Genomic DNA, 57,671 nt, shown 5'->3' with positions numbered 1-57,671 from the left:
TGGGCTTAGGAGATGCACCGGTTGGCCTACGATGGACGCACGAGCAATTTCCACTGGAGCGATACCGTAGTGACCAGCTGCTTCGGCCAATACGGGCAGTACGCCAAAGTAGAACGCATCGTTGGAGATGAAAAAGGTAAACGGCATGCTTACCAGCGCAGTGATGACAGCCATATACGGGCCAAGCGCTTCCGGAATAACGGCCAAAAGGCTTTTGGACATAGCGTCCACCATGCCGGTGCCTGACAGGATGCCTGTGAAGATCCCGGCGGCGAAAATCAGTGAAACTACCGCAAGAACATTTTCCGCATGAGCGGCAACACGCTGTTTTTGCAGATCAATATTACGGTAGTTGATAGTCATGGCGATGCCGAAGGCAATCATGAATAGCACTGGCATGGGCAGAATGCCTTTGACCAGCGCTGCCATTAGGGCCAGGGTCAAAAGACCGTTGAACCAGCGCAGATGAGGACGGCGGGCTTCTTCGCACTGAGAAACGGTAACCTTGGCACCTTCGCTTTCATGGATTTCCAGAATGCCCAGGCGCGCCCGTTCACGACGTCCATAGAGATAGGCCAGGACAAACAGCCAGACAATACTAGCCAGCATGGCAGGGATCATCGGGACAAAAACATCTGCCGGGTCTACGTGCAGCGCACTGGCTGCGCGTGCCGTCGGGCCACCCCAAGGCGTAAGGTTCATGACGCCACTGGACAGCAGCATCAGGCACGTCATGATCAGCGGATTCATACCCAGACGCTTGTACAGCGGGAACATGGCTGCCACGCAGATCATGTAAGTCGTCGAACCGTCACCGTCGAGCGATACCACCAGGGTCAGGAAGACCGTACCGATGGCAACCTTGAGCGGGTCGCCTTTCACCAGCTTCAGAATCCAGCGAACTGCCGGATCGAACAGGCCGGTATCGATCATGATGGCGAAGTAGAGGATGGCGAACAGCAGCATCACGCCAGTAGGCGCCAGTGTGCGCAATCCATCCAGCATCATGGGGCCGAGCGAATTGAGCTGGATATGCCCAAGGCTGGCAAAGTGATTACCCAACGCCCATGCCAGTACGGCAAAGAGAATCGGGACCATAGTAAGCGCAATGAGAGGGGTGAGCCGCTTGGTCATGATCAGGAACATGAAGGTCACGACCATGGCGAAGCCAAGGAATGTCAACATGGGAAACTCCAACGGTTACGCGTGAAAGGTGAAGAAACGACCGAAGCGCGATTCAGGGCTCACGAGTAGCGTATGGAGAGGCATGGAGCGGCGGGGGCCGCTGCTGGGGACAAGCGAATCATGGAGTTAATCCTTTGTTTTTGTTAGTACCGCAGGTGCACGTCATGGCATTGCCATAAGTGGGCCATTAACCCTTTGGATAATTGATCCTAACCGGGCAAGCTTTCATGAACCTTGCGGGAGGCTGCCCCCCAGCAGCGAAATCACCAGTGGTAATGTGAACGCAGCCACAAGTGTCTGCAATGTGATCACACCTGCCATGAGCGCGCTGTCCCCACCCAGCTGGCGGGTCAATGCATAAGCGGTCGGTGCGGTAGGCAGCGAGAAAAACAGAACGAGCAGAAGCCTCTCATGAGGTGGCAGGCCTAGAAGGTAAGCGATCAACCCTGCCAGGAGAGGGCATGCCAGCAGGCGGAACAGTGTCATGGTGCCAATGGCTCGCCATTCGCCGGCGATCTGTTGAAGTTTCAGGGCGGCGCCTACGCAGAAAAGTCCTAGAGGCAAGCTGGTTGCTGCCAGAAGCCCCAGTAGCCGATCAGTGCCAAAGGGCAGCCCCCATCCCAGCAGATTCACCAACGCGCCTGCTGCGCAGGCCAGAATAAGGGGATTGCGTAGGACGGGTAATAACAACTCACCCAAGCGAGCGCCGCGCTCGGCTTTCAGTGCCCAAACCGACATGACATTTACGGTAGGCACCATCAGGGCCAGAAGTAACGCAGCCTGCCCCAGGCCCGATTTGCCCAGTAGACTGCCTACGGTTGCTAGCCCCAGGTAGGTATTGAAGCGCAGGGTGCCCTGGGCAATGACGCCGAACCGCTCGGCGGGCCAGTGGTAAAAACGTCTGGCAAGCAATAGGGCAATCCATAAAGCACCCAGCCCCGTCATTGCCGCCAGCGCCAGATGCGCCAGAGCGGGGTCATCAAGTGGTGCTGTAGCGAGATTATTGAACAGAAGCGATGGAAAAAGAATGAAGTAATTGAGTCGGTCCGCTGCGGGCCAGAACGCGTCGCCAGGAAAGCCTTTTTGGCGCATCCAGTACCCCGCCACGATGAGGGCGAACAGCGGCCAGAGAGCGAGAAGGATGGTAGTCACAGAGGGCGCAGCCAGTTGGTTTCTTATCGTTATAGATCAAGGCACGGACAATATTAGCAGTTCCCAGTACTTGTGAATGACGCGAAAAATAGAGAGCTGCCTCATGGCAGCTCCAGTCCTCCCGAAGCCTTGTGCAAGGCTCTCAGGTGATCACCCAACTGCTTGAGGTTGGCTTCGGTGTCATTAAGGCCGTTTTGGAACTTGCTGTCCAGTAGAGAACGCACTTCCGTATTGAGGGTTTCGCGCAGGCTGAGCAGATGCGCTTGGCGACGCTGACTCTCGGCAGTCAGCTTTTCCCACTCGCCCGGCTGAGGAAGGCCGTAGCCGCCTGCTCCCAGCAGCTCTGACGGACGGCTGAGGTAGCCGCTATCGGCCAGCAGTTGCTGCAGCGCATCGCCCGCCTTGCTGAAGCGAGCCTTCTCCTGAACGCCATTTTGGCCTAGGTAGCGATCCTTGAGCTCATTCTGGGCGCGGAGCAGCTCGCGTCTGAGCGCCGCCTGTTCCAATAACAGCAACGCGGCACTGGCACGCAGGTCGGCTCGGTCGAACCATTCGCGGCGCTGCCGTGGCTCCAGCTCAAGCCAGTCTTCGACTTTCTGCTGAGGTAGGTTAAGCCGATCACGAGCAACCTTGAACATGGATTGGAAGCGGTCCCGGAAGGAGTCGAATCGATAACCCAGGCGCAAGGCTTCACGTTGATCGTTCAATACGGAGGTATCGGCAACGCTCTCTATCCGCAGGGCGTCCAGCAGGCCGATTGGCGTAATGCTGTCGAGCGGAGTCTGTTGCAGACGCGGTACGCTGTCATGCAGGAGCTTGAAGGTCTCGACGGCACAGTTATTAGAGACAAAGTAATAATGCCCGTCATAACCCCAGTGGGTTTGAGCGGTCCGCTCCAGGAGATCGGCAATTTCCTGGCGGCTGAGTTTGAGCGGAACGGATTGCAAGCCGCGCAGCTCGATCTTGGTGTATTCCTCGACTACCTGAGCCAGCGGAAGCACAAACAACCGGGAAGGATAGGAACCGGTCAAGCCATCCCAATTGGAGATCTGTACATCGTTGACGAAGGCCCGGAACGACAGCACAAGATGCTCCTGCAAGTCCAGGCGACAGTCGGGGCCACGCGGACGTCCGGGGGCGCACACGACAAGGCGCAGCATGCTGTGTCCCCAGCGGCTCATGACATGCTCGTTACCCTCGGCGAACAGATAGTCCACCTCGTAGACGCGCTCAGGATCAAGCCAGCCTAGCGGGGTCTTGCCAAAGTCACTGCCCGCGTTCAGATAGGGTAGTTTGCTGGAGCAGGTATCGTGAGGGGGAGACCAACCAAAGTGCTCGGTGAAATAGCGCGCCAGGGCCGGGCGACGGCAAGCGTAGCTGGGATCCAGCAGGAAGTACTCCATGTTCACTGCTACGAACTCACGAGGGTTGGTCACCTCGTAGATATCGGGGCTGCGTGCAATGAAATTGTTGCGAGTCTCGCGGGCGCCATGCTTTTTGACCTTGACCTGCCAGCCAGCCAGATCCAGCAGGCGGGGATCATCGGACAAGGTGTAGCGGCGACCGGCCTGACCTTGGCAATGGATAGGCAGGTCAGCGGACTTGGTTGAGGAGGCCAAGGTACTACAGGCGATTATTTCCTTGCGCTCAGCTGGAGTCCAGGCCCGCTCCCGATCATAAAAATGAGTAAGCTCATGCAGAACAGTCGCCAGCATTTCTTCTCGCTGGGTGCCATGGGGGCGACCGGTTTGAATATGAGCATCGCTGCCGTCAGTCAATGCCGGTAGCAGGCGCTCATTGAGCAGCAGGGTACGACGGTCTGCGCGACCGTATGCCTGCGACTCAAGATCCTGGCTCCAACGGACGGAGATATCCTCATCCAATGCTTGCTTGAAGCGGGGAGGCAGCTTGCCTAGTGCCTCGTTGAGTAACTGCTGGGTGGCCTGGGCCTGCTCTGGCGACAATGAGTGGTCGTCCAGATGCAGGCTCAGCGTCGCGTGAGCGTTACCGGCCCCTAGCCAGGCGATAAACGCGGTGCAGAGAAGGCTTGGTCTGGCGAGGCGGCCGAGCTTTCCTAGGAGCGCTCGGCGAAGGGCAGGTTTCACAGTGCAAGGATCGCCTGGGCAAGTTCGGTATCACTGGCCTGGCGTGCTTCCGGCAGACGCTCACGCAGGGTCATGAAGGCCGCTTCCAATTGAGCGCCTCGGATGTCTCCATCGGATGCAACGAAGCTGGCCGCATCGCCACGGGCTTCCTGCACCACTTTCATGTCACGGATGGAGGTCGTGGTATCGGAAGTGAAATCGATACTGCGATCCAGCGCACGCACGATAATGTTGCTGGTCGCCACAACGGTATGAGCGTGCGCGGCGCTGGACGTACCCAGAACTAGCGCGGCTGCAAGAAATAAGGAACGACGCATGGAAAATCTCCTGAACGGAACGGTAAAGCAGCTTATTGAGCGAGGATGGCCTCAGCCAGTTCCTCATCGCTGGCGGTCAGCGTTGGATTATGTGAACGCAGCCAACGTAAGGCGGATTCAAGCTCAACGCTACGCTGAGCCCCGCCGCTGGCAACAAATAATGCCGCATCGTCACGTGCATCACGTACTACTTTGTTATCGAACGGAGCGGACGTCACCTTGCTGGTGACATAGAGGCTGCGAACAATAAATCCTGTAGTGGGATCGAACGCGAAGGCGGGCGTGGTCGTAACGGCAATGCCTAGAGTGAACAGATAACGCAGGCGCATAGGCAGGTAGGGTAACTCTTTCAAGAAAAACTACAGGCCAAGGCTAACGGAACGGCACCGCTGATACCAGCGGTGCCGTTCCGATGGACTTACAGCGTGAGAATGGCCTGGGCCAGCTGAGCGTCGCTTGCCTCGAGCTGCGGTTGCAGGGCACGGATACGATCCAGGGCCGCTTCTAGGCGTACGCCGCGAATGCCGCCTTCGGTAGCCACAAAACTGGCGGCATCGTCACGTGCAGCCAGGACGATCTTGTCGTCACGAATGGAATGGGTGATACCGGATGTGGCGTCGGACGTCGCATCAATGGCGTCGACGATCATGTCGGTGGTCACAAAGAAACTGGATGCTGACGCAGCAGTAGACAGGCTGAGCAGGGCAGCAGCGCCCAGCAGTTGCAAACGGGTCATGAATCTCTCCTGAACAATAAGGCGCGGTATGTACCGTCCTTACAAGACTAGCGCCAGAACGGCTTGTTCAGCTCGCATTGTTGCTCAGTTTTGGTCAGACCGATGTCCGCTAGTTCACGGTCGTTCAAAAAAGCCAGCTGTCTTCGCGTTTTGGCGTTCTGCTGCCATTTCTGCAGCATACAGTAGACGGCGTGTAATACACCCAGGGCACAGCGTGCCAGCCAATGATAACCATGAACAGACAAATGGATTGATCTGAGAGAGGGCAGCGCAGGCAGGTGTCGCATGGCAATATCCAGGTTCAGGACGGCATTTTACTGTGGCTTCAACCACCACTGTTCTCCAGATACAACCCGTTGAAATGAAGAGGGTACAGCCTCGTGGCGCAGCCTGCTGTACCGTTAAAAAACGCACCCAGCAGGGCAATGAAGCATGCTGATCCGATCATCAGACCGATAACTGTTTGGCAATAGGGCTGCGTCAAGCAGTAGGGTCTGGCTACAATGCATGTTCCATTGCGGCTGTTAGGTCCGTTTCATACAACGCCTGGCCGGCGCGTTTTGCATGAGGGCAAGTCATGACGTTCAAAGTATTCGTTGACGGGCAGGAAGGCACCACAGGGTTGCGTCTGCTCGATTATCTGTCCGGCCGCGATGACATCGAGCTGCTACGTATCGCCGATGACAAGCGTAAGGATCCAGCCGAGCGTGCTCGTTTCCTCAACGCAGCGGATGTAGCCTTTCTGTGTCTGCCCGATGCTGCGTCTCGCGAAGCCGTGGCGCTGGTGGATAACCCCAACACCTGCATCATCGATGCAAGCACGGCGTTTCGTACCGACAGCAGCTGGACCTATGGCCTGCCTGAGCTGGCCACTGGGCAGCGTGAAAAAATCCGTACCAGCAAGCGCATTGCCAATCCCGGCTGCCACGCCACGGCATTTATCCTGCTGGTTCGCCCTCTGGTGGAGGCTGGCCTTCTACCGCCTGATTATCCACTGTCGGCTTTTTCCCTCACGGGGTACAGCGGTGGTGGCAAGAAGATGATTGCCGATTACGAGGCTGGGAATGAGCCCAAGCTGGCCAGTCCACGGCCATACGGCATGACCCAGGGGCATAAGCACCTCCCTGAGATGCAGGTGCAGAGTCGTATTGACGAAGCCCCTGTGTTCAGTCCAATTGTGGGCAGTTTCCTGAAGGGGCTTGCCGTGACGATTCCTCTGCATGTCAGGCACCTGGCCCAAGGCGCCAATGCCGAGGCGATCCAGGCGGCATATGCCAGGCATTACGCGGGCGAGCAGTTCATTCGCGTCATGCCGATTGAGGATGCCGGCAATCTTGACGAGGGATTCTTCGATGTACAGGGCTGCAACGATACCAACCGCGCCGACCTGTTCGTGTTCGGGAATGAGGAGCGTCTGACCCTGGTGGCTCGTCTGGATAATCTAGGCAAAGGGGCTGCAGGCGCAGCGGTTCAATGCATGAACATCCACATTGGCGCAGACGAAGCAACCAGCCTGAACACTGGTCTGTAAACGCTTTGTGTTCAAAAAGCCGCGCCGGGTAACTGCCGCGGCTTTTTAGTGGAAGGCATCTTTCAGGCGATACCAGAGCATACCCAAGGCAAGCAGGGGAGAGCGGAAGCGTTGCCCTCCTGGAAACGTGGCGTGAGGAACGCTGTTGAACAGGTCGAACCCTGTCGACTGGGCAGCAATGGCTTCCGCGAGCAAATGGCCTGCCAGGTGCGTGGCGTTCAGCCCATGGCCGGCATAAGCTTGGGCATAAAAAACGTTGGGATGATCCTTGAGACGGCCGATTTGTGGAAGCCGGTTGGCCCCGATTCCAATCATGCCGCCCCACTGAAAATCGATGGTGACCCGATCGAGTTGAGGAAACACCTTCAGCATTTTGGGGCGCATGTAGCCTGCTATGTCCTTCGGGTCACGGCCTGAATAGTGGCAGGCGCCTCCGAACAGCAATCGGCGATCACGTGAGAGTCGAAAATAATCGACAGTAATCTGCTGATCGCACGCGGCTCGATTATGGGGCAGGATTTCTTCGGCCAACGCTTCGGGAAGTGGCTCAGTTGCAATGATGTAGCTGCCTGCCGGAAGCACCTTCCCGGAGAGGGCCGGCTCCAGATCCTTGAGATAGGCGTTGCAACAGAGGACCAGCGTTTCGGCTCGCACCTGACCTCGCGCAGTATGAACGCATACCTCCGACCCATACTCGATGTGAGTGACCGCAGATTGCTCATACAGACGCACCCCCAGTGACTGGGCGGCGGCGGCCTCGCCCAAGGCAAGGTTCAACGGGTGCAGGTGACCGGAGCCGGAGTCTATGAGCGCACCCAGGTAGCGCTCCGAACCCACTACGGAGCGGATTCTGTCGCGTGCAACGAGCTGAACCGCATGGGGATAGCCTAGTTGATGCAACTCCTCCAGTTCGGCCTGGAAATCTTCCAGGTGACGCGGTTTCAGGGCCAGGTCGCAGTAACCCCAGGTAAGGTCGCATTCGATGCCGTAGCGCTCGATACGTTGGCGTACCAGGTTTACCGCTTCAAACCCCATCTGCTTGAATGCCTGTACGCCCTCATCCCCAACGACTGGGCGAAACTGCTCGACATCATGGCCAACGCCTCGGATCAGCTGTCCACCGTTACGCCCGCTAGCACCCCAGCCGATCCGGTGGGCCTCTAGCAGCACAACCGAATACCCACGTTCTGCCAGCTCAATAGCCGTATTGAGCCCGGAGAACCCGCCCCCTACTACGCAGACATCTGCCCGAATCTCACCCTTGAGCGGGGCGAACTGCAGCGCTCGGTTAACCGTTGCCGCGTAGTAAGACGAAGCATGTGCGTGTGGGTCAGTGGATGAATGGGTCGTTGCATCCATGAAAGACAATCCTGGCGAAGCGTTGAGGTCGGACAATAAACGTTTGTAGGCGCCTGCGCCAAGCCAGGGAAGTGCAGACCTGGCTCAGTCCGGTACGGGAAGCGTCAGGGACTCCTTGACCTCTTCCATCACGATATAGCTCTTCGACTCCCGCACATGGGGCAGTTTGAGCAGGATGTCACCCAAAAGCTTACGATAGGACGCCATCTCTGAAATGCGCGCCTTGACCAGATAGTCGAATGCGCCGGAAACCAGATGACACTCCAGAACGTGCGGCAGCTTCAGGACGGAGCGGCGGAACTCCTCAAAGATATCACCCGATTTATAATCTAGACTGATCTCGACGAAGACCAGCAGGCTGGCCTTGAGATGCTGCGGATTCAGGCGCGCCGAGTAGCCCAGTATCACGCCTTCCCGCTCCAGCCGGCGTACCCGCTCCGTGCAGGGTGTCGTGGACAGGCCGACTCGCTCGCCTAGCTCGGTGAACGAGATGCGGCCGTCCTCCTGCAGGATACGCAGGATGTTACGATCGATCTTGTCGAGCTCGCGTCTCGCTTGGTGCTGGGTTCGCATACCTGGGCGTCTCCAAAAATAGTGTCTTAACCGAAGAATTACACCAAATATAGCCTTTCATTCAGTGAATACCACTGCTTAAGGCTTTTTATACTTTTCATATCTGCCTCAGATTTTATGAAACGTAGGCGATTCTTCGCGGCGAGGAGACACAGTTATGCGAGTACTGGTGCTTGGCAGTGGTGTAATCGGTACCGTCAGTGCCTATTACCTGGCGCGGGCCGGTTTTGAAGTGGTGGTGGTGGACCGCCAGGAAGGCCCTGCGCTGGAAACCAGCTTTGCCAACGCAGGTCAGGTATCTCCTGGCTATGCCTCACCGTGGGCGGCTCCTGGCGTGCCCCTCAAGGCCATTAAATGGCTGGTGACTCAGCATGCGCCTCTGGCGATCAGGCCGACCGGCGATATTCATCAGTACCTCTGGATGGCTCAGATGCTGCGCAACTGCACGGCCGAGCGCTATGCGATCAACAAGGAACGCATGGTGCGGTTGTCCGAGTACAGTCGCGACTGTCTGGATGAGCTGCGTGCCGAAACGGGTATTGCCTACGAAGGACGCCAGTTAGGGACGACTCAGGTATTCCGAACGCAGCAGCAGGTCGATGCCGCTGCCAAGGATATCGCTGTGCTGGAACGTTCCGGCGTACCCTATGAGTTGCTGGATCGCGACGGTATCGCCCGCGCCGAGCCTGCGCTCGCCCATGTCAAGGACAAGCTGGCTGGTGCGCTGCGGTTGCCGAATGACCAGACAGGTGACTGCTTCCTCTTTACCAATCGCCTCGCCGAGCTGGCGCGTCAGTTGGGTGTGGAATTCCGCTTTGGTCAGAAGATCGAACGGCTCGAAGCGGTAGGAGATCGTCTCAATGGCGTCTGGATTGATGGTCAGCTTATAACAGCCGATCACTATGTCCTGGCATTGGGTAGCTACTCACCTCAGCTGTTGGCACCCATTGGCATCAAGGCACCGGTATACCCGCTCAAGGGGTATTCGCTTACCGTGCCGATCACCAATGGCGATATGGCCCCTACGTCCACGATTCTTGATGAAACCTACAAAGTGGCGCTGACGCGTTTCGATAACCGTATCCGTGTAGGTGGCATGGCGGAAATATCGGGTTATGACCTTTCGCTTAACCCCCGCCGCCGCGAGACCCTGGAGATGATCGTAAACGACCTGTACCCGCAGGGAGGGGATCTGCAGGCGGCAACTTTCTGGACTGGACTACGGCCCACCACACCGGATGGTACTCCGATCGTAGGCGCTACCCGTTATCGCAACCTGTTTCTGAACACCGGTCACGGTACACTGGGCTGGACCATGGCCTGCGGCTCCGGACGTTTCCTGGCGGATGTCATCGGTAGGAAACGTCCACAGATCAGCGCCGAAGGCCTTGATATTTCTCGCTACAGCGACTCCAAGGAGACCCGTAAGAATGGCCATCCAGCGCCTGCACACTAATCGCCGCATGAGTGAAATCGTTGTTCACAACGGTACTGTTTATCTGGCCGGTCAGGTCGGTGAAGACCTGAACTCCGGTGTGGAACAACAGACTCGTGAGACCTTGGCCAACATCGAGCGTCTACTCAAGGAAGCCGGTACGGACACTCACCATATTCTGTCCGTTACGGTTTATCTGAAAGATATCGACGCCCACTTTGCCGGCATGAACAGTGTCTGGGACGAATGGCTGCCTGAAGGTGTAGCGCCTGCTCGGGCAACTGTGGAAGCCAAGCTCTGTGAACCGGAAATTCTAGTCGAAATGAGTGTGATTGCTGCGCTACCGTAAATAAAGAACCAAAGAGCCCGGCGTCTGCCGGGTTTTTTATACGTCCTGTCTTTTCATTACCCGCCTGTTTTCTGAGAGATAACCATGCGCCCCGCCCGTGCCTTGATCGACCTTAACGCCTTACGCCAGAACTATCGGCTTGCTCGTGAACTCAGTAACGGGGCAAGGGCGCTGGCTGTTGTCAAGGCGGATGCCTACGGACATGGTGCTGTTCGATGTGCGCAGGCACTGATGAATGAGGCGGATGGTTTCGCGGTTGCCTGTATCGAAGAAGCGCTGGAGCTGCGCGAAGCCGGTATCAAGGCACCGATACTTCTGCTGGAAGGATTTTTCGAAGCCAGCGAGCTGGAATTGATCGCTCGCCACAATCTGTGGTGCGTCATCCATTCGCCCTGGCAAATCGAGGCGCTTGAACGTACTGCTCTATCAGGGCTTATCCGTGTCTGGCTGAAGCTGGACTCCGGCATGCACCGGGTAGGGTTCTTTCCTGAGGATTACGCAGCAGCCTATAAGCGGATCAAGGCGACAGGCAAGGTTGACGAGGTTGTGAAAATGACGCACTTCGCCCGTGCCGATGAGCTGGATTGCTCAGCCACCATCGGTCAGCTCAAGACCTTTCAGCGGGCTACGGCCGGCCTGGAAGGCGCAACCAGTCTACGGAACTCGCCTGCTGTGCTCGGCTGGCCGGAAGTGCCCAGTGACTGGGTTCGCCCTGGCATCATGCTGTACGGTGCTACGCCTTTTGAAACCGAACAGCCTGTGGCCGATCAGCTGCAGCCGGTCATGACACTGGAGTCGCGGATCATCAGTGTGCGTAAGCTACCGCCTGGTGAGCCGGTTGGGTATGGCGCACGCTTTGTTACCCGCCAGCCCTCCCGTATTGGTGTAGTCGCCATGGGCTACGCGGATGGTTATCCACGGCACGCGCCTGATGGCGCTCCTGTCATGATTGATGGCCATGCCTCTCGTCTTGTCGGTCGCGTATCGATGGACATGCTGACGGTTGATCTCACGGACCTGCCGCAGGCGGGGGTGGGAAGTCAGGTAGAGCTTTGGGGTAGGCAAGTATCCGCCAGTCAGCTGGCCGGTCTCTGTGGCTCGATCCCCTATCAGCTGTTTTGCAACCTGAAACGGGTTCCACGCCAATACACGGGTGAATAACCGTTAAAACACCGCGCTCGTCGGGTTGCGCAGGATTTTCCATCGTTCTGTTGTAAATACTGAACGCTGTTGCCATGATACGGCGCGCCCGGCGCTCTGCGGCGCCTGCCGTTCACCTCTGCCTGTCTGTCATGAGAAGGAGGACATCACCCTTGGACGTCGGTGCTCGTCTACAAACCATTCGAAAACTCAAAGGTCTCTCACAACGTGAACTCGCCAAGCGGGCCGGTGTGACGAACAGCACCATCTCGATGATCGAGAAGAACAGTGTCAGTCCTTCCATCAGCTCGTTGAAAAAAGTCCTGAGCGGCATTCCCATGTCCCTGGTGGAGTTCTTTTCCATGGATCTGGCGGACGAGTCCGCTACTCAAGTGGTATACAAGGCCAGCGAGCTGATCGACATTTCCAGTGGCGCCAATACCGTCAGTATGCGGTTGATCGGCAAGGCACATCCCAGCCGCGCCATTGCCTTTCTCGACGAGACCTACCCGCCAGGCTCTGACACTGGCATGGATATGCTGGCTCATGAGGGGGAGGAAGCAGGACTGCTGATCGAAGGCCGTCTGGAGCTTACGGTTGGTGGAGAAACCTACCTGCTGGAATCAGGCGATAGTTATTATTTTGAAAGCAGCCGCCCGCATCGCTTCCGTAATCCATTTGATGAGCCGGCGCGTTTGATCAGCGCCACGACTCCGGCCAACTTCTAGCAGTGCTCAAAAAACCTGGTATGAACGCCCGAGGCATCTTGGTATATGCCTTTATGCTGTTGATCTGGACCTTCTCTGCACAGGCCGAACAGGTAGACAGAGACGCCCTGGAGAAGCGGCTGGCGCCGGTGGGCAAGGTTTGTATTCAAGGGCAGGACTGCCTTGCAGAGTCCCGTAAGGTAAGCCGTGAGCAAAAGCCTGCCGGAAAAGATCCCGCTCAGGTCATCGACCGCAGTTGCAGGCGTTGCCACGCCAGCGGGCTCCTGGGAGCGCCCAAAATAGGTGACAAAGCCAGCTGGGAGGTTCTGGCGAGCCAGAAAGGGGGAATGGATGGCCTGCTGCGCAACGCCATCAAAGGTGTAAACGCCATGCCGCCCCAAGGTGCCTGTTCTGACTGTACGGACGATGATCTACGCCGTGCAATCCAGATGATGTCCGGCCTCGAATAGGCACAAGAAAAACCCCGCACCAGGCGGGGTTTTTCTTGTCGGTTGCGGCCTTACAGGCCAGCCGCCGCGCGCAGCGCTTCAGCCTTGTCTGTCTTCTCCCAGGTGAATGCAGTGAACGTATCTTCACCCACAGTCATTTCATAGGGAGTACGGCCGAAGTGGCCGTAAGCCGCTGTAGCACGATACATCGGGTGCAGCAGATCAAGCATTTTGGTGATTGCGTAGGGACGCAGGTCGAAATGCTCGCGAACCAGCTGAATGATCTTCTCGTCGCTCACCTTGCCAGTGCCAAAGGTGTTGATCGAGATGGACGTCGGTTGCGCCACGCCAATGGCGTAGGACACCTGAATCTCGCAGCGGTCAGCCAGGCCGGCGGCTACGATGTTCTTGGCAACATAACGACCCGCGTATGCCGCGGAACGGTCAACCTTGGACGGATCCTTGCCGGAGAACGCGCCGCCGCCATGACGGGCCATGCCGCCGTAGGTGTCCACGATGATCTTGCGGCCGGTCAGGCCACAGTCACCCACTGGGCCGCCAATGATGAACTGGCCAGTCGGGTTGATGTGGAACTTGGTGTCCTTGTGCAGCAGTTCAGCCGGAATGACGTGCTTGATGATCAGCTCCATCACAGCTTCCTGCAGGTCGGTGTGCTTGACCTCGGGGTTGTGCTGGGTAGACAGGACGATTGCGTCGATACCTACAACCTTGTTGCCATCGTAACGGCAGGTCACCTGGGACTTGGCATCCGGACGCAGCCAAGGTAGCAGGCCTGACTTGCGAGCTTCGGCCTGGCGCTCGACCAGTGCGTGGGAGAAGCGGATCGGAGCAGGCATCAGCACGTCAGTTTCGTTACAGGCATAACCGAACATCAGGCCCTGATCACCTGCACCCTGGTCTTCCGGCTTGCTGCGGTCAACGCCTTGGGCGATGTCCACGGACTGCTTGCCGATAATGTTGACGATACCGCAGGTAGCGCCATCAAAACCGACATCGGAGCTGTTGTAACCGATATCGACGATGACATCGCGAACCAGCTGCTCAAGGTCTACCCAGGCGGATGTGGTCACTTCACCGGCAACAATGGCTACGCCGGTCTTGACCAGCGTTTCACAGGCTACACGGGCGTGTTTGTCTTCTGCGATGATGGCGTCGAGCACCGCATCGGAGATCTGGTCGGCGATTTTATCCGGATGTCCTTCAGACACGGACTCGGAGGTAAACAGGGAGTATTCGCTCATCTAACGGTTCCTATATACCGGTGGGTGAGGCGGCCCGAAGGCCATGTCTAAAACAGTCACTCTTGCGGATTGGACAGACAAGCTGCCCACCCTATGCATCGTCTACGAACCAGGACGGGCGAAATGCCTGATCTGGATCTGGAAGCCATTACGTAAACCTATATAGAGGCTTTCGCCTGGCACAAGTCCTGCGGCAACGGCCCAACGGGCCAATTCCTCCTGATCGAACCCGAGCCAGAGATCGCCGCAGGCCGTCCGGGCCCAACTCTGGTCGTGGCTGCACAACTCTGTAATCAATAAACTGCCACCGGGACGGACCCAGTCCGCCAGATATTTCATGGCTTCAGCGGGTGCCGCAAAATGATGCAACACCATGTTCAAGACCACGCAATCGGCGCTCAGTAAGGCATTGTCCAAGGCATCGGCCAATACCAGCGATACATTGTTCAATTGCTCGTGCTCACATCGCTGACACGCCAGCTCCAGCATGGCTGGGCTGTTATCAATCGCCGTGACCGACGTGAAGCGTCTTGCCAGTTCGGGCAGAAACCCTCCATCTCCAGGCCCGATCTCGATCGCTGTTGCCTCTGGCGAAAAAGCCATCGTGTCCAGCAGGGCCAGAAGGCTCTCCTGATACTGAGGCAATCCGGCAATCAAATCCTGCTGCGCCTGAAACTTGTCTGCCATCCTGGCGAAAAAATCCCGGCTGGCCTCGGCCCGCTGAGCATGTACAGCCTCAATACGCGCCTGCGCTTCAGCTGGCAACTGCAACCCGTCCACCTCTGCCAGCAGCGCTGCGTGCAGCGCGCCACCCAGGGTGTCCAGCCGGGGCAGGGCGCGACGGTAAAATATCGCGTTGCCTTCCCGGCGTGTCGCCACTAGTCGCGCCTGTGACAGTACCTTCAGGTGATGGCTCATCCCGGATTGCCCAGTATCGAAGATATGGGCCAGCTCCAGTACACCAAACGAATCGTTTGCCAAGGCACGTAACACATTCAGGCGCAGCGGATCACCGCCCGCCTTGCACAGCGCGGCCAGTTCGTCGCAGTCATCATGGCGAAATGTAGGCACGCGCAAATGGTTCATGGGTGCGCAGTCTAGTGGCCGCCGAGACCAGCTGCAAGAGAAGCATCAAAAAGTTTTGATATTGAAAGAGGCCGGTCATGGTGGCATGACCGGCCTACTGATCAGAAGGGATAGAGACGCGGGGCGTGCTGGATGGTGATCCAGTGGTCAGTCGTGAATTCGTCAATCGCCCAATCGCCATTGAACCGACCAATCCCGGAGTTCTTTTCACCTCCAAAGGGCGCATTGGTCTCATCACTGACGGAGATATCATTTACATGCGTCATGCCAGCCTTGATTTGCCTGGCAAACCGTACAGCTCGATCTGTATTGCCGCTGAAGACGGCGCTGGAAAGGCCGAATTCGCTGTCGTTTGCCAACTCAAGGGCATGGGCTTCGTCTCGGGCACGTAGAAGTCCAACGAGCGGGCCGAAAATTTCATTGCGTGCAATATCCATGTCGCGTGTCACTTCGCCAAACACATAAGGAGACAAAAGCTGTCCATCGACATGGCCCTCAAGCAGCACTTTGGCACCTTCCTGGCGGGCCTGTTTGACTTTCTGTTGAAGCCCTTCCAACTGGCGCTTGTTGATAATCGGACCAATGACCGTTTCTGCATGCGAAGGGTCGCCTACCTTGAGTTGTCTGACGCGCTCTACAAAACGTGCAGCAAAGTCATCATAGACATCTTCCTCAACGATAATGCGGTTGACCGCCATGCAGATCTGACCTTGATGTAAAATTTTACCCATGACTGCTGCATTAACGGCCTGATTCAGGTCTGCGTCTGCCATAACGACGAAGGGGCTGTTCCCGCCCAGTTCTAAGGCAACATGTTTGAGATACTTGCCTCCTCCCGCTAGACGCGCAATGTTCTGGCCAACGGGTGTGGAGCCTGTAAAGGTGATGAGCCCTGGAGTCGGATGTTCAACAAAAGCGTCACCAATCTCACTACCCGCCCCTACAACAACACTGAGAACACCAGAGGGAAGGCCGGCTTCCTCGAAAATACGAGCCAGCAACAGGCCTCCGCAAATCGGCGTATCGCTGGCCGGTTTGATCACCACTGCATTGCCTAGCGCCAATGCAGGTGCCAGGCTGCGTTGAGTCAGATGGAGCGGAAAATTCCATGGGCTTATCACACCGATGACGCCAATAGGCGAGCGATAAACGCGGCTTTCCTTGCCTGGCACGTCAGACTCGACGATACGTCCGTGTACACGTTTGGGGAATGAAGCCGCTTCCAGGGTAATACTGCGTGCTGAGCTCCACTCAATCTGAGCCTTCAAGCGAGTGCTGCCGGATTCCCGAATGATCCAGTCGATAATCTCTTCGCGGCGGCGATCGAAAATCTCGACCACCTTGAGCAGAACGGCTGCGCGTACAGAAGGTCCTTGGGCGGCCCATTCCTGTTGTGCTTGTGCTGCTTTTTGATAGGCCTCGTCAAGATCATCCCGGTTCGCCTGGGGAATGTTGACTAGAGTTTCGCCGTTGAACGGATCACTGACCGTTAGCGTTTTGTCTGCGCGACCCTTGCGCCATTGCCCACCAAGGGGCTGCAGGTGAAAGTCGGTAAAGGCATTCGGTGTAGAATCGGTCATTCCGGTTTCCTTTCGTTCAAACGAGTTTTTTTACGGTAGGGCGAGCCTGCTTGTTTGCAGAGTAAGGGTTGTGGGACTGACCGTGAATGCAGCCAATAGCTATAGCCCCTATTAGTCCTGGCAATGCAAATGCCAGAAAATTCTGCTGGAATGGTAGGTTCAAGGCGAACAGGCTGCCCCCTAACAGCGGGCCGGCAATGGCTCCCAGACGACCAATTCCCGCCGCCCAGCCGACGCCCGTCGAGCGAATATGGGTGGGGTACAGTAAAGCAGCGAAGGCGTGAATGACCGCTAGACCACCAATAGTGGTTGCGCCTGCAACAAGAAGAAGCGCATTGAGTAAGATGGGGCCGGGTTTCAAACCAAGTAAAGCCAAAGAGACCGCAGCCAGGGCAAAAAATAGGCAGAGTGTGCCACGTGCACCCCAACGGTCGGCCAGCCAGCCGCCAAATAGTGCACCAAGCGTGGCCCCTATATTCAGGGTTACCAGAAAAGATAGGCTTGACCCCAGCGGGTACCCTGCAGCCACCATCAGCTTGGGCAGCCAAGTATTAAGTCCATAGCTCATCAGCATGCACATTGCGAAGCCTACCCATAACAGCAGCGTGCATAGCGCCTGACGCCCCTCGAATAATTGCGGTAACCGAGCACGCTGCTGGGCTGCGGTTGGAGTATTCAGATTCAGTGGCATCCCGGGCTGGTAAGTTGGATCGAGTTTTCGCAGTAGCCCGTCCAGTTCATCACGACGATTTTTAAGCGCCAGGAACGCTACGGACTCCGGCAGATAACGCAGCATCAATGGAATGGCCAGAACAGGAAGGACCGCCACGTAAAACACCGATTGCCAGCCCCAGCGGGGAATAAGGACGATAGCAAGCAAGGCTGACAGTACTGCGCCCACGGAATAAAAGCTTGACATGACGGTAACAGCCGTACTGCGCCGTGAGGCAGGCGCAAACTCACTGATCAGGTTGATCGAGCTAGGTACTAGCGCGCCCAAGGCAAGCCCAGTGACAAAACGGCAGGTGCCTAGCATCCACGGTGTCGTGGCATGGCCTGTCGTGAAGGCTGCAGCACTGGCCAACAATGTGCAGGAAATGATCAGCTTTCGCCGACCCAGCCTATCGGCCAGTGGGGCAAGCAGCATTCCACCAAACATCATGCCGAACAGGGCGCAGCTGCCCAGCGTACCGGCTTGTACAGGCGTTAAGGACCACTCCTGCATCAATCGCGGGACTACCGATCCATAAATCACCATGTCATAGCCATCAAACAACATGATGAAACAGCCCCAGCACAAAATCGTAAAGTGTGTGCGGTTCAAGCGTGCTTTACCAATGACTTCGGCAACTGATGTCTGTTGCATATCCACCTCTTTTGTTTTTGTTGTGGGTGTCGCAGCGCAGGGGTATAGGTGTCCGATCGGATAGCTATACCCGCGGTTACGGCTCGATAGTCACGGTAGGTACCTCGATCAGTACAGGTTCGTTGCCAGCCAGTGCTTCCGTTAATGCGCGCCGGAAGGTCTCTCGGTTGTCGGTATGTATGGCTTTCACACCATAGCCCTGAGCAATGGCACAGAAATCAAGGCCGGGCACATCCAGGCCGGGAGCATCGTCAACCTTAAGCACGCCGGCAAACCAGCGAAGCGCTCCATAGGTGCCGTTCTTGAGAATGATGAAAATGACAGGGATGCGATACTGGGCCGCCGTCCACAGCGCGGTAATTCCGTAATTGGCTGAGCCGTCACCTATGATTCCAATAACCCTGCGCTGTGGTTGCGCCAATTGAACGCCCACTGCTGCCGGTAAGCCAAAACCCAACCCTCCGGCTGCGGGGAAAAAGTAGCTTCCAGGCTGTTTCATCTCGATGCGCTGCCAGAAGGCAGATACCGTGGAAGTGGACTCTTTCACGTAAATGGCGTCTTTCGGCGCGCACTCGTTGATCACATCGAAAACGGTTTCCGGGCGGAGCAGGTGAGGCTCATCCGTATAGTGCTCCGGATGCTGCAGTGGCTCGGGCATTGGGCGACTGCTCGGGGAAACCTCATCGGTCAAAGCCTTCAGGGTTAGGGCAATGTCCCCGACCAGTGCATTTCCCATGGGCGCACGGGCGGCTTCTTGTGGATCGCAGGTGATATGAAAAAGCTGCGTGCCGGCAGGAAGGTAATCGCCCGGTGCATACTGATGATAGCGAAACACGGGGGCACCAACGACCAAGATCAGATCATGTGTAGCCAGCAATCGACTGATCTCGGCAATGGCTGCAGGCAATACGCCTCGAAAGCAAGGGTGACGTGTTGGAAAAGGACAGCGCGATGCAGAGGGCGCTATCCAAGTCGTCATGCGTAGCTTTTCAGCGAGGGCAACGGCAGATTCATTGGCCTGATAACCGTCTACATCAGGGCCCAGTACCAATACGGGATTACGCGCAGCGCAAAGGCGTTCGGTCAGCTCGCGCAGTTGAGCAGAAGAGGGGAGACCTGCGTGAGCAACCTCCCGTGCAGTCAAATGTTCTACACCTGGTGGCGCTTCTTTCGCCCAGTCATCGTAAGGAATAGACAGATATACCGGCGCTCTGGGCGGCAAGCTGGCGGTATGAATGGCCTGACTCAGCGCACGAGGTACATCTTCAGCCGTTGCTGGCTCATAGCTCCACTTTACCAAGGGCTTGGGTAGCTGAGGCGCATCAACATTGGCGAGCATTGCTTCAACACCAATCATCGAGCGAACCTGCTGTCCTGCCGTTAAGACAAGTGGACTATGCGAATACCAGGCGTTGGTGAGAGCACCCATGCCATTGCCGGTACCGGCAGCAGCATGCAAATTGACGAACGCTGGCTTACCGCTGGCTAGTGCAAAGCCATCCGCCATACCAACTACCGCTCCCTCATGTAATCCCAGGATGTAGCGAAAGTCTTTGGGAAAATCTTTGAGAAAAGGCAGTTCATTGGAGCCGGGATTGCCAAAAATGGTAGTCAAGCCGTAGCGGCGCAAAATATCGTATGAAGCGGAGTGAACGGTTTTCATCAGCGAGCCTGTTATAGATGTTCTTGTCGCTGGCACTCTGTCGCTTCACAATAAATTGATCAAATCGATAGTTTTTCTTCTAAAAATAAAGCTGGTTTATAAAGATATGGGCCAGATTGATCTTAATCTGATCAGGACGTTTGTAACGCTTTACGATTCCGGCAGTGTAACGGTCGCTGCTGAGCGGCTGTTCGTAACACAGCCCTCTGTCAGTTATGCCCTTGCGCGGCTACGGGAATTGTTTGACGATCCGTTATTTGTTCGTAACCGTGATGGGATGCAGCCAACCTCTGTCGCCCGAACGCTTTATGCCACGTTCAAAGACGCCTTGAGCCGTATCGAGGGAACGGTTGAAGGGATTCGAGAGTTCGATCCGCATAAGACGGCGCGGTGTTTCCGTATCGCGTTATCAGATTTGGGTGAAATGGCCTTGCTGCCTTTGATCCTGCATCGACTCAACAGGCTGGCACCTCAGGCGGAGCTTGAAGTCGTGCCCTTGGAAATTGATCAGGTAAATGAGTGGTTGAGCATAGGCAAGGTTGATGCAGCCATTTGCAGCCGGCCTCTCTCGAGTACAGGTATCGTTCGGCAGGCTCTGATCGATGAGCGTTATGTCTGTTTGCTCAGTCGTAAACACTCACGGATAAAGCGCGAATTGACTCTTGAGCAATTCCAGAGAGAAAGTCATGTGCTGGTAACTCGAGCCTCTGGTCATGGGATGGCAGAGGATGTAATAGAGAGATTGGGTATCTCGCGGCGTATTGCATTGCGCATTCCTCATTTTTCCGTACTTCCAAAAATCATTCCTCAAACGGACCTGCTCGTCATCCTTCCCTCACAGATCGCCACGTTGTTTGCAGCAGAGCACCCGTTGCGCATATGTAACCTGCCTTTCGACGTGCCTAGTTTTAAGGTCACGCTGCACTGGCATGAGCGCAGTGACACCTCTGTTGCATTGCGCTGGTTTCTGGAGCTGGTGGCGGAGGCCATCACGCAATCGAGGCCATGACGAACCATTAACGTGGCTGAAGCCAAGCTGGATATGACCGTTCGGATTGCTCCTGCGTGCCCGGCTAGGCACAATAAAACTTCCTTTAAACGTTTGACCCCCTTTCAGGAGATCAGCGATGCCCAGTCGTCGTGACCGTGCCAACGCCATCCGCGCGCTCAGCATGGATGCCGTACAAAAAGCCAACAGCGGCCACCCTGGCGCCCCTATGGGGATGGCCGATATTGCCGAAGTGCTCTGGCGCGATTACCTCAAGCACAACCCGGTGAACCCAAAGTGGGCCGACCGCGACCGCTTCGTGCTGTCCAATGGTCACGGCTCCATGCTGATCTATTCCCTGCTGCACCTGACCGGTTACGACCTCTCCATCGACGATCTGAAAAACTTCCGTCAGCTTCACAGCCGCACGCCTGGCCATCCCGAGTATGGCTATACCGCCGGTGTCGAGACCACGACCGGCCCGCTGGGGCAGGGCATCGCCAACGCCGTGGGTTTCGCCCTGGCTGAAAAAATCATGGCGGCGCAATTCAACCGCGAAGGCCATAACATTGTTGACCATTACACCTATGTTTTCATGGGTGATGGCTGCATGATGGAAGGCATTTCTCACGAAGTCTGTTCACTGGCTGGCACGCTGCGCCTGTCCAAGCTGATCGCCTTCTATGATGACAACGGCATATCCATTGATGGCGAAGTCCACGGCTGGTTTACCGACGATACGCCCAAGCGCTTCGAAGCCTATGGCTGGCAAGTGATCCGTAACGTCGACGGTCACGACCCGGAAGAAATCAAGACGGCACTGGAGACGGCTCGCAAGAGCGACCAGCCGACCCTGATCTGCTGCAAGACCATCATTGGTTTTGGTTCGCCCAACAAGCAGGGCAAGGAAGAATCCCATGGCGCAGCCTTGGGTGACGCCGAAGTAGCGGCCACCCGTGAAGCGCTGGGCTGGAAACACGCTGCCTTCGAAATCCCGCAGGATATCTACGCCGAATGGGACGCCAAGGACGCAGGCTCTAAAGCGGAAAGCGAGTGGAACAAGCGATTCAACGCTTACGCTGAGGCTTATCCTGAGCTGGCCGCCGAGTTTACCCGCCGTATGGCTGGTGAGCTGCCGGCTGACTTTGATGAAAAGGCGTCGGCGTTTATCCGTGAGGTGGCTGCTAAGGGCGAAACCATCGCCAGCCGCAAAGCCAGCCAGAACTGTCTGCACTTCTTTGGCCCGCTACTGCCTGAGTTGTTGGGCGGCTCGGCCGACCTGGCCGGCTCCAACCTGACGATGTGGAAGGGCTGCAAGCCGGTTGTCGAGGAAGACGCCTCCGGCAACTACATGTATTACGGCGTACGCGAGTTCGGCATGAGCGCCATCATGAACGGCGTGGCCTTGCATGGTGGCCTGATTCCTTACGGCGGCACCTTCCTGATGTTCATGGAATACGCTCGTAATGCCGTGCGTATGTCGGCACTGATGAAGCAGCGCATCATCTATGTCTTCACCCATGACTCCATCGGTCTGGGCGAGGATGGCCCGACGCACCAGCCGGTCGAGCAGATTGCATCTCTGCGTTATACGCCCAACCTGGACACTTGGCGTCCTGCCGATGCGGTCGAGGCTGCGGTATCCTGGAAGACGGCCCTGGAGCGTAAGGATGGCCCGTCAGCGCTGATCTTCTCTCGACAGAATCTGCCTCATCACCTGCGTGACAACGAAACCGAAGCGGCCATTGCCCACGGTGGCTACGTGCTGAAGAGCTGTGAAGGTGAGCCAGAGCTGATCTTTATCGCTACCGGCTCGGAAGTGTCGCTGGCTGTTCAAGCGTACGACAAGCTCACCGCGGAAGGGCGCAAGGTCCGCGTGGTATCCATGCCTTGCACCAGCGCATTCGAGCGTCAGAGCGCCGAGTATCGTCAATCAGTATTGCCGGTTGAGGTCGGTGCCCGTATTGCCATTGAAGCGGGTATTGCGGACTACTGGTACAAGTACGTTGGCCTGGATGGTCGTGTGATCGGCATGACAACGTATGGTGAGTCGGCTCCGGCGCCGGCACTGATGGAGCACTTCGGCTTCACGCTGGATAACGTGCTGGCAGTTGCAAACGAGCTGCTTGAGGACTGATCCTCCAGTGAGGTAATGAAAACGCCACGGTGAGAACCGTGGCGTTTTTTATTATTTGGTGTTTACCAGATAAACGCCGTTATTTTTGTAATACCAGCCCAGTCATCCATTAAGAGCGTTGAGGAAGATTCTTTTGCCATATTTACGATCTCAGAGGTACTTTAGAATCAACGACACCGCGTTGTTCCAGTATTTTGTAGCCAATCCGTCTATCGACTACGAAAAAGCGTGTTTTATTTTGCAAATGAAGCGGCATCTTCAGCAAATTCGCTTCTGGCTACGCTAATCTTTTCTGGATTCGCTCGCCTAGATTGTCTGAAAGCCTACACTTAGGGCTTGTGTAGTGTGTCATTGCTCAGGCTACACTTGTAACATCACTAGCCATTGCTTATTCAATTCCGGACACCGAAACCCACTTTCATGGCTGATTCTCTTTATCGTGTTGCGCTCAATGGCTACGGCCGTGTCGGTCGGTGCCTGGTCCGTGCGCTACATGAGCGCAGCGCCTCGGTTGATTTCGAACTCGTGGCGTTGAACGACTTGGCTGACCTGCCAAGTCTGGAGTACCTGACACGCTTCGACTCGACTCACGGACGCTTTCCCGGCGAAGTTGCCATAGAAGGGGATCGCTTGCGTATCAATGGCTGCAGCATGCATGTGCAGCGCTGCGCCAATCCTGACGACATTGACTGGAGGCGTCTGGGCGTCGATCTGGTTCTCGAATGCTCTGGCGCCTTCAGCACCCGTGCAGACGGTGAGCGTTTTCTTGCAGCCGGTGCGCCCCGCGTCTTGTTTTCCCAGCCGATGGCCAGCGAAAGCGACGTAGACGCCACCATTGTGTATGGCGTCAATCAGGGCAGCTTGCGCGGTACTGAGAGGCTTGTCTCGAATGCCTCCTGCACTACCAATTGCAGCGTGCCGCTGTTGAAACTTTTGAACGAAGTCGTGGGTCTTGAATACGTCTCGATAACCACGATTCATTCAGCCATGAATGACCAACCCGTGATCGACGCCTATCACGCTGATGATCTGCGCCGTACCCGCTCGGCCTTCCAATCGATCATTCCGGTCTCTACAGGGCTGGATCGCGGAATCGAGCGCCTGTTGCCGGAGCTGGCGGGGCGCGTTCAGGCCAAGGCCCTTCGTGTTCCGACCGTAAATGTGTCGGCGCTGGATATCACTTGTCATGTTTCGCGTGATACCACTGTCTCGGAAGTTAATGGTCTGCTCCGCGAGGCTGCGATGGGCGGCCCTTTGCAGCATCTGGTGAACTACACCGAGTTGCCGCACGCTTCCTGCGACTTCAATCATGATCCTCATTCCGCCATCGTTGATGGCAGTCAAACCCGTGTATCGGGGCCAAGGCTCGTCAATCTGCTGGCCTGGTTCGACAATGAATGGGGCTTTGCCAACCGCATGATCGACGTGGCAAGTCATTTCTTGCGCGTCGCCAAGCCGATCTGAACAAGCACAACGAAGGGATTGCATACATGTCCGTGTTGAAAATGAGCGACCTCGATCTGAACGGTAAACGTGTCCTGATTCGCGAGGACCTGAACGTTCCCGTAAAGGATGGACAGATCAAGAGCGATGCTCGTCTGGTCGCCGCGCTTCCGACGCTGAAGCTGGCATTGGAGAAAGGCGCTGCTGTTATTGTCTGCTCGCACCTGGGGCGACCGACCGAAGGTGAGGCGAGCGCCGAGAACAGCTTGAAGCCTGTAGCGGAATACCTGTCCAAGGCTTTGAATCGTGAGGTTCCGCTGGTGACGGATTACCTGGGCGGTGTTGATGTACAGCCGGGTAATATCGTTCTGCTGGAAAATGTGCGCTTCAACAAGGGCGAGAAAAAGAACGCTGATGAGCTGGCTCAGCAGTATGCCGCGCTATGCGATGTGTTCGTCATGGATGCCTTTGGTACCGCTCACCGTGCTGAGGGCTCTACCCACGGTGTCGCCAAGTTTGCGAAAGTGGCCGCAGCTGGTCCGCTGCTGGCTGCCGAACTGGATGCGCTGGGCAAAGCCCTCAAGGCGCCCGCGCGTCCAATGGCTGCCATCGTGGCGGGCTCTAAAGTCTCTACCAAGCTGGACGTTCTGAATTCCTTGTCCAGTGTTTGTGATCAATTGATTGTAGGCGGCGGTATTGCCAATACCTTCCTGGCTGCTGCTGGTCACAAGGTAGGTAAATCTCTGTACGAAGCCGAGCTGGTCGATACGGCCAAGGCCATTGCTGCCAAGGTCAGCGTGCCTCTGCCGGTCGACGTGGTCGTCGCCAAGGAATTTGCTGAGTCTGCCGAAGCAACGGTTAAATCCATCAGCGATGTTGCGGATGACGACATGATTCTGGACATCGGCCCAGAAACGGCCAAGCAATTTGCCCAGCTGCTCACATCGGCCAAGACTATTCTGTGGAATGGCCCGGTCGGCGTTTTTGAGTTCGACCAGTTCGGTAATGGCACCAAAGTGCTGGCTCAAGCCATTGCTGACAGCGAGGCATTTTCGATTGCTGGCGGTGGCGACACCCTGGCGGCTATCGACAAGTACGGTATAGGTGAAAAGATCTCCTATATCTCCACTGGCGGTGGTGCATTCCTTGAGTTCGTGGAAGGAAAGGTTCTTCCGGCGGTCGAAGTCCTGGAACAACGCGCTAAAGGATAACCGCTATGATACGTCTCGCTGCTTTTTTCGTACTTAGTTGCCTCATGCTGGCTGGCTGTGCCGGAGCAACATCCGACAAGGCCTGTCGTGCTTTCTCGCCGCCACCGGTCTCCGTTGCAACACCCACCGGCCAGAATGATGAGCGGGTAGCCACGACAACCGGTGCATCCGATCAGACAACAAGTGCGGATGGTTGCCGTTAAGCGGGACGTAGTCTGCGGACCGAGTGATCACTCGAAATTGACGAGTTAAATGATACAGCAAGAGCAGTGCGCTGCTCTTGCTTGAAAAACAGTCTGCCAGTGGTGCAGGCTGAAAACATAATAGGTCCATACCGGGAGATAGGATCACCATGGCACTCATCAGCATGCGTCAGCTGCTGGACCACGCAGCCGAGTTTGGCTACGGCGTACCAGCTTTCAACGTTAACAACCTCGAGCAGATGCGGGCCATCATGGAAGCAGCCGACAAGACCGATTCTCCGGTCATTGTGCAGGCTTCTGCAGGTGCTCGTAAGTACGCAGGTGCGCCATTTCTGCGTCACCTGATTCTGGCTGCCGTTGAAGAGTTTCCACACATTCCCGTGGTCATGCACCAGGACCACGGCACTAGCCCGGACGTTTGCCAGCGTTCCATTCAGCTGGGTTTCAGCTCGGTCATGATGGACGGCTCTCTAAGAGAAGACGGCAAGACACCTTCTGACTACGAATACAACGTGCGCGTTACTCAGCAGACCGTTGCCTTTGCCCACGCCTGTGGTGTTTCGGTAGAAGGTGAGCTGGGCTGCCTGGGCTCCCTGGAAACCGGCATGGCAGGTGAGGAAGACGGTGTAGGCGCTGAAGGTACACTGGACCACAGCCAGCTTCTGACTGATCCGGAAGAGGCTGCCCAGTTCGTGCAGGCTACCAAGGTTGATGCCCTGGCAATTGCCATCGGTACCAGCCACGGTGCATACAAGTTCACCAAGCCGCCAACTGGGGATACGCTCTCCATCCAGCGTATCAAGGAGATCCATGCACGCATTCCAGATACTCATCTGGTCATGCACGGCTCCAGCTCCGTCCCTCAGGAGTGGTTGGCCATCATCAACGAGTATGGCGGTGACATCAAGGAAACCTACGGTGTACCGGTCGAAGAGATCGTTGAGGGCATCAAGTACGGTGTTCGTAAGGTGAATATCGATACCGACCTGCGTCTGGCCTCTACCGGTGCGATTCGCGAATTCATGGCGAAGAATCGCAGCGAGTTCGATCCACGTAAGTATCTGGCCAAGACGGTATCGGCCATGCGTGATGTTTGTATCGCTCGCTACGAAGCGTTCGGTACTGCAGGCCAGGCCTCCAAGATCAAGCCGATCTCGCTGGACAGAATGTTCGAGCGTTATGCAAAGGGTGAGTTGGACCCCAAGGTCAACTGATCACGCTTTAATAAAAAGCCCGCCTCGATGCGGGCTTTTTATTGGCTGCAATTTAGAGTCCCTTGGCGGCTTCAGCCTCAAGACACCACTTGGCAAGCAGGTTGAAGGTGTATCGATAGCAATAGGTAAACGCTTCAAGCAAGGCATCACTTTTCTGGTAGAAGTCGAGGAGGGGACCTGCTTCGGCTTCAAGGTAGGGATGTTGCTGCTTGAGGTAACCGCCAATACTCTCGCCGGGCAAGATATATTGCTTGATGGCTTCGGCTTGTTTTACCAGGCGTTGTGTCCGGGTCCGGAAGTCCAGAAGCGCATAGTGGCTAAGCTGGTGGGTCTGCATGCTGCCTTGTAGACGATGAAGACTGTTGTATTCCTTGACCAATAACTGTGACTCGCGCAGTCGCTCATAATCGGGATAGAGCTCGGTGAGGGAAAACAGCAACTGGGCCAGGTCGCGGGCTTGTGCATGCCCCGGATGATGGCTTTTGAGCGTCAGGTCGATACGCTGGCGGAGCAGCGCTGCCACGTCACTCATGACGGTACGAGCCGGGCTTTGCCAGGTATCGATATTCCTGTACTCGTTCAGATAGCGCTCTGGATCAAACGTGTTTACGCCATGGATATGGTTTGTGATCTGATGAGCGTTCAGCTCATCACAATAAGCCAACGTAAAGCGCCGCTGCACTTCTTTTTGTGCATGCTGCCAGTTGAGGCCTGTTTCCTCTGTGCGGTTTTTCAAGGCCGAGATGACGGCTGCCCAGTCCATGGTGGCCATTTCTTTACCAGCAGGCGCATGCAGAGGAAGCCAGGGCAGGTCAGCCCATTGACCCAGTGTCCACCTGTTTAGAAAGGCAGTTTCGTTGTTCTGGTCCATATCGAAGGTAGCCGCGTTGGCTTCACGAAACTGAGTCAGGCTCACATCGAGTCCAAGTTTTTGATAGTACGCAGTCGTGACTTGTCGGCAGTACTGAGAGAAGTATTCGAATAGCCCGGTAGCAGGAGACGCATCTGTTATCAGCGCTGTGCTACCCAAGGCTTCTGCTGCCTCGATACGTTCGACATCGGCAGGATGAACACGCCAATAGCGTTGCCTGTCGCGCAGCTTGGCCTCCAGGCGGCGTTGCGTCTCGATATCGAGCCGGGTGGCGCCCAGGGCAGCAGCCTGTGGCATGTCTGCCAGCAGCGCGCCTTCGCTCCAGGTACTCACGTTCTGGCGATCTGCCTGCCTGAATGCCCAGCGCAACGCATGATGATGCAGAGTGGCGGCGCGAAACGTATCGCTGCCTGCAATCTGTGCCGCATAACGGTCTGCCTCTAACTCCAACCGTTTACAGGCAGGCTTGGAGAGGCGGTAACTAAGCAAAAAGCAATAGTGCAGAAGCTGGCGTGGCAGACGCATGCCGATGCGAGCGACCAGAACACCCAGGTTGGTCACTCGCGAGGTCTCAGCTTCGCTAAGGTGCTTGAGGCGCTCACCCAGTGCGTCCTTGAAGTGGGCCCGCTGGTCCAGCCAGGCATTGCAGAAATTGATAAAGTAGTAGCACCGCATATTGAAGCGCCGGGCGCAGTGGCCAAACTCATGCGCCAGGACGCCGGCAAGCTGTTGCCTGGAAAAGCCTGCCGCTAACGGTAGCCCCAGCGTCAAGGTGACATCGCCTTTAATCAGACCTTTCCAGCCGGAAGCCAGGTGGACCTTGGCATCTACTTCATTGCTCAGGTGAATTTCTATGGGGGTACGCACTTGCATGGCTGTGCACAAAGGAACCACGAATTCCCAGAGTGCTGGCTCCTGCCCTGGTGCGAGAATGACGGCTGGCTTCTCGCGACGACGAGCCGTGAATACAGGCTTTGCGGTAAAGAACAGGATGAATCCGCCCAGGCAGGCCAGGAAAGACTTTACTGCGAGAGGCCCCCATTCAGGTAATTCAACTGAGGTCAGGCTTTGTACATCGAGTGCAGGCAGTACTATGAACAGGAGAGCGGCAATAACGGTGACCACCGCCACGTAGAAGAGCACGATCGCTGCACACCCAGTCACAACCAGTACGAGGTGAAGCATGTGCAAAAAGCTGAAGGGTGAGCGCGGTAGCACCTCGGATAATGCAGGCGAGGCAGAACTCGATGCGTGTGTTGCTTCCGCAGAGGAAGAGGAGGCGGGTTCAGCGGGTTGAGCGTCCAGGCCGATCTGCTGCAAGAGATCAGCAGCCAAATCCTTTGGAGCACGCGGGGTCAGCTCTTCTCCGCTTATAGCCAAGTCGGTATGAGACATATGCATTCCATTGCAACGCTGAGGGTATGGTCGATGCTGATCGCTGAATGAAAGAGACGACAAGCGTCACGGCATTTGCAGCGAAACAGCCAGATATAAACCACAGGATTGCCCACGCTTTTACACGGTTTCGATGGCACTTTGCTGTGCCTGACTCGCATTTTTAGGAGCGGAGGTCGACTGTGTTTTACAATAGTGGGCTGGTTCACTGTTCAGGCGTCAGTGGCCCCACCACGATAGCGAGTGACACGACCAATCATGGCTTCTCTTAAATACCTGCAAGGCTACCCGGCTTCACTGCAGGAGCAGGTTCGTCTGCTCTATGAACAAGGCCGCCTACAGGCATACCTGTCCAATCGCTATCCTGGGTCTCACTCCATACAAAGCGACAAGGCACTTTATACCTACGCCCTGGAGATCAAGCAGACGCACCTCAAGAATGCGCCTGGTATAGACAAGGTGCTTTATGATGCAAAGCTTGATGTGATGCAGAAAGCGCTAGGGTTGCATACGGCCATTTCACGCGTACATGGCGGCAAGCTCAAAGCGAAAAAGGAAATAAGGATTGCCTCTTTGTTCAAAGAGGCAGCGCCCGAGTTTCTGAAAATGATTGTGGTCCATGAGCTTGCGCATCTGAAAGAGCACGAGCACAACAGGGCCTTTTATCAGCTATGCGAGCATATGTTGCCGGGTTATCACCAGATCGAGTTTGATCTACGTGTTTTCCTGCTCTGGCGAGACCAGGAAAAGGCTGCCTCGGCAACATTGTAATCAGGCAGATTCTTTTCCGTTCAGCTCGGCTAGCACATCGGGCTGACTCTTGAACGCCTTGGCGAATAGATCGCGATGACGAGCCATGTAGATACCGACATCTTCTGCCTGTTTGTCAGTCAGATCGGGTACGGCTTTCTGTAATACTTCTGCCAGAGACTCAGCAAGCTCCAGCATTTTGTCATAGCGATCAGCTTCAGCTTTATCCATGAATAAGCGCTCCGGATCTCGGCTGCTGCGGTACAAGACTTCGACGGCCATTCATCACCTCATCGCCTTCGTAATTACTGTTTATATATACAGTATATCTTTCCAGACTGGCTTTGACCAGCACCTGAGCAAAGAAAAACCCGGAAAGGCCTGTTTATTCGACCGATACAACTTCAAATATTTGCTTTGTGCTGCCGAGTGAAAGACTGATCTCTTCCCCTTCGGTTTTTCCCAGTAGCGCCTGCCCGAGCGGTGCATTGGGTGTGATCACCATGATGTCTCCGGTATCCGTCCTGATTTTAAGACCCGCTCCTGCCGGGCCTAGGAAAAAGGTTTGTTGCTTGCCTACGGTATCGCAGACAACGACCAGGGAAGACAGCTGAACACCATGTTCCGCCTCGTGGGTACGTATGACGAGATTACGGTAAGCCTGCAAGGACTGCTGAATCTCTTGTATGCGCTTTGAATAGCCAGCCGCTAGATATGCCGCTTCGAGTCCGCGAGTGTCGTATTTGTTTTCCGCTACGTTCTCTTCATGTGTCGCCGTTTCATGTGCAGCTTGCGCGGCGGCTATGGCGGCCTGAAGGTCACTTTGCAATGTACTCACAATGTGCTGGTAGAGCTGCTGTTTCGTCATAAAGGTGCCGGTACGTGACAGAAACCAGAGTGTGAGACGTTGATAATCGCCTTTTAAATCTCTGGATGACTTACTGAGTTTTATTTATGACCGGTGAGTCATTTTTCAGTTTTGGGTCTATAAATAGGTAGGTAGAGATCCGTAAACAATCAGTCGGTGGCTGACCGAACGGCATAGGGCAGGCAATGAAACCAGCATGGAGCCCGGCAGTACTTTACAAGAATCGCAGCCAGGCAGGGCAGGTGCTGGCTGCGCGGCTGCGTCCGTATATCCACCATAACCCCATCATACTGGCAGTACCTCGCGGAGGTGTCCCGGTGGGGTATCAGGTCGCCAGAGAATTGGAGGCGCCTCTGGATGTGCTGATGGTGAGCAAGATCGGCGCGCCAGGTAACAAGGATATGGCGTTGGGGGCTGTTACTGATGGGGCTGCCAGGCGGTGGGTAGCAAACCAGGCAATGTTGGAGTATCTCAACCCGCCAGCCGGATGGTTCGAGGCGGAGCGGGACCGACAGATAGACAGTATCGAGCGGCGCAGGCGGCTGTACCGTGGCTATACCGATCCAATGGTGATTACCGGTCGTACAGTCATTGTGGTGGATGACGGCGTGGCAACGGGTAGCACTGCCAGGGTTGCGCTAGTCGCATTGGCCGAGACTGCGCCTGCACGTCTGGTATGGGCGGCCCCCGTTGGGCCTGCAGGCGTCGCCGAGGGGCTGAGAACACTGGCCGATGACGTGGTCTGCTTGGCGACACCCGATGTCGTCAAGCACATCGAGACCTACTATCAGGATTTTTGTCCGGTTTCTGACCAAGACGTCCTATCCCTGCTGGCAAGGTGTCGTTCAGATAGCCGCGTCTGATCATCCATATATCCGGTTGAAGGAATCCTGAAGGGCTTGAAAGGCTCCGATAGGAATAGATGACTATTGGAGCCTTTGATGAAGCCTGTACCCAAGCCGTTACATCAGCAAACGATTGTTATTACCGGCGCCACCAGCGGTATTGGTCTGGCAACTGCCCGAATGGCTGCTCAAAAGGGCGCGAAGCTGGTACTGGTCTCACGTGATGAAGCTGCTCTGCATTCCCTTCAGCATGAGCTCAGTCAGCAGTGGGGCGCACAGGCTATTCATATTGCAGCCGATGTACGCAATCGAGCGGATCTGGAGCAAGTGGCAAAAAGAGCAGTCGAGCGGTTTGATGGGTTTGATACCTGGGTCAACAATGCAGGCACGCTGGTATGGGGACGACTGTGGGAGGTAAGTGAGGCCGACCTCAAAAAAGTGTTTGAAACGAACTTCTGGGGCGTGGTCAATGGATCACTAGTGGCTGTCGAGCACTTTAGGCAGCGGGAAGGTGGAACCCTGATCAATCTGGGGAGTGCCTTATCGGAAGCCGTTGCTCCCCTGCAAGGTATCTACACCGCCAGCAAACATGCCGTCAAAGCCTTCACGGATGCTTTGCGCATAGAACTTCGCCACGACAATGTGCCTGTAGCCGTAACCTTGATCAGGCCCTCCTCAACAAACACGCCCATTAACGACAGGGCCAAGAATTACCTGGCCCATACGCCTCACTTGCCAGCCCCGACCTATGTCCCGGAAACCGTCGCCCGGGCAATCCTGCGCGCCGCTGAACGGCCCAAGCGGGATGTGTACATCGGGAACAGCAAGCTCATAACTCGGGCGGCTCAACTGACGCCACGGTTATTTGACTGGATAGCTATAAAGACGCTGTTCGCAGCTCAGCAGAGTAAAACAGCCGATGCTTTCCCGTCAGATGCGTTGTACGAACCTGTCACTAGTGGCTCTACAAGGGGACGTAATCCCGGTCCCATGTTTCGCCACAGTCTGTATGCCCAGGCCAGCCAGCAGCCTGCCAAGACAGCGGCTTTGGCTGGCGCGGTGGGATTGGCTCTTTATAGTGGTTGGCGGCTTATCAGGGCCTGCAAGGCTGAGTGATCGCCAACGACTGCTCGTTAATTGGAGACTGGCGCACAGATTTTGTGTGCGCCAGCCAGGTATGAGCAGGAAAAGCCTAAATTTTAGGAATGTTACGAAATATTTTTAGGATTACGTTGTCAGTGCAGCAGCAAAATCCCGGACGTGTGATATCTGCTCCGGGAGACTTATACGGGAGCCGGTAAGCCCGTGCTGTGGTATCGAGTCCGAAGCCTGCTGTGTCTTGACTAAATGCCTTGTGTTTCTTGCAAGCGATCGGGCTTGGTATGGATGTAATTTTTCTAGGAAAGAAACATGAAGAAGACCGTAATTATCCTTCTCATCACCGTTGCGAGTTTTCTTCTCGGCTTTCTGCGTGATCTGTTGATCGCCAAGGAGTTCGGGCTTAGCTGGGAAACGGATCTCATCTTCGTTGCGATGATCCTGCCGCTGTTCTTCGAGAATTTTTTCGGTCTCGCGTTACGCGATGCCATGATTCCCTACCTGCAACGCATACGATCAGAAAGTGAGGATCAGTTCATCCTGTCCAGTCGGTGGCTCTACTGGCGAGTCATGCTTTTTGGTCTTCTGGTTTCATTGTGTGCAGCCCTGGGCAGCCCTTGGGTACTCAAGGCACTGGCGCCTGGCTGGACGGCTGATCAGGTCAATGCGGGACTGCTAGTATTTTCCGTAGGCGCCTTCCTGATTTTCGTACAGGCCATCCTGTATTGTCAGGGAGCACTGCTGAGTCTTGACCGGATCTTCATCCTGCCGATGGCGCGTACGGTATCGATGAACCTAGGTGCCATCATTGGCATTTATGCGTTCTATCCCAGCGGAATCTACCTGTTTGCAGGCATGCTGATTCCGCAGGTGATACTGATTTTTATCCAGCATCAGCGAATTGGTTATTTGACTGGCCGAGCAGTAAAAGGAAAGCTGGAAAGTCGAGGCTTCGAATTTGTGCTGACGTTTGCGCCCGTGCTGGTGGCCGCAGGTGCACAGCAAGGATGCATGCTAGCTGAGCGCTTCTTCGCTTCCTTCCTGGCTGAAGGGACGATCAGTATGCTCTCGTTCTCTTATCGCATCGTTACCATCCCGCTTACACTTTATGCGCTGTCGGTTCTGGCTGTCATGTTTCCAGACATGGCGAAAAGCTGGGCAGATTCCGAGCACGATCGTTTCAATGCTGTATCCCGCAAGGCCTCACTGGCAACGTTGCTGTTCCTGGTGCCTGCCTCGGTGGTACTGATCGCTTTCCCTGAGCCTGTAGTCAAGGTCTTGCTTGAGCGCGGTGCATTTGGCGCGGCCCAGACACAGGCTACGGCTTCCCTGGTGGTGGCTTACGCTATTGGCCTGCCTTGGATGGGACTCGCTCTGATCTGGGGACGTGCCTTGCTGGCTCAGCAAAGGGGGCGTGCATTTCTCATCATAACCTTGGTCAGTTCCGCTCTGACGGTGCTGCTGGATGCTGTGTTGTACAAGATCTACGGTGCCAATGGCCTTGCGTATTCACTGTCGATTGGCTTTTTCGTGCAAGCGCTATGCATGGCCTATTTCCTTTATCAAGCATCACCCAAGGGATTAAGCGTTGCAGTGCTTGCCCGTTGGACGGCTGCTGCCCTGGCCGTTACGTTTGCCACGCTGTATGTAAGCCCTCAGCCTGACGGGTTTGTAGAGTTGGTGGTCTATATAGTGGCCTTGCTGCTGTGCCTGCTGGTCTGTCTGGTCGTTCTGGGTGAGCGTGACCTATTCAAGCGCTCGTACTGGACCGCTGTAAAAACAGCCTAAATCTGACAGGTTAGCTGAGGGACCAGCTAACCTGCGAATTCCTTATCAGTCACTGTCTTGCAATCGTCACAATTTTAAATTTATTCGCTATTTAAATTAAGAATTTGATTTAGGCTGGTTATAGCGCTTTAGACTTAATTTAAAGTGCTTTGCGAGCTTGTGCGGGCAGTAGTTTGATCTAGAGCATTAATTAATCCACTGGAATTATAAGGATTAATTCCATTAGATAAATTGGCGCTTTCTTTTTGACAGTAATTTTTTGAAATAAAACAAGTAACTAGGAACTTTTTAAACTAGCTTTGTGTCCTACAGCACGATTGTGAACGCGTTATGTCTGTAGGCAATCGCCAAGGCCTTGCTGCCAACTAATTCAAACTCCTAGTTACGACATATGCAGCGCTTTCTCTTCTGTTCGCTGCATACCTACCACTTCTGAAAGGATTCGTTCGTATGTCCAACCTCCAAGTAAAACGTGTCGGCGTTGTCGGAACAGGCATGATTTCCCGCTGCTTTGTAAGGTTGATTGCAAAGCATTATAAAGACCTGGTTATTTCCAAGGTCTTTACTCGCCGTAGCCTGAACACCATTTCGGATTTTCCACTTCCTGAGTGCCTGACCAATTCGCTGGATGAGGTATTGGACAATTCCGACCTTATCGTTGAATGCAGTGGTGATGTCTACCACGGTACAGAGGTCATCGAGCGCGCCTTTCAGGCAGGTTTGCAGGTGGTGACCATCAATGCTGAACTGCAGGTCACCACAGGCTCCTATCTGGCCGGAAAAGGCTTCCTGACAGAGGCTGAAGGAGATCAGCCGGGTTCGTTGGCTGCCTTGCATGAAGATGCCATACAGATGGGCTTCAAACCCCTCGTATACGGCAACATGAAGGGCTATCTGAACCTGGACCCTAAGCCGGAAGACATGGCGTACTGGGCCAAGCGGCAGGGTATCAGTATCGATCAGACAACCTCGTTTACCGATGGCACCAAGGTGCAGATTGAACAGGTAGTCGTAGGCAACGGCTTTGGCGCTACTATTACGCGTCAGGGTCTGGAAGGCCTCAAGTCCACCAACCTGAACGAGACGGCCAACGTGCTGGCTCAGATGGCTGAGCAGCTAGGTCAGCCTATCGTCGACTATGTCGTACCGAGCGGTTATCCGGCTGGCGGCGTGTTTGTGGTGTGCCGCCATGATGAAGATCAGGCACCTGCGATCGAATACTTCAAGTTGGGCGCTGGTCCTTACTATGTGCTCGTTCGTCCTTACCATCTCTGCTCGTTGGAGGTCGGCAAGACGATTCGTCGTGTGGTCGCGGGTGGTGGCGTTTTGCTGAACAACTCGACGACTCCCACATTGAGTGTCGCTGCTGTCGTTAAGAACCCGATGAAGGCAGGTGACATCATCGAACGTGGTATTGGTGGCTTCCAGGTGCGCGGTGAGGCCGTCAAGATTGCGGAAAACCCTGATCATCTACCGATCGGCTTGCTGAAGCATTCCGTCCTCAAACGTGCTGTTGCGCCGGGCCAGGTGATTACGTTTGATGACATCGAACTTGTGCCTAGCCGTGCATTGGACATTGTTATTGAACAACATCGAGCCGTTATTCAGGCACAAATGCCGGGCCTGTTGAATACCAACGAACCTCGTAAAGCATTTCCTTTCGGCAAGGGGCTTGATGAAGGTTTTGGAACTATCCCAGTCGTTTAATTAAGCGCTGAGGAAACCCTGTAATGCGGCAAGCATTACAGGGTTTTTTATTGTCTGCGCTTTTACAGTAGTTAGAGGCGGACACATGTCTGCTTAATAAATTACTACTGGTTTTGGTTTGTTAAAGCCCGAAGCAGCGGCTTGGTAAATTATAAGATGCTCTCAAATTCTGTTTATCGGGTTAAAGATATATGCTGGCTTAAAGGCAATAAAAAACCGGCTGTAATAGAGCCGGTTTTTATAAGGATGGAAAGAGATCAGATTGAGCCGTTAGGCAGAGCTTCCGCGGTAGCTTCTTTCTTGCGGGTCAAGCGTTTGCCTATCGCTACGCCTTTGAGTTCTATGTACTGGTAGGTATACCGGGAAACCAGTACTACGGTAATAAGCTGTGCCAAGACAACCAGATCATCCGTTACAGCGCCACCAGTCGTGATGTACTTGATCAGATCTGCCGGAGTGTCATGCGACGGCAGCATCGTTGTAAGTTCTTTGCCTGTTACTTTGGACAATACGATAGCAGCACTTTTGAATATATAAAGAATGGCTGCGTGAGTCATGTAGATTGAAAAAGACAGGTTACCCAACTTTACAAAGTATTCACCTTGCAGAATGCGTGAGACAGAACCTTTTTCGAACGAGAAGACCAGAATCAGGCAGCAGAACAATACGCTTGCAATAATACCCTTGTACTCAAGGTGAGAGATGATAACAGCATAGGTAATGCCAACGCTGAGTACTTCAAGCACCGTAAAGCTTAATGCGCTGAGTTGAAAATCCTTGATCTTGGTAAAGATGACATACGTGCAGGCGCCGGCAAAAAAGCAGGAGCAGCCTCTGAAGATGCCCGTTTTAAGAGGCGACTCCGGCAGGCACAGGACAACGAACGAGAGCAGGGAAATTAGCGCAAAGATCTTGAGATGGCCTCTGCGAGCCAGAATCAGAATAGCCCCAAAGAGGAGGTACATGTAGTACTCAATACTAATGCTCCAGGAGGGGTAATTGAATGAGCCTGTAATGGTGTTATTGAGCCAGGCCTGAACCAGCAGGAGATTAGGGAGAAACTCGTGAGGCGCCGTTGCGCCGGAAAAGGCACCGTCATTGAAGTGCAGGCCTTTACGCTCAGCCAGGTACTTTCCGCATTCCAGCGCTACATAGACGCCAAGCATGGTGAGATGCAGGGGATAGAGGCGCAGGGTTCTATTGATGAAAAAGTTCTTGTAGTCGGTGAGACTGGAAAGTCTATGACCATAGGTGTGGTAGAGGACAAAGCCGCTAAGCACAAAAAAGAATTCGACAAAAAGGTAAGCGTTGGTAAACAGGCTCATTTCCGCAAAGCTGTTCACAACGTACGTATGAAAAAGAACAACAGCCAAAGCACAAAGGCCACGAAAGCTATCGAGTACGGTAAATCTTCTCATCAGACTGTCTCGTCCTTACCAGTCATAGTCGATATTCATACTTCGGTAAAAGCCGGATGGCCTTTACTTTCCTTGAAGTAAGCTGCGGCCTAGAGCGAAGTGGCGACCCCGCAGGCGTACCGGAAAGCAGCCTGTTTGACGGCGTGGTCACAGCTATCTAGAAGAGGTTATTTCAAGGTAACAAAAACGAACGTTACGAAGTGATGAATAGAACTCATTGCTTGCGTTTCACGAGGCGGTACAACGTCAATCAATCAGATATGCGACACCGCTAGAATTATTAGGTTAGCCACCTAAGCGTTAGCCTGACTCTTTGATCACTTTGGCCTAGCAAGTTCAGCCGGAAGGGTAAAAAGGCGAAATATTTTTTCGCAATTGAAAGGTTGTTTTTTATGAGTTTTTCGATTTGCCTGGAAATGATGCTTTCCGTTGAGTAAGGCAACCGACAGTGACCCGCCGGCTGCTGTCGAGTTACAGCATGCGCACTTTGAAAGAGCGTCCCTTTATTTTGCCCTCGCTTAACCGCTTCAGGGCCTGACGTGCTGTGTCACGCTCGATGGCAACATAGGCCTGATAGTCATGAACGGTGATCTTTCCGACCTTGTCTCCGGGAATACCTGCTTCACCTGTCAAAGCGCCCAGGACGTCGCCAGGTCTGACTTTTTCCTTACGGCCGCCAGCAATGCAGAGCGTGACCGTGGGAGGTACCAAAGGAGCAGGGTTCTCCAGCGTCAGCATATCGATGGACTGCCAATTCAGCGGGGCCTTTTGTTTGTCCTCAATGGCTTGCGCGCGACCGGCCTCTGCAGGTGCTACCAGGGAGAAGGCCATGCCGGTTTCGCCAGCCCGGCCGCTTCGGCCGATTCGATGAATGTGGATATCGGCATCACGGGACAGCTCCACATTGATGACAGCTTCAAGGCCGGCGATATCGATTCCACGGGCAGCCACGTCAGTTGCTACCAGAACCGTGCAACTGCGATTGGCAAACTGTACAAGAACCTGATCGCGGTCGCGCTGCTCCATATCCCCGTGCAAGGCCAGCGCGGAGACCTTGTTCGCCTTCAGGTAGTCGACAACCTCCTGGCATTGCTGGCGCGTATGACAGAACGCAACGCAAGACTGAGGCCGAAAATGCTGAAGTAGCTGAAGAACCGCCTGAAGTCGCTGGCGCGGGTCTATTTCATAGAAACGTTGCTCGATACGGGTATCATCATGTAACGCTTCGACCTTGATGGTCTTGGGGTTGCGTAGAAAGTTACTCGCTAGCTGTTCGATGCCTGAGGGGTAGGTCGCAGAAAACAACAGGGTTTGGCGTCGTGTCGGGGTCTGGCCAAGGATGTCGGCGATAGCATCATGAAAGCCCATATCCAGCATCCGGTCCGCTTCATCGAGTACAGCGACATTCAGGCCTTCAAGAGAAAGCGTCCCTTTGCGCAGATGCTCCTGAATACGGCCCGGTGTTCCAACGATCACATGAGCGCCGTGTTCGAGCGAAGCGATTTGTGGTCCGAAAGGGACCCCGCCACATAATGTCAGCACCTTGATGTTGTCGGCTGATCGCGCCAGCCTGCGTATTTCCTGAGCGACCTGATCTGCCAGCTCACGTGTAGGGCAGAGTACCAGTGCCTGACAGCCGAAATATCGGGTATTAAGGCCATTCAGCAGACCCAGGCCAAAGGCGGCCGTCTTACCCGAGCCGGTCTTGGCCTGGGCGATAAGGTCTTCCCCTTTCAGGATAACCGGCAAGCTCAGGGCCTGGATGGGGGTCATCTGCTGATAACCCAGCGACTCCAGGTTGCCGAGCAGTGCATCGGAAAGTGAAAGGGTGGTAAAGGAGGTAGCGGTCACGGAGGGCCTGCAGCATGCAAAATAAAACGTGCAGTGTAACAGGCCGCTCGATGGGGGCTATCGCGGTTGGTCGCAAGAGATAGCCGTCAGGCGTGTCCGCTGGTGGCCGTTTCCCGCAGGGCGGCAACCTGCTGCGGCAGTTGATCCATATGGCTGATCAGCGCTGTCACGCCCAGGCGTCTAAGTGTTTCACCGTGCTCGGGAGGAATGTGGCTTGCACCTGTAAAACCGATCACACGCATGCCGGCAGCCAGCGCTGCGCGAACGCCCGTGGCGCTGTCCTCGATCACCAGGCAGTTTTCCGGTGATACACCCATGGTACGGGCAGCCAGCAGATAGACATCGGGTGCCGGCTTGGGATGCTCCACCATGTCCGCGCTGAAGATATGACCGGCAACGCGCTCGGTCAGTCCTGCACGCGCCACGGAGGATACTACACTGTGGCGTTGACTGTTTGAGGCAACGGCCAGTGGCAGGTCAATGCGCTCGAGAGCCTCTTTGACACCGGGTATGGGCTCGACTTGCGTTGCAATTAGCTGCTCGGCGCGAGTACGAATATCCTTGTGAATGCCTTCAGGGAGGGTAATGCCAAAGCGCTCTTCAACCCGCTGGATAATATCGCGCGTTGTCAGTCCGAACGTACCCTCAAGCAGTTTTTCGAGCTCCGTCCTGGGGGCATGACGGCTCAACTCGTCCATGACTATGCGCTCCGACAGGATTTCACTGTCGACAAGTACGCCATCACAGTCGCTGATGAGTAGTTCGATCACGTGTGGTTTCATCAAAGACGTCCTTAGTGCGGCTGACCAGTATGGCCGCAGACAAGAGGAGGGGACACTGAGCCTGTCTGGATGACAGGTCGTTTGCAAACAGCGCTCCGCTGATCATTGGCTTGCGCTGCTGGGTTGCCTGCCACGTTGTACATGAGACAGGAGACAAATTATTAAAAGTGAGGCTAGGGTAATGGGCAAAAGGCACTGCCTCGACGTAGTGTAATCGCTTCTGCCTTGTTCATGGATTGTGTCTCCACGCGGAGACAGGACTCTCGGCTGTGAAAAACAGGCCGTAATGGCTCTGGAACCGCCTCATTAGAAGGGCTTGCACAGAAAAAGTTTTGCAGCCGCGAGCGTTAGGGCCTTTTGGTGTGGAGCCTTGGGATGAGCCATGATGCGCCGTGCGTATCGGCTTGCAAGCCGGCAGAATTGATTGGAGATGCAACACGGTTGGCGGCGCTGCACAGGACGCAGCTTTTGGATACGCCACCGGAAGAGGGATTTGACCGGCTGACCGCCATGGCGGCTCGCCTGTTGGGCGTGCCCATCGCGTTTATATCACTGGTGGATGACCGACGTGCCTTTTTAAAAAGTCAGTATGGCCTGCCGGATTTTCTGGCCAGTCACTGGGAGCGATCGGCCTATGCGCTGGGTGAATGTATCCTGGCTGAAAGGGTGCCGCTGATTATCGATGCTGCTGCACAGCATCCTGTGGCTGCATCTTTGACGATGCTTCCCATTGGAACAGGTGCCTTTTTAGCCGTGCCGCTCAAGGACAGTGATGAAGAGCTGCTTGGCTATTTTGCTGTTGCCGATCAGTGTTCCCGACTCTGGTGTCCCCGCGATTTGGAGCTTTTGAGCGAGCTGGCCTACTCAGCGACACGTGAAATCAAACTGCGTCTGGCGGTTCAGGAGGTGCGTCAGCATGCCCGGTGCGCCCGTATTGCCGTTCGGGCGCGTGAAGAGCTGCTGGCGGTCGTGGCGCACGATCTGCGAACGCCTTTATCGGTGTTGACCATGGCGTTCAGCCTGTTCGACGGGATCACCTTGAATGAGCGGCAGCGCGAAGTGGTCAGCCATGCACAAAAAGCCAGTGGTCATATGGGCAAGCTGATCGATGAGCTGCTTGAAATCTCTCAGATGGAGCAAAGCCAGCTGGAGCTTCGGCTCGCCTTGCTCGATCCGCACAAGCTCCTGGAAGACGCCGTTGCGATGCTGCAGCCGTTGGCCGAGCGGAGCGGCATACGCTTGCTGACGTCCTGTGAGCAGGAGCTGCCAGTCATCAAGGGGGATTACGAACGCCTGCTGCGCGTCTTTTCCAATCTGGTGAGCAATTCCGTGAAGTTCAGTCAGCCCGGCTCGACGGTCTGGGTATCGGTCGTTCGTGAGGCGCAGGGGGTGCGCTTTACGGTCAGTGACAACGGGCCCGGTATTGCCGAAAGCGATCTGCCATTTATTTTTGATCGCTACTGGCAGGTTAAAAAGCGTGAACACCAGGGGGTTGGCCTGGGGCTGGCAATCGTGAAAACCATTGTCGAGGCGCATGGCGGTACGATCCAGGCCAGCAGTACTTTGGGTGAAGGCAGCGATTTCTGTTTTCATCTACCGCTGGCGTAAAGCCGTCTTAGAGACTACATACTTAAGAAGATCCTGTTCATTGCATTGTCATGCCGGTAGGGAGGCTCTATGCGTGTCCTCACCTTTTGTTGCCTGGCTTTGACCTGGTCGTGCTCGCTCCTGGCCTGGGCCAGCCCTCCACTTCGACTGGTTGGAAACCACTGGGAGCCGTATGTCATGACTTCGCCGGTCGGCCGGGGCCTGGCCGTAGATATCGTCAGGACGGCCCTTGGCCGCTCCGGATACGAGACAACGTTTCGTGAGGAGCCCTGGGAGCGGGTGCTGTATGGCATACAAAATGGCTCCCATGATGTAATTGTCGACATCTGGTACGCGCCCGAGCGAGAGCGCCTGGGGCAGTTTTCCAAACCCTTCCTGGCAAACTGCCTACGCTTTATCGCATTGAAAACGCGCGCGATTACCTTTTCCACGCTGGAGGATTTAAGGCCGTACCGGTTGGCCGTCGTACGGGGATATGCCTATTCGAAAGAGTTCGATCAGGATCGAACCCTGGACAAGATCGCGGTTGCCGATTTCGAGCAGGCTTTAAGAATGCTGTTGGCGGGACGTGTCGATCTGGCAATCGAAGAGGAGCATGTGGCCAGGCGTGTGATTGAGCGCGTGGTCAGTGCTCAATCGTCCCGGCTTCAGTTTCTGGACAAGCCGCTGGCGGAAAAAGGCCTGCATATGTTGGTATCGGAAGATCATCCTGAGCAGGAAAAAATCATTGCGCAGTTTGACGATACGATCGAGCGGATGAAGACAGATGGTACCTATGCCGACATTTTTGCCCGCTACGACCTGGTGTGGCCGCCAATTCAGCAGGTCAGTGACATAGCGTCATGCCACGCCCGCTGCGCTTTGCCTGATAAAGACGCTGGTCGGCCACGTGAAGTGCCGGCTCCAGCGCCTGGGTCTGCAGGTTGGCAACCCCGGCACTAAAGGACAGCAGGGGTGCGTTAGGCAGGTAATTGAGCCAGGTGCAGAGTTTGCGGAAGATATCCAGGCGTCTGGCCAGCTCCTGTTCGCTTGACTGGCTCACCAGTGCAAATTCCTCTCCGCCCAGGCGGCCAATGATGTCTTGCGGAAAATGTGTTCGCAGGGCATGGGCAAACGCTATCAAGGCGGTGTCGCCACCGGCATGTCCCATCTGATCGTTGATGTTCTTGAAGAAATCAATATCCAGCAGGGCAATACTAATGGGTTGTGACTGGGCTTGCGCCAGGCTGATGTGCAGCTCGGCTTTTTCCTGAAAGGCTCGCCGGTTCAGGAGGTTGGTTAGTGAGTCGTAGCGGGCTGCCTGTTGCAGTGCCCTTAGCAGGTCGCGTCGCTCGAGCATGGCCATGACGCGGCAGTTGAGTTCTGCCGGGCAGAAGGGTTTGCGTAGGAAGTCGTCGGCGCCGTGCTTGATGAAGCGTGCGCTAAGGATGCCCTGTGGATCAGCCGAAACCCCCAGGATCAGCAGGTCGTGCCGTTTGAGCTGCTGACGCAGGCGCTTGACTAGCTCGAAGCCCAACAGGCCGGGCATGTCATGGTCCAGGATCAGCAGGTCGATGTCGTTTTGGGCCTGAAGCACCTTGAGCGTCTCGTTCCCATCCATACTTTGCTGCAGCTGAAATAGCTGAGAGGAGAGCACCCGACACATGTAGTGCCGCGAGACAGACGAGTCCTCTGCAACCAGTATCTTGACATTCTGGTTCTGGACCAGCCGATGCAGGAGGCGCAGCACATAGTCATAGGAGTACTGGCTCTCCTTGATAATGTAGTCCACAACGCCCTTGTTGATGAGCTCATCGCGATGGCGCTCGTCGTAGCGGCCGGTCAGGACAATGCAGGGTACCTTGTGGGAAAGGATGACATCCACGACCTCGCCGTTGGGCGAGTCGGGCAGGTTCAGGTCGGCTATGGCAGCAAAGAACTGACCGGGGCTGGTCTCCAGAAGAAGTTCAGCCTCGGCCAGCGATGCGCAGAATACCGGTTCGAACAAGGGCTCCTGTCGAAAGAGGTGCGACAAAAGCTTGAGGACCAGTTGGCTATCTTCTACGACCAGAATATTACGCACGAAATGGATTCCCGAAGTGGTGCTCATCAAGCATGGCATATGTCCAAAAACACGTTTATTTAGTGTTTCTATAGACATGTCATGCCAGGAGAAGTAAACCTAATGACGGCATTGATTATGCCGTTGATCGCATCTGAGGTACCGGTTATCCCGTTTGCGACAGGCGGCTTTCGTGTAATCGCTTTCGTAATAAATTTATCGTAGAGTTCAAACCACTGTGTTTGCTTGGGTCGCTGTTGATCGTGACCTGAGGCGGTAGGTTTCCACGTGGCCCCGTCCTGCTCGATTGGTGTTTCTCCTTGCAACGCAGTCCCTGGCGAATGGTCTGATGGCGCATCGTTCAGGGCATTAAAAGCTTTAATAACAAAACCCGATTTACCAAGGAGCAACATCTTCATGTCGAATCGTCAGAACGGCACCGTCAAGTGGTTCAACGAAACCAAAGGCTATGGCTTCATTACTCCTGAAAGCGGTCCCGACGTTTTCGTTCACTTCCGTGCCATCGAAGGCAATGGTTTTAAGACCCTGGCAGAAGGCCAGCGCGTCAGCTTCGAAGTTGTGCAGGGCCAGAAAGGCATGCAGGCTGAGCACGTTCAGGTGGTCTGACCGCTGAGCGCCGAAGCAAAAAACCCGAGAATGCTCTCGGGTTTTTTATGCCTGCTGAATCATCAGGCCTCTGCGCTCTGCGGGCTCTTTTCCGGCTCCTCGACGCGATGCGAAGGCGCCTTGCGGTCAGGATTGCCCGGAAGCTGCCCGAAAATTGCGGCAGCCAGAATAGAGAGCAGCCCAACGCTGAGGTAGGTGGCATGGAAGGCGGACAGCACATCGGTATCTGCGTAATCATCCTTGAACCCACCCAGCAAGGCAGCGGCGCAGGCGACGCCAAAGCTCATCGACAGCTGCATGACCACGGACAGAAGACTGTTGCCGCTACTGGCCTGCTCATCGCGTAGATCGATCAGCGTCACGGTGTTCATGGCGGTGAACTGCATCGAGTTGACGGCGCCCAGAAGACCCAGGTGAATCAGCAACAGTGGATAAGGCGTCTCCGTGGTGATCAGGCTCAGGCTGGCGATCATGCAGCCCAGTAAAATGGTGTTTCCGATCAGTAATCGGCGATAGCCCAGGCGGTCGATGATCGGCTTGGCGATGGGCTTGACCAGCATTGCCGACAGCGCAAGCGGAATCATGGTCATACCTGCCTTGGCCGGTGGAAAATTCATGCCCACTTGAAGCAGCAGAGGCGTCAGAAAGGGCAGCGCGCCACTGCCCAGGCGGGCAAACAGGTTACCAAATATGCCAACGGCAAAGCTGCGGGTGCGAAACAGTTGCGGCGAGAAGAGCGGACGCTCGATACGTAAGGCTCGCAGCCAGTAGGCGATCATGCAGGCGAGGCCGCCCACCAGCAGCAGAACCACCCGGGCATGGGGCATATGAAGCTCGCCCAAACCCTCCAGGGCAACCGATATCAGGATCATTGCCGCGCCAAACAGCAGGAATCCAAACCCGTCGAAGCGCATGGGAATGGGGCTGCGCAGGTCAGGCATCAGTTTTGAGGTGACATAACAGCCCAACAAGCCTACCGGCAGGTTGATCAGAAAGATCCAGTGCCAGGAGGTTGCTTCCACTAGCCAGCCGCCTAGGGTAGGGCCGGTCAGCGGGCCGATCAGACCCGGCACGGTGACGAAGCTGAGTATTCGCACCAACTCGGTACGAGGATAAGCCCGCAGGATGACGAGCCGCCCGACTGGCAGCATCAGCGAGCCCCCCAGACCTTGAATGACGCGGGCGGCGATCAACAAGGGGAGCGAGGGGGACAATGCACATAACAGTGAGCCAAAAGTGAACAAAGCGATGGCGCTGAAAAAGACCCGCCGTGTTCCGAAGCGATCGGCGATCCAGCCTGAGGCCGGAATCAGCAGCGCGACCGTCAGCATGTAGGCGATCACGACGCCCTGCATGCGCAACGGATCTTCATTGAGATCATGTGCCATGCTGGGAAGTGCAGTATTGAGGATCGTGGCGTCGAGCGATTGCATGAAGAATGCAATGGCAACCAGCCAGGGCAAATAGCGAGCGGTACGGGCATCGAGTAGCGAAGCGGACATGAGTGATCGTACTTCCTTTGTGGCCAAAGGGTTGGAACGCAGGACGCCTCAAGCGTTCTGCCCATGTCGCGAAGGGAAATGCCTGAACACCTGGTGGGCCGCCTGACGATGCAGGCGACCCACCAGGGTTGTCAACGGGAGGTGTCGATCTGGCTGACAGGCTTGATGGGACTGATCAACTGTAGTTGCTGACGGTACTCATCCGTGATCTGGCTCGCCTGACTGTTGCTGGTGATCACACGTGGCGTGATCAGAACGATCAGCTCCGTACGGTTCTTGCTGCGCGTGGTGTTGCCAAAGAGCCAATGCAGGCCTGGAATACGCCCCAGGTATGGCACGCTGTTGTCGCTTTCCGCGTCGTTCTGCTGGATCAAGCCACCCAACAGGACAGTCTGGCCACTTTGTACAGCGACCTGCGTCGTGACGGCGCGTGTCGAAATCGACGGGTTGCCGTTGCTGTCCGTACGGGTTCCGGTATCACTGCTGACCTGCTGCTGGATATCCATATAGACAAGGCCGCCCGGATTGATACGGGGCACAACATCAAGAATGACACCCGTCTGGATGTACTGAACGCTGTTGAAGGTCAGATCGCTCGTTGTGTTGACCGAGGTCTGGCTGATCGGGATATTGTCACCCACCTGGATCTGGGCTTCCTGGTTGTTCATGACCACCAGCGAGGGTGCAGAAAGCACACGCGTATTGCCGTTGGTCTCGAGCGCATGCAGTGCAACCTGCAGGTTGTTGCTGACAAACGAGTAGAAGAGGGCATCGGTACTGCCGAGTCCTGCGCCGCCTCGTCCCAGCGCTCCTTGGCTGCCGGATGCGTTCACTACACTGTTGGTCACGTTGCCGTTCGAGTCGGTGACCGGTGAATTACCGGCCAGCCGCCCCAGGTACCATTGCACACCCAGGCTCAGGCTGCCGGTCAGGCTGACTTCAAGAATACGGGTTTCGATCTGGACCTGCATTGGAGGATTGTCCAGGCGGCGAATGGCCGATTGGATCTCATTCCATTGCGAGGGCCGTGCACGAATCAGGAGCTGGTTGCTGCTCTTCTGCGCAGTGATCCGGACGCCCATATCGTTATTGCCGTTCTGACCATTGGCACTGTTTGAGCTGCTGTCTTCACTGTCGTTGTCCGAGCCAGTACCCGTGCCGTTTCCACGAGTGCTACCCAAACCGCCGCCCGTGCCGTTGTTGCCTCCGATACCGCTGTTGCTGTTCAGGCCGCCACCAATACCGTTGCTCAGGCCCTGGCTGCTACCGATGGTGTTGCCACTCGTACTGTTGCCGCCGATACCGTTGCCAAAGCCATTGCTGGTCGACAGGGTGGTGGTACGCAAACCCGGCGCGACTTTGGCTTCCGGCTCTTCATTAACGGCCTCGTTGCTATAGATCTGACGCAGATACCGCGAGAGGTCGGTCGCTTTCATGTTGCGTACGTCGTACACATACATCTGCGGCTCGTTGCCGCCGCCCTTATCGATGGTCTCGATCCACTGACGAACTTCGTTCAGATATTCAGGCTGTGAAGAAATGGCCACCACCGCATTGGTGCGTTCGATCGGCAGGAAGCGGAGCATACCGGCCAGCGGGGTGCCGCTCTGCGGGCCGAACAGGCGATCCAGCTCCGGCATCAGCTCTGCCACACTGGCGCGCTGCAGGCCAAAGACACCGATAGACATGCCCTTCAACCAGTTCACATCAAAGGTATTGATGGTTCGCTGGTAATTGGCAAGCTCGTCGGGCGTACCAGCCAGCGCGATGACATTGCGCGAGGGGTCCACCAGCAGGAAAGCATTTTCACGGGCAAAGGGCTTGAGCAGCTTCTGCATTTCCGTGGCGGAGATGTAGTCCAGCTGGAACAGGCGGGCAGACAGGCCACTGCCTGGCTCCGGCATCTGTAGCGCAGGCACCATGCGGCCTGCTACGGCCTGGTTGGCTGGTACAACCATGTAGCGATCGCCTTCACGCACCAGGGCGTTATTGGTCCAGGATAGCAACGTCTCCAGGATCGACAGGGCTTCGGTTTTTGCAACGGGCTTGGACGTGGAGAATGTGACCTCGCCCTTTACGTCCTGCGCGATGGTGTAGTTCACCTGAAGCAGATCGCCCAGGATACTGTTGATTACTGCTCGAATCGGCTGGTTGTTGAAGTTGAATACCACACCGCCGTCCGGCGCCGCTGACGGCTTGGCGGCAGGTGTCACTCGACTGTTGATGAAGCGGTTATCACCACGAATGATCTGACTGCGGGCCGGTGTACGGGGGTTATCGCCCGTTTCGGCCGAGCTGGGAACATTGGGCGAGGGCTCTCTTACCAAGGGGCGTTGGCTGCCTGTTCCGGCCAGACCTTCACGCAGCAGGGCATCGTCCTGCTGCGTATCGGTGGCCGGTGAGATACAACCTGCCAGCAAGGTGGCGGTGGCCATGCAGGCCAAGGGGTAACGCAAGGTCACGATTGTAGTGCTCCTGATAATAGGGGGCGGCCGCGTCGGCCACTGAATCCGGGTTCCGTATCAATCTTCGCTATCGGAGTCGTCATCCTCTTCCGGGGACGTTTCCGTGGTAGAGCTGGGCGCATCGGCGGCTGGGGCCGACACGCCGTCGAGAGGTGCCTTTTCGATCACGAGCGGCAAGCTTTGCTGACGATCACCGGAGACAAATACCGCCTTGTTGGCAGCCACGGACTCCAGCTTCCAGCCGTTGGGCAGTGCCTTGCCCCGGGTAACGCTGAGCGCCTTGCCTGAGTTGTCCTTGAGCAGGGCCAGCTGCAGCGAGTCGGTCAGGATAATGCCGGTCAGCACATAGCCTGTAAGGTAAGTCGGCTGACCCGGCGCGGCCATTTTCTGATCAGACTGGCGGTCCGGACTGAACAAGGGCTGCTGCCAGGTGTTGGCATAGGCATCCAGGGGCGGTGCGTTCGGCAGCTCCGGCGACCTGACGGTTGCAGGTGAGTGCTGTGCTTCAAGGGGAGGCAGCCATTGTACGTTACGGCCAATGCCCAGCGCGAACAGGACCAGAAGCGCGGCCGATAGTCCCGTAATCAGGACGAGCCAGGGGGTGAGGCGACGCTGATCAGCGGCGTTCATGTCGGGTCATCCGAATCCGTGTTTTCGTTATCGTCCATACCGGCTTTACGCTGCATGTAGCCAGTGACAAGCATCTGGACTTCAAGCCTGCCGGCACCACCCTTGGGCGGAGCATCCTCATGACGCTCGACGCGAAGCTCCTCTACGAAAAGGAAAGGGCGCTCGTTTTCAATGTCGTACAGGATGGCTTCCAGCGGCTCGATGGCGCAGCTGAGGTTGAAGCTGACCTTGACCTGGGCATAGGGCTCATCGCCAGGGTTGCCGGCGATGGGCGTGCGGTTGAGCAATTCACAGCCGGCGCCGTCCAGCTTGTGCGACTCGATCAGTTCAGCCGTATGTTGCATCAGGTTGGCTGCTACGGCGCTGGGGTCGTCACCGGGCAGCAGGCTGTCACTCCCAGCGTTTCGCTCCTGTGCGGTTTCGAGCTGGCGCTGCAAGGGGTCACGCTGGGCCTGCAGCGCGGCATACCGACGCTGGGTCTGACGGAGCTGCTCCATTTCGTCGTTCATGGCCTGCTGGGGCGCGACGAACCACCATTCCAGACAAATCCAGTACAGCACATACAACGCGAACGCCAGAACGGCCAGCGCGGCGATGCGACTTTCACGGGGTGTCAGTGACCGGCGCATTGCTGGCTTCCTCCCGACGCAGGTGGGCGAGCAGGTAGAAGCGCTCTTTCTTGGTGTTTTCGTCTGGCTGGATGACGCCTTGGAACTGCGCACCGGTAAGCGAGTGACAATTCTTCATCTCGCCAATCAAGGCGCCAGCCTTCTGGCTTTGGCCGGCCAGATTGACCTGTCCGTCTCCTTCAACGGACAGCTCCGTCAGCCAGGTGTCTTTGGGCAGGCACTGAGTCAGCTCGCTAAGCATCACGCTCAGCGGTGGAGTACCCGCCTTACGCTCCGTCAGGTAGCGAGTGGCGCCCAGGCCATTCTGTATCTGCTGGCGCAGGCTTTCGATCTCCTGGGCGCCGGCACGAAGCTGGCTGACCTCATGACGCATGGCTTCGAGCGCAACGGCGCGGTTATACAACCAGACCTGCATGGCTGCGAATGTCAAAGCGATAGCCAGGACTGCAAGACCAATGTTCAGCTGACGCCTCGGATTCTTGCGAAGCTGACGGCGTTCGGATGGCAACAGGTTAATACCCAGGCGCCCCCCTTCAGGCTGTTGCACATCGATCTCGTCGGGACGAATGCCCTGCGCCTGCAGGCGCTCCAGTAATAGGTCGAGGCGATCCTTCAGTACGGTGGCAACCGTCACACGGAGCGGCTGCTTGGGCTGGCTTGGCCAGCGGCGGACCGCATAATAGACCTGACTGGCCTTAAAAGGGGTATGGCGATCCATCTCGAAGGCGACAGCCGCCATGACGTCCTGGGCTGCGCCAGCCGGTAGATTGATAGTTCTGACCAGCGCCTGCCGAGGCGATAACAGCAGAACGCAGCGTTCTGTACCCAGCGAATCGGCGCTGGTTAATGGATGCTCGCCCTCCGCCGAGTGAAGCCAGGCTTCTTCATTGTCCCAGCGGATGATCTGTTCATGTTCGCTTCGCTCGAACAGGCTGCGTAGGCGAGAGGGCAGGCAGGCCCGAAGTTCGGTAAACCACCAGTTGAAGAAGCGGGGGAATACGGAGGCGTGCCATTGCGCCTGAAAGGCATTCACGGCAGGGCGCAGGCTATTGGGCCATTCCAGTCGAATTGTTTTCATTCTTGCCAGCGCAGCACGCGGTAAGGTTGCATGTTGCTATCCGTTGGGTTGAGTAAAAGGGTCACGTTCAAGGCAGAGCGGAAACCATTGTCCAGTTCAGCCTGGCTATACACACTCAATACCTGCCCTGGATCTTCTCCCTCCAGGGAAATGATGTTCTTCTGGCCCATGGCTTGGCGTATGGGTGGCGCTGCAAAGCTCACAACCGGCTGATCGTACCCGCTCCAGACGGTGATGTAGGGCTCCAGGCGAGTAAACATCGCATTGTCCATGCCGGGGAGTTGAATCAATTCCTCCAAGGTTCGCATGGGCGTCGGATCCGTCCCGTTCTGACGGGCTTGCAAGGCTGCCGCGACTTGCTTCGCTTGTCCAGCCGGAACGCCCAACGCAGTCGCCACTTTGATGAACAAGGCGGATGAGGTGCTGTTAAGATCCAGCTTTCCCAGCTCGCTGCGCACTTGAATGGTCAGGCGCATGCGGTCGAATTCGAGTTGATAGGGGCGGCCATCCGCAACCCAGCGCTGCTCTCGTTGAAGGCCTGTCAGATGCTGGACAGCCAGGGCCAGACCTGCTTCCGCCGCAAGATGCGCCCTGGCATCCTGAAGCTGATGGACGCTCTGTTTGTTTTCCAGGCGTACTGCGGTTACGACGCCGGCCATGACCAGACTGAGCAGTGCCAGTGCCCATAGCGTAATGAGCAGCGCTACCCCGTGCTGCCGCTTCACTGCAGAGACCCCATGCTGTTTGAGTTGCCCAGGTCGAGGCGTACGGCGACCTGTAGAGGTGGCCAGGCAATGGGGCCATCGGCCGTCAGGTCAACCCTGACCCGCTGGGGCAGGTGCTGCGGCCAGGGCCATCGCGGCAGCCAGTCCGTAGGTCGTCCGTTCTGGTCAAGGCCGCTATAGGAAAAGCGCAGGTTTCTGACCTGCCGCAACAAACGCTGGGGATCTCCCCAGGATTCGGTGCGGTTGTTTCCAACAATCTTGGCGAAGTCGACCTGTAGCCATTGGTCTCGGCTGTCACCGGCCAGGCGGAGCGTCTGGATATGAATGCCGCCGCCGAGATGTGAAGGCAGCGTTGCGATAAAGCGCATCTCCTGTGGCTCGCCGATAAACACCATTCCCTGCCCGGTGGGGGTGCGCTGGATCGACAGTGGAAGGGCTTGCTGCAGTTCGCGACGTAAAAAATTCTGTGTAGAGCGCAGTTCATCTAGTCGGGCGCTGTACTGCTCGCTGCGAGCCAATGTCCGATTGGCGCTGATGAGGGCAGAACCGATCAGGACCAGCAGGATACCCAGCAGGCTGATAGCCAGCAGGACTTCCAGCAAGGTGAAGCCGCGCATTGAGGCTTTCATTGCGAGACCTCGGATACACCCTGCAACCTTAATGTGCTGAAGCGCTCCTGATGCCGACCCGCCGTCAATGACAAGTCCAGGCGATACAGCTGACTGGTCGTCGCTGTGCCCGCTTTGCTGATATCCAGCTTCCAGCGTGTACCGTCAGGCAATGAACCCTGGCTGGAGCCTGGCTTCAGAGGACGATGGACCGTGTCGTCCAGTAGCGAGCGGGCTGTCAAGGCCATCTGGGTCGCTCGGCTGTCCTTCAGCAAGGCATGGGTGGCTTGGCCAATGCCTCCCATCAATACGAAAAAGGTGACGGCGAGCAATGCCACGGCTGCCAGCAATTCCAGCAAGGTAAAGCCACCCTCTGAACGGGGCCTGCGCTGTCCCGTCACGGGTTTACCTCTTGCCATTTGACGGTGCCGGTCAGCCAGGTGATATCGACGCGCCAGGCACGTCCATCCTTTTCTAGCCTGACATTTCCACCGGTTGAGCTGCCATCTGGAAAGAAGGCGATGGCGGTCCTGCGACCTGTACTCAGGTCAGCCGCTGTGGTTACCCGCATGCGCATGCCCTTGGGCAGCGACTGAGGACGCCGGCCGGGTTGTTGGTATCGCTGGTTGGCAAGATCGAAATTCAGTGTGGTGGTCTGGCCGGTTGTGATGGCCTGGGTGCGTACGGCACGCAGTGCCAGGGTCAGGTCACGACCGGCCTCGCGGGATCGAACACTGTCGAGTCCGCGGGTAACGCCAAAGGAGACCAGGGTCAGACCAATGGCGACCAGGATGATGACAACGATCAGCTCAAGAAGTGTAAAGCCGCGCTGCGATGTCCGACCCTGTAAGCGCATACCGTTCGAGACGGTGCGTAGGGCACGGGTACAGGAGGACTGGCGCGGCATGACACTCTTTATTCCCAGTTGCCAACGTCGGCGTTGTAGCCTTCGCCGCCTGGCTGTCCGTCCTGACCATAAAAGATCAGGTCAAACGAACCGTGCTGACCGGGCGAGCGATAGCCGAATTCATGGCCGAACGGGTCCTGCAGGTCCGAGGGCTTGGCATAAGGGCCATTCCAGTTACGAGCGTTGGCTGGCTTGGTAGTGAGTTGTTGCAGATTCTTGGGCGGTGCGCCGACATCCAGGGCATAGTTTTCGATCTTCATGCTCAGGCTGGCCAGCTGAGCCTTGCCAGCGCCGTACTTGCCTTTATCGACGTTACCACCGACCTGGCGGACCACAATGGTAGCCACGATACCAAGCAGTACGATGACAGCCAGCATTTCAAGCAGGGTAAAACCGCCGCTGCGGTGGGGGAGGGAGCGCATTTTTCTAGTCATAAACAAGGCTCGTTACGGTTAGATGTTACTGGTGAGGCTCATCAGCGGGAGCATGATGGCCAACATGATGAAGGCCACAAGTACGGCCATGACGATGGTCAGGCTGGGTACCAATGCCGCAAGAAGTCGATCGATACCACGTTTGGCTTCGGCATCAAAGACGTCGGCGACTTTGATCAGCATGGTATCGAGCTGGCCGGATTCTTCGCCGACCTGAATCATTTGCAGTGATAGCTGTGGCAGCAGCTTGCTGGTGCTGAGCGCAGCGGCCAGGGAGCCGCCGTCCTTAACCTGGTCGGCTGCCTGCGAAACGGCGCCCTGCAAGGCATGATTGGAACAAACCTGACGACCGATCGAAAGCGCCGTCAACAATGGAACGCCGTTGGTCAATAGGGTACCCAGCGTTCTGGCCAGTCGTGCTGTTTCCAAGCGCTGTACAAGCGGTCCCATCATCCGAATACTCAGCATCCGGCGATCCCAGCGGATACGGCGTTCCGGATCACGAAGGCGGGCGCCGGTGAACCAGATGAGCGCAACCAGAACCGCCAGCAGCAACAGGCCATATTGCGAAAGAAACTGGCCCATCCAGAGTACGGACTGTGTCATGAACGGTACAGGAACGCCTAAATCAGCAAAGATCGGCACAAATTGTGGTACGACATACGCCATCAGCAAGGCCAGTGAGCCGAGCACACCAACGACCAGGAAGGCGGGGTAGATCAGGGCGTTGATCACTTCGCCACGCAAGGCCTGCGAGCGCTCGAGGTATTGAGCGAGCTGCGCCAGGGTTTCCTCCAGTGAGCCGCCGGCTTCGCCTGCACGGACCATGCTGATGTAGAGCTGCGAAAATTGTCCGCCTTCTTCGGAGAGCGCGGCGGAAAGCGGCTTGCCGCCCTTGACGCGCTCACGGATACGCTCGATCAGTCGGCGGGATTTATCTTCGGTTGGCTGGCTGAGCAAAATATTCAAGGCGCGATCGAGCGGCTGCCCTGCACCCAGGAGTGTGGCCAGCTGCTGGGTAAACTGGGCAAGTCCGGCCCCGCTTAACGGGTCTCGATTGAACCAGACACGCCAACCCTGCGAGGCATTGCCTTGCGCGGGCGTGACCTGCAGGACCAGAAGTCCACGATCCTGCAACTGGCTGACAGCTTCATCCTGGCCGGCGGCTTCCAGATGGCCGGTAACGGACTCACCGGCCGCATCCAGTGCGCGATAGCGAAACTGGGCCATGCTCAGTCTCCGCTCGTCACACGCAGGACCTCTTCCAAGGTAGTCGTACCTGCCAGCGCCTGGCGCAACCCGTCTTCGTACAGGGTATACATGCCTTCTGCGCGAGCGGCCTGTTCCAGTGTCGCGGCATCGGCGCGCTGCATGAGCAGGCTGCGGAGCGTATCGCTCATGACCAGCAGTTCGCTGATGGCACTACGACCACGGTAGCCCTCATTGGGCGGCAAGTCGCGACGTGGCCTGTACAGGCGGATCGGGCGTTCATCCGTGTATTTTTCGAGTTCATATTCCCTGATAACTTCCGGAAGCGGCTCATAGGCTTCTGACAACGCTGGATCCAGGCGGCGCACCAGGCGCTGGGCCAGAATGCCATTGATTGTAGAAGCTAGCAGATAGTCTTCCACTCCCATGTCCAAAAGACGCGTGATGCTGCCCGCCGCACTGTTGGTATGCAGTGTCGAAAGCACCAGGTGACCGGTCAGGGAAGACTGAATGGCGATACGGCAGGTTTCCAGATCGCGCATTTCGCCGATCATGATGACATCCGGGTCCTGGCGCACGATGGAGCGCAGGGCGCCGGCGAAATCCAAGCCAATGGACGGCTTTACCTGGATCTGATTGATGCCCTCGATCTGGTATTCGACCGGGTCTTCTACGGTAATGATCTTGCGCTCGGCGGTGTTCAGGCGCGACAGCGCGGTATACAGCGTGGTGGTCTTACCCGAACCAGTAGGGCCGGTGACCAGCAGAATACCGTGGGGTCGCTCCAGCACGCTCAGGAAGTTGTCCAGTGACTTGCCGGCAAAGCCCAGGGTGTCAAAATCGAAACTCACCGATTCGCGATCGAGCAGACGCATTACCACCGACTCGCCAAAGCTGGTCGGAACAGTGGATACCCGCAGGTCCAGTTCTTTGCCCTGGATACGCAGCATGATGCGGCCATCCTGGGGGAGACGACGCTCGGCAATGTCGAGCTTGGCCATGATCTTGACGCGCGAGATCACCGCGGCCGTGGAGCTGGAGGGCGGTGCTTCAGACTCATGCAGTACGCCATCGATGCGATAACGTACCTTGAGCCGATTCTCGAAGGGCTCAATGTGGATATCCGAAGCGCGGTTTTCTACAGCGCGCTGGATAATCAGGTTCACCAGGCGAATCACAGGCGCTTCTGAGGCCAGATCCTTCAAGTGCTCGATGTCGTCTTCCGAGTTAGCCTGGGCGTCGAGGTTCTCCACGATGGTGCCCATGGCCGAGCGGCCCTGACCGTAATAACGCTCGATCAGGTTTTCGATGTCGCTGCGAAGTCCTATGGACAGCCGAGCCGCGCGGCCACAGGCGTACTCAAGCGCCTCGATGGCATAACGCTCGGCGGGATTGGCCACCAACAGATGGATCTGACCGTTACTGTCCTGCCCCAGCGGCACGATCTGATGCTGTTTTAGAAAGCGTGTGGAGACGTCGAGCGGGTCTTCCAGGATTTCTGGCGCATCGCTTTCCAGAACCAGCGGAACGTCCAGGAGTGATGCCCACGCATGCGCCATGTCTCGCTCGGATACCATGCCCAGGCGCAGCAGCAGATGGCTGAAGCTTTCTCCAGAGGAGGTTTCGTGAAGACGGCGGGCCCGCTCCAGATCGCCAGGCTTGAGCTTTCCCTGGCTGACCAGCCATTCGCATACGGCATCGTCACCCGGCTTGTGGGAATCCACAGACGTGAGCGGTGGCTCGCTCATAGGCACCGAGGGCAGCGAAGCGCTCTGGGAAGGGCTGCGTTCAGCCGTGGTCGACGAGGCGGGTTGGAGTAGGTTCATGGTTATAGGCGGTAGCGTAGAAAGCAGTGGGCGTTGGCTAAACGAGAAAACAAAGCCTAACGGATGATAATCGCACCGTTAAATGAACACTTAGTGTACAGATGGACGCTTAATAATACGTGTTTGCTGCTGTAACCCACCGAAATTGGCTGTGAGCCAAATCGCTTTTTAGCTGCAAAGTTACTTCTATTACCTGTTTTTAGCTGAACAAAAGCTGACAAAAGGGCAATAGGCGCTTCGTCGGTTTTGTCTCAGAAGGGCATGTCAACGGAGGGGGATATTGGCGAGCATCCAAGCCGCTCTGAATAGAATCTGAGCGCTTAGTCAGCCAATGTCGTTGTATTCGCAAGTCTCGAAGCTGGAGCTGGCCGAAAGCGCCTGCCTCATTTAACGGCAGGCGCTTGAACGCTGAGCAGTGATTATTTGGTGCTCAGGGCATTCGGGTTGGACACGCCGTCAGGACGTCCACCTTTGGTGTCCTGCTCCTGTTTGGCTTTCTGGGCGGCCTTGCTGTTGTGCTCCTGTTGCATCAGGCCGTTGGAGGTGCCGGACGCTTGAGTGGCAGTGGCTGAGTCTTCAGCCGCTAGGGCGCATCCTGTTACAGCAAAACCTGCTACCAGGCATAGGCTGGAAATAAACTTTTTCATTACGCTCTCACTCTTCAAATAAATATCTGCCTGAGTTAGGTAGATATATTTAGCTAATTTCTTCTGAAAGAAAAAATCAACTCTAAATTTTCGATTCTTGACTAAGTTCTAATCGATAGATTAAAGCCGAGAGTTTGGCTGGACATCATTTAAGGAAGGTCTGAAAAAGAC

At 56.1% G+C, this 57,671-nt stretch carries 55 protein-coding genes (1 of these 55 running past the window's edge); 20 read left to right on the top strand and 35 right to left on the bottom strand.

Translation table 11 applies throughout. From position 1 onward, the window contains the following. From B3729_RS22055 to B3729_RS22025, 7 genes are all read right to left on the bottom strand, one after another. Positions 1-1,185, bottom strand: the 5' portion of a protein-coding gene (locus B3729_RS22055) for a CitMHS family transporter (protein ID WP_019367303.1). It extends 153 nt beyond the left edge of the window; 1,185 of the gene's 1,338 nt are visible here — the first part of the coding sequence; it begins with the start codon at positions 1,183-1,185; its stop codon lies beyond the left edge, outside the window. Between the two features lie 225 nt (positions 1,186-1,410). Further along, on the bottom strand, positions 1,411-2,337 hold the full coding sequence (locus B3729_RS22050; protein ID WP_286789009.1) for an AEC family transporter: 927 nt from the start codon (positions 2,335-2,337) through the stop codon (positions 1,411-1,413). Between the two features lie 101 nt (positions 2,338-2,438). Then, on the bottom strand, positions 2,439-4,364 hold the full coding sequence (locus tag B3729_RS22045; protein WP_409438614.1) for a DUF4105 domain-containing protein: 1,926 nt from the start codon (positions 4,362-4,364) through the stop codon (positions 2,439-2,441). Positions 4,365-4,438: 74 nt separating this feature from the next. Further along, complete coding sequence (locus B3729_RS22040) at positions 4,439-4,759, bottom strand: DUF2388 domain-containing protein (RefSeq protein ID WP_010796121.1); 321 nt, start codon at positions 4,757-4,759, stop codon at positions 4,439-4,441. A gap of 32 nt (positions 4,760-4,791) precedes the next feature. Continuing rightward, positions 4,792-5,082 carry a DUF2388 domain-containing protein gene (locus B3729_RS22035; protein ID WP_409438615.1) on the bottom strand — a complete coding sequence of 97 codons (291 nt, stop codon included), beginning with the start codon at positions 5,080-5,082 and terminating at the stop codon, positions 4,792-4,794. A gap of 95 nt (positions 5,083-5,177) precedes the next feature. Continuing rightward, complete coding sequence (locus tag B3729_RS22030; RefSeq protein WP_019367307.1) at positions 5,178-5,495, bottom strand: DUF2388 domain-containing protein; 318 nt, start codon at positions 5,493-5,495, stop codon at positions 5,178-5,180. 47 nt (positions 5,496-5,542) lie between these two features. After that, complete coding sequence (locus tag B3729_RS22025) at positions 5,543-5,782, bottom strand: DUF1127 domain-containing protein (RefSeq protein WP_286789008.1); 240 nt, start codon at positions 5,780-5,782, stop codon at positions 5,543-5,545. Between the two features lie 290 nt (positions 5,783-6,072). Between B3729_RS22025 and argC the strand changes: the two genes are divergently transcribed. Beyond that, on the top strand, positions 6,073-7,026 hold the full coding sequence (argC, locus tag B3729_RS22020; RefSeq protein ID WP_286789007.1) for an N-acetyl-gamma-glutamyl-phosphate reductase: 954 nt from the start codon (positions 6,073-6,075) through the stop codon (positions 7,024-7,026). A gap of 45 nt (positions 7,027-7,071) precedes the next feature. Here argC and B3729_RS22015 read toward each other — a convergent pair whose 3' ends face one another. Both B3729_RS22015 and B3729_RS22010 read right to left on the bottom strand, forming a co-directional pair. After that, the gene (locus B3729_RS22015) at positions 7,072-8,385 is read right to left on the bottom strand and encodes an NAD(P)/FAD-dependent oxidoreductase (RefSeq protein WP_286789006.1); all 1,314 of its coding nucleotides are present in this window, start codon (positions 8,383-8,385) and stop codon (positions 7,072-7,074) included. Between the two features lie 84 nt (positions 8,386-8,469). Next, positions 8,470-8,958, bottom strand: coding sequence for an AsnC family transcriptional regulator (locus B3729_RS22010; protein ID WP_010796115.1), 489 nt, complete (start codon positions 8,956-8,958; stop codon positions 8,470-8,472). Between the two features lie 157 nt (positions 8,959-9,115). Here B3729_RS22010 and dadA point away from each other — a divergent pair, with 157 nt between their 5' ends. The 5 genes from dadA to B3729_RS21985 all read left to right on the top strand — a co-directional run bounded on the left by dadA (position 9,116) and on the right by B3729_RS21985 (position 13,059). Beyond that, complete coding sequence (gene dadA / locus B3729_RS22005) at positions 9,116-10,414, top strand: D-amino acid dehydrogenase (protein WP_074827111.1); 1,299 nt, start codon at positions 9,116-9,118, stop codon at positions 10,412-10,414. Next, positions 10,389-10,742, top strand: coding sequence for a RidA family protein (locus tag B3729_RS22000; protein ID WP_286789005.1), 354 nt, complete (start codon positions 10,389-10,391; stop codon positions 10,740-10,742). The genes dadA and B3729_RS22000 overlap by 26 nt, the downstream gene beginning before the upstream one ends. A gap of 84 nt (positions 10,743-10,826) precedes the next feature. Beyond that, complete coding sequence (gene alr, locus B3729_RS21995) at positions 10,827-11,903, top strand: alanine racemase (protein WP_286789004.1); 1,077 nt, start codon at positions 10,827-10,829, stop codon at positions 11,901-11,903. 152 nt (positions 11,904-12,055) lie between these two features. Then, a complete protein-coding gene (locus tag B3729_RS21990; protein WP_010796111.1) occupies positions 12,056-12,610 on the top strand; it encodes a cupin domain-containing protein in 555 nt (184 codons plus the stop codon). A gap of 20 nt (positions 12,611-12,630) precedes the next feature. Continuing rightward, positions 12,631-13,059, top strand: coding sequence for a c-type cytochrome (locus tag B3729_RS21985; RefSeq protein WP_286789003.1), 429 nt, complete (start codon positions 12,631-12,633; stop codon positions 13,057-13,059). 50 nt (positions 13,060-13,109) lie between these two features. Here B3729_RS21985 and metK read toward each other — a convergent pair whose 3' ends face one another. From metK to mdlC, 5 genes are all read right to left on the bottom strand, one after another. Next, positions 13,110-14,300: a methionine adenosyltransferase gene (gene metK, locus B3729_RS21980; RefSeq protein WP_010796109.1), complete on the bottom strand. Its 1,191-nt coding sequence runs from the start codon at positions 14,298-14,300 to the stop codon at positions 13,110-13,112. A 102-nt stretch (positions 14,301-14,402) separates the two neighbouring features. After that, positions 14,403-15,386, bottom strand: coding sequence for an ArsR/SmtB family transcription factor (locus tag B3729_RS21975; RefSeq protein ID WP_019367316.1), 984 nt, complete (start codon positions 15,384-15,386; stop codon positions 14,403-14,405). Positions 15,387-15,487: 101 nt separating this feature from the next. Beyond that, entirely contained in the window at positions 15,488-16,966 is a 1,479-nt protein-coding gene (locus B3729_RS21970; RefSeq protein WP_286789002.1) for an aldehyde dehydrogenase family protein, read from the bottom strand. A gap of 16 nt (positions 16,967-16,982) precedes the next feature. Then, positions 16,983-18,332, bottom strand: a complete 1,350-nt coding sequence (locus B3729_RS21965; protein ID WP_125888506.1) for an MFS transporter — start codon at positions 18,330-18,332, stop codon at positions 16,983-16,985. 76 nt (positions 18,333-18,408) lie between these two features. Then, entirely contained in the window at positions 18,409-19,995 is a 1,587-nt protein-coding gene (gene mdlC, locus B3729_RS21960; protein WP_239383415.1) for a benzoylformate decarboxylase, read from the bottom strand. A 106-nt stretch (positions 19,996-20,101) separates the two neighbouring features. On the opposite strand from mdlC, the gene B3729_RS21955 reads away from it, so the two are divergent. From B3729_RS21955 to fba, 6 genes are all read left to right on the top strand, one after another. Continuing rightward, positions 20,102-21,004: a LysR family transcriptional regulator gene (locus B3729_RS21955; protein ID WP_010796104.1), complete on the top strand. Its 903-nt coding sequence runs from the start codon at positions 20,102-20,104 to the stop codon at positions 21,002-21,004. A 118-nt stretch (positions 21,005-21,122) separates the two neighbouring features. Beyond that, on the top strand, positions 21,123-23,120 hold the full coding sequence (tkt, locus tag B3729_RS21950; RefSeq protein WP_019367318.1) for a transketolase: 1,998 nt from the start codon (positions 21,123-21,125) through the stop codon (positions 23,118-23,120). A 420-nt stretch (positions 23,121-23,540) separates the two neighbouring features. Next, positions 23,541-24,584, top strand: a complete 1,044-nt coding sequence (gene epd / locus B3729_RS21945) for an erythrose-4-phosphate dehydrogenase (RefSeq protein ID WP_286789001.1) — start codon at positions 23,541-23,543, stop codon at positions 24,582-24,584. A 26-nt stretch (positions 24,585-24,610) separates the two neighbouring features. Next, positions 24,611-25,774 (top strand): phosphoglycerate kinase, encoded by a 1,164-nt coding sequence (locus B3729_RS21940; protein WP_010796101.1) that lies wholly within the window; start codon positions 24,611-24,613, stop codon positions 25,772-25,774. A 5-nt stretch (positions 25,775-25,779) separates the two neighbouring features. Next, the gene (locus B3729_RS21935) at positions 25,780-25,977 is read left to right on the top strand and encodes a hypothetical protein (RefSeq protein WP_286789000.1); all 198 of its coding nucleotides are present in this window, start codon (positions 25,780-25,782) and stop codon (positions 25,975-25,977) included. Positions 25,978-26,126: 149 nt separating this feature from the next. Then, on the top strand, positions 26,127-27,191 hold the full coding sequence (gene fba / locus B3729_RS21930) for a class II fructose-bisphosphate aldolase (RefSeq protein WP_010796099.1): 1,065 nt from the start codon (positions 26,127-26,129) through the stop codon (positions 27,189-27,191). Between the two features lie 52 nt (positions 27,192-27,243). On the opposite strand, the gene B3729_RS21925 is transcribed toward fba, so the two are convergent. Further along, the gene (locus tag B3729_RS21925; RefSeq protein ID WP_286788999.1) at positions 27,244-29,457 is read right to left on the bottom strand and encodes a M48 family metallopeptidase; all 2,214 of its coding nucleotides are present in this window, start codon (positions 29,455-29,457) and stop codon (positions 27,244-27,246) included. Positions 29,458-29,715: 258 nt separating this feature from the next. Here B3729_RS21925 and B3729_RS21920 point away from each other — a divergent pair, with 258 nt between their 5' ends. Next, positions 29,716-30,228 carry a M48 family metallopeptidase gene (locus tag B3729_RS21920; protein WP_150348507.1) on the top strand — a complete coding sequence of 171 codons (513 nt, stop codon included), beginning with the start codon at positions 29,716-29,718 and terminating at the stop codon, positions 30,226-30,228. Here the strand turns inward: B3729_RS21920 and B3729_RS21915 are convergent, their stop codons facing one another. Further along, the gene (locus tag B3729_RS21915; protein WP_010796096.1) at positions 30,229-30,489 is read right to left on the bottom strand and encodes a YebG family protein; all 261 of its coding nucleotides are present in this window, start codon (positions 30,487-30,489) and stop codon (positions 30,229-30,231) included. A gap of 103 nt (positions 30,490-30,592) precedes the next feature. After that, positions 30,593-31,075: a GreA/GreB family elongation factor gene (locus tag B3729_RS21910; RefSeq protein WP_286788998.1), complete on the bottom strand. Its 483-nt coding sequence runs from the start codon at positions 31,073-31,075 to the stop codon at positions 30,593-30,595. A 185-nt stretch (positions 31,076-31,260) separates the two neighbouring features. Between B3729_RS21910 and B3729_RS21905 the strand changes: the two genes are divergently transcribed. The 4 genes from B3729_RS21905 (at position 31,261) to B3729_RS21890 (ending at position 36,513) form a co-directional block, all read left to right on the top strand. Continuing rightward, positions 31,261-31,938, top strand: coding sequence for a phosphoribosyltransferase (locus B3729_RS21905; RefSeq protein ID WP_286788997.1), 678 nt, complete (start codon positions 31,261-31,263; stop codon positions 31,936-31,938). Positions 31,939-32,016: 78 nt separating this feature from the next. Continuing rightward, complete coding sequence (locus B3729_RS21900) at positions 32,017-33,036, top strand: SDR family oxidoreductase (RefSeq protein WP_286788996.1); 1,020 nt, start codon at positions 32,017-32,019, stop codon at positions 33,034-33,036. A gap of 294 nt (positions 33,037-33,330) precedes the next feature. Beyond that, positions 33,331-34,806 (top strand): lipid II flippase MurJ, encoded by a 1,476-nt coding sequence (locus B3729_RS21895; protein ID WP_286788995.1) that lies wholly within the window; start codon positions 33,331-33,333, stop codon positions 34,804-34,806. Positions 34,807-35,301: 495 nt separating this feature from the next. Next, complete coding sequence (locus tag B3729_RS21890) at positions 35,302-36,513, top strand: NAD(P)-dependent oxidoreductase (RefSeq protein WP_230382176.1); 1,212 nt, start codon at positions 35,302-35,304, stop codon at positions 36,511-36,513. Positions 36,514-36,770: 257 nt separating this feature from the next. Here B3729_RS21890 and B3729_RS21885 read toward each other — a convergent pair whose 3' ends face one another. The 3 genes from B3729_RS21885 to B3729_RS21875 all read right to left on the bottom strand — a co-directional run bounded on the left by B3729_RS21885 (position 36,771) and on the right by B3729_RS21875 (position 40,564). Beyond that, entirely contained in the window at positions 36,771-37,931 is a 1,161-nt protein-coding gene (locus B3729_RS21885) for an acyltransferase family protein (protein ID WP_219651691.1), read from the bottom strand. A gap of 471 nt (positions 37,932-38,402) precedes the next feature. Then, positions 38,403-39,782, bottom strand: coding sequence for an ATP-dependent RNA helicase DbpA (gene dbpA, locus B3729_RS21880; protein ID WP_286788994.1), 1,380 nt, complete (start codon positions 39,780-39,782; stop codon positions 38,403-38,405). 86 nt (positions 39,783-39,868) lie between these two features. Continuing rightward, positions 39,869-40,564 (bottom strand): HAD family hydrolase, encoded by a 696-nt coding sequence (locus B3729_RS21875; protein WP_010796088.1) that lies wholly within the window; start codon positions 40,562-40,564, stop codon positions 39,869-39,871. A gap of 375 nt (positions 40,565-40,939) precedes the next feature. Here B3729_RS21875 and B3729_RS21870 point away from each other — a divergent pair, with 375 nt between their 5' ends. Continuing rightward, positions 40,940-42,172 (top strand): sensor histidine kinase, encoded by a 1,233-nt coding sequence (locus B3729_RS21870; protein WP_286788993.1) that lies wholly within the window; start codon positions 40,940-40,942, stop codon positions 42,170-42,172. Between the two features lie 69 nt (positions 42,173-42,241). Then, complete coding sequence (locus B3729_RS21865) at positions 42,242-43,114, top strand: substrate-binding periplasmic protein (RefSeq protein ID WP_286788992.1); 873 nt, start codon at positions 42,242-42,244, stop codon at positions 43,112-43,114. Here B3729_RS21865 and B3729_RS21860 read toward each other — a convergent pair. Further along, complete coding sequence (locus B3729_RS21860; RefSeq protein WP_286789042.1) at positions 42,999-44,234, bottom strand: GGDEF domain-containing response regulator; 1,236 nt, start codon at positions 44,232-44,234, stop codon at positions 42,999-43,001. The genes B3729_RS21865 and B3729_RS21860 overlap by 116 nt on opposite strands. A gap of 68 nt (positions 44,235-44,302) precedes the next feature. Next, positions 44,303-44,632 carry a hypothetical protein gene (locus tag B3729_RS21855; protein WP_286788991.1) on the bottom strand — a complete coding sequence of 110 codons (330 nt, stop codon included), beginning with the start codon at positions 44,630-44,632 and terminating at the stop codon, positions 44,303-44,305. Here B3729_RS21855 and B3729_RS21850 point away from each other — a divergent pair. After that, entirely contained in the window at positions 44,631-44,840 is a 210-nt protein-coding gene (locus B3729_RS21850; protein WP_010796083.1) for a cold-shock protein, read from the top strand. The two genes, B3729_RS21855 and B3729_RS21850, sit on opposite strands and share 2 nt — an antisense overlap. Positions 44,841-44,902: 62 nt before the next feature. On the opposite strand, the gene mdtD is transcribed toward B3729_RS21850, so the two are convergent. The 13 genes from mdtD to B3729_RS21785 all read right to left on the bottom strand — a co-directional run bounded on the left by mdtD (position 44,903) and on the right by B3729_RS21785 (position 57,500). Then, complete coding sequence (gene mdtD / locus B3729_RS21845; RefSeq protein ID WP_074827043.1) at positions 44,903-46,342, bottom strand: multidrug transporter subunit MdtD; 1,440 nt, start codon at positions 46,340-46,342, stop codon at positions 44,903-44,905. Between the two features lie 131 nt (positions 46,343-46,473). After that, complete coding sequence (gene gspD / locus B3729_RS21840) at positions 46,474-48,777, bottom strand: type II secretion system secretin GspD (RefSeq protein WP_286789041.1); 2,304 nt, start codon at positions 48,775-48,777, stop codon at positions 46,474-46,476. 87 nt (positions 48,778-48,864) lie between these two features. Beyond that, a complete protein-coding gene (locus B3729_RS21835; RefSeq protein WP_286788990.1) occupies positions 48,865-49,437 on the bottom strand; it encodes a hypothetical protein in 573 nt (190 codons plus the stop codon). Further along, complete coding sequence (gspM, locus tag B3729_RS21830) at positions 49,434-50,066, bottom strand: type II secretion system protein GspM (protein WP_286788989.1); 633 nt, start codon at positions 50,064-50,066, stop codon at positions 49,434-49,436. The genes B3729_RS21835 and gspM overlap by 4 nt, the downstream gene beginning before the upstream one ends. After that, positions 50,041-51,144 carry a PilN domain-containing protein gene (locus tag B3729_RS21825; RefSeq protein ID WP_150348520.1) on the bottom strand — a complete coding sequence of 368 codons (1,104 nt, stop codon included), beginning with the start codon at positions 51,142-51,144 and terminating at the stop codon, positions 50,041-50,043. Before B3729_RS21825 ends, gspM begins: the two co-directional genes overlap by 26 nt. After that, positions 51,141-51,869, bottom strand: a complete 729-nt coding sequence (locus tag B3729_RS21820; protein ID WP_010796077.1) for a type II secretion system protein GspK — start codon at positions 51,867-51,869, stop codon at positions 51,141-51,143. Before B3729_RS21820 ends, B3729_RS21825 begins: the two co-directional genes overlap by 4 nt. Continuing rightward, on the bottom strand, positions 51,866-52,498 hold the full coding sequence (locus tag B3729_RS21815; protein ID WP_219651679.1) for a prepilin-type N-terminal cleavage/methylation domain-containing protein: 633 nt from the start codon (positions 52,496-52,498) through the stop codon (positions 51,866-51,868). Before B3729_RS21815 ends, B3729_RS21820 begins: the two co-directional genes overlap by 4 nt. Next, a complete protein-coding gene (locus B3729_RS21810) occupies positions 52,495-52,878 on the bottom strand; it encodes a prepilin-type N-terminal cleavage/methylation domain-containing protein (RefSeq protein WP_197871332.1) in 384 nt (127 codons plus the stop codon). Before B3729_RS21810 ends, B3729_RS21815 begins: the two co-directional genes overlap by 4 nt. Further along, positions 52,875-53,384: a GspH/FimT family pseudopilin gene (locus tag B3729_RS21805; RefSeq protein WP_286788988.1), complete on the bottom strand. Its 510-nt coding sequence runs from the start codon at positions 53,382-53,384 to the stop codon at positions 52,875-52,877. The genes B3729_RS21810 and B3729_RS21805 overlap by 4 nt, the downstream gene beginning before the upstream one ends. 8 nt (positions 53,385-53,392) lie before the next feature. Beyond that, the gene (gene gspG, locus B3729_RS21800) at positions 53,393-53,818 is read right to left on the bottom strand and encodes a type II secretion system major pseudopilin GspG (protein ID WP_010796073.1); all 426 of its coding nucleotides are present in this window, start codon (positions 53,816-53,818) and stop codon (positions 53,393-53,395) included. Between the two features lie 18 nt (positions 53,819-53,836). Further along, entirely contained in the window at positions 53,837-55,048 is a 1,212-nt protein-coding gene (gene gspF, locus B3729_RS21795) for a type II secretion system inner membrane protein GspF (RefSeq protein WP_286788987.1), read from the bottom strand. A gap of 2 nt (positions 55,049-55,050) precedes the next feature. Next, a complete protein-coding gene (gspE, locus tag B3729_RS21790; protein ID WP_286789040.1) occupies positions 55,051-56,775 on the bottom strand; it encodes a type II secretion system ATPase GspE in 1,725 nt (574 codons plus the stop codon). Between the two features lie 497 nt (positions 56,776-57,272). Next, the gene (locus B3729_RS21785; RefSeq protein WP_019367344.1) at positions 57,273-57,500 is read right to left on the bottom strand and encodes a hypothetical protein; all 228 of its coding nucleotides are present in this window, start codon (positions 57,498-57,500) and stop codon (positions 57,273-57,275) included. Positions 57,501-57,671: the final 171 nt, after the last annotated feature.

This window comes from Pseudomonas sp. UBA3149, from assembly GCF_002364655.1.
Classification (GTDB): Bacteria; Pseudomonadota; Gammaproteobacteria; order Pseudomonadales; family Pseudomonadaceae; genus Chryseomonas; species Chryseomonas luteola.
The sequence above is the reverse complement of the archived record's forward strand: the minus strand, read 5'-3'. Positions and strand labels throughout refer to the sequence as shown.

Bases quoted from the DNA above. Each gene is read 5' to 3' on its own strand.
- B3729_RS21785 (WP_019367344.1), bottom strand. From the start codon at position 57,500: ATGAAAAAGTTTATTTCCAGCCTATGCCTGGTAGCAGGTTTTGCTGTA.
- B3729_RS21805 (WP_286788988.1), bottom strand. From the start codon at position 53,384: ATGCCGCGCCAGTCCTCCTGTACCCGTGCCCTACGCACCGTCTCGAAC.
- B3729_RS21900 (WP_286788996.1), top strand. From the start codon at position 32,017: ATGAAGCCTGTACCCAAGCCGTTACATCAGCAAACGATTGTTATTACC.
- B3729_RS21825 (WP_150348520.1), bottom strand. From the start codon at position 51,144: ATGAAAACAATTCGACTGGAATGGCCCAATAGCCTGCGCCCTGCCGTG.
- gspG (WP_010796073.1), bottom strand. From the start codon at position 53,818: ATGACTAGAAAAATGCGCTCCCTCCCCCACCGCAGCGGCGGTTTTACC.
- B3729_RS21850 (WP_010796083.1), top strand. From the start codon at position 44,631: ATGTCGAATCGTCAGAACGGCACCGTCAAGTGGTTCAACGAAACCAAA.
- B3729_RS22025 (WP_286789008.1), bottom strand. From the start codon at position 5,782: ATGCGACACCTGCCTGCGCTGCCCTCTCTCAGATCAATCCATTTGTCT.
- B3729_RS21955 (WP_010796104.1), top strand. From the start codon at position 20,102: ATGGGCCAGATTGATCTTAATCTGATCAGGACGTTTGTAACGCTTTAC.
- B3729_RS21915 (WP_010796096.1), bottom strand. From the start codon at position 30,489: ATGGCCGTCGAAGTCTTGTACCGCAGCAGCCGAGATCCGGAGCGCTTA.
- gspM (WP_286788989.1), bottom strand. From the start codon at position 50,066: ATGCGCCGGTCACTGACACCCCGTGAAAGTCGCATCGCCGCGCTGGCC.
- B3729_RS21920 (WP_150348507.1), top strand. From the start codon at position 29,716: ATGGCTTCTCTTAAATACCTGCAAGGCTACCCGGCTTCACTGCAGGAG.
- tkt (WP_019367318.1), top strand. From the start codon at position 21,123: ATGCCCAGTCGTCGTGACCGTGCCAACGCCATCCGCGCGCTCAGCATG.
- B3729_RS21870 (WP_286788993.1), top strand. From the start codon at position 40,940: ATGAGCCATGATGCGCCGTGCGTATCGGCTTGCAAGCCGGCAGAATTG.
- B3729_RS21970 (WP_286789002.1), bottom strand. From the start codon at position 16,966: ATGACCGATTCTACACCGAATGCCTTTACCGACTTTCACCTGCAGCCC.
- B3729_RS21885 (WP_219651691.1), bottom strand. From the start codon at position 37,931: ATGAGAAGATTTACCGTACTCGATAGCTTTCGTGGCCTTTGTGCTTTG.
- B3729_RS21975 (WP_019367316.1), bottom strand. From the start codon at position 15,386: ATGAACCATTTGCGCGTGCCTACATTTCGCCATGATGACTGCGACGAA.
- B3729_RS21910 (WP_286788998.1), bottom strand. From the start codon at position 31,075: ATGACGAAACAGCAGCTCTACCAGCACATTGTGAGTACATTGCAAAGT.
- B3729_RS22000 (WP_286789005.1), top strand. From the start codon at position 10,389: ATGGCCATCCAGCGCCTGCACACTAATCGCCGCATGAGTGAAATCGTT.
- dadA (WP_074827111.1), top strand. From the start codon at position 9,116: ATGCGAGTACTGGTGCTTGGCAGTGGTGTAATCGGTACCGTCAGTGCC.
- B3729_RS21935 (WP_286789000.1), top strand. From the start codon at position 25,780: ATGATACGTCTCGCTGCTTTTTTCGTACTTAGTTGCCTCATGCTGGCT.
- epd (WP_286789001.1), top strand. From the start codon at position 23,541: ATGGCTGATTCTCTTTATCGTGTTGCGCTCAATGGCTACGGCCGTGTC.
- gspE (WP_286789040.1), bottom strand. From the start codon at position 56,775: ATGAGCGAGCCACCGCTCACGTCTGTGGATTCCCACAAGCCGGGTGAC.
- B3729_RS21940 (WP_010796101.1), top strand. From the start codon at position 24,611: ATGTCCGTGTTGAAAATGAGCGACCTCGATCTGAACGGTAAACGTGTC.
- B3729_RS21925 (WP_286788999.1), bottom strand. From the start codon at position 29,457: ATGTCTCATACCGACTTGGCTATAAGCGGAGAAGAGCTGACCCCGCGT.
- B3729_RS21985 (WP_286789003.1), top strand. From the start codon at position 12,631: ATGAACGCCCGAGGCATCTTGGTATATGCCTTTATGCTGTTGATCTGG.
- B3729_RS21875 (WP_010796088.1), bottom strand. From the start codon at position 40,564: ATGAAACCACACGTGATCGAACTACTCATCAGCGACTGTGATGGCGTA.
- B3729_RS21865 (WP_286788992.1), top strand. From the start codon at position 42,242: ATGCGTGTCCTCACCTTTTGTTGCCTGGCTTTGACCTGGTCGTGCTCG.
- B3729_RS21895 (WP_286788995.1), top strand. From the start codon at position 33,331: ATGAAGAAGACCGTAATTATCCTTCTCATCACCGTTGCGAGTTTTCTT.
- B3729_RS21965 (WP_125888506.1), bottom strand. From the start codon at position 18,332: ATGCAACAGACATCAGTTGCCGAAGTCATTGGTAAAGCACGCTTGAAC.
- B3729_RS22015 (WP_286789006.1), bottom strand. From the start codon at position 8,385: ATGGATGCAACGACCCATTCATCCACTGACCCACACGCACATGCTTCG.
- B3729_RS22010 (WP_010796115.1), bottom strand. From the start codon at position 8,958: ATGCGAACCCAGCACCAAGCGAGACGCGAGCTCGACAAGATCGATCGT.
- alr (WP_286789004.1), top strand. From the start codon at position 10,827: ATGCGCCCCGCCCGTGCCTTGATCGACCTTAACGCCTTACGCCAGAAC.
- mdtD (WP_074827043.1), bottom strand. From the start codon at position 46,342: ATGTCCGCTTCGCTACTCGATGCCCGTACCGCTCGCTATTTGCCCTGG.
- B3729_RS22030 (WP_019367307.1), bottom strand. From the start codon at position 5,495: ATGACCCGTTTGCAACTGCTGGGCGCTGCTGCCCTGCTCAGCCTGTCT.
- B3729_RS21835 (WP_286788990.1), bottom strand. From the start codon at position 49,437: ATGAACGCCGCTGATCAGCGTCGCCTCACCCCCTGGCTCGTCCTGATT.
- mdlC (WP_239383415.1), bottom strand. From the start codon at position 19,995: ATGAAAACCGTTCACTCCGCTTCATACGATATTTTGCGCCGCTACGGC.
- B3729_RS21905 (WP_286788997.1), top strand. From the start codon at position 31,261: ATGAAACCAGCATGGAGCCCGGCAGTACTTTACAAGAATCGCAGCCAG.
- B3729_RS21815 (WP_219651679.1), bottom strand. From the start codon at position 52,498: ATGAAAGCCTCAATGCGCGGCTTCACCTTGCTGGAAGTCCTGCTGGCT.
- B3729_RS22040 (WP_010796121.1), bottom strand. From the start codon at position 4,759: ATGCGTCGTTCCTTATTTCTTGCAGCCGCGCTAGTTCTGGGTACGTCC.
- metK (WP_010796109.1), bottom strand. From the start codon at position 14,300: ATGAGCGAATACTCCCTGTTTACCTCCGAGTCCGTGTCTGAAGGACAT.
- fba (WP_010796099.1), top strand. From the start codon at position 26,127: ATGGCACTCATCAGCATGCGTCAGCTGCTGGACCACGCAGCCGAGTTT.
- B3729_RS21855 (WP_286788991.1), bottom strand. From the start codon at position 44,632: ATGAAGATGTTGCTCCTTGGTAAATCGGGTTTTGTTATTAAAGCTTTT.
- gspD (WP_286789041.1), bottom strand. From the start codon at position 48,777: ATGGCCACCGCCACCTTGCTGGCAGGTTGTATCTCACCGGCCACCGAT.
- gspF (WP_286788987.1), bottom strand. From the start codon at position 55,048: ATGGCCCAGTTTCGCTATCGCGCACTGGATGCGGCCGGTGAGTCCGTT.
- argC (WP_286789007.1), top strand. From the start codon at position 6,073: ATGACGTTCAAAGTATTCGTTGACGGGCAGGAAGGCACCACAGGGTTG.
- B3729_RS21890 (WP_230382176.1), top strand. From the start codon at position 35,302: ATGATTTCCCGCTGCTTTGTAAGGTTGATTGCAAAGCATTATAAAGAC.